Origin of the sequence: Pseudomonas sp. CH235 (assembly GCF_004368175.1) — a bacterium.
GTDB lineage: Bacteria > Pseudomonadota > Gammaproteobacteria > Pseudomonadales > Pseudomonadaceae > Aquipseudomonas > Aquipseudomonas paraglycinae.
Window position 1 is genome coordinate 172,228 of sequence record NZ_RRZJ01000007.1, and the last position, 57,671, is coordinate 229,898.

Annotated in this window: 43 protein-coding genes (2 of these 43 only partly in view); 6 read left to right on the forward strand and 37 right to left on the reverse strand. The window is 62.1% G+C overall.

What is annotated here, in order from left to right:
• Positions 1-6,327, forward strand: partial view of an NEL-type E3 ubiquitin ligase domain-containing protein gene (locus tag EIY71_RS10530; RefSeq protein WP_166673421.1) — the 3' portion only. The gene continues 726 nt to the left of window position 1, outside the view; only the last 6,327 of its 7,053 coding nucleotides appear in the window; its start codon lies off the left edge, out of view; it ends in the stop codon at positions 6,325-6,327.
• Positions 6,328-6,375: 48 nt separating this feature from the next.
• Here the strand turns inward: EIY71_RS10530 and ureC are convergent, their stop codons facing one another.
• From ureC to cbiE, 25 genes are all read right to left on the reverse strand, one after another.
• Positions 6,376-8,076, reverse strand: coding sequence for an urease subunit alpha (ureC, locus tag EIY71_RS10535; protein ID WP_085746539.1), 1,701 nt, complete (start codon positions 8,074-8,076; stop codon positions 6,376-6,378).
• A 176-nt stretch (positions 8,077-8,252) separates the two neighbouring features.
• Positions 8,253-8,558: an urease subunit beta gene (locus EIY71_RS10540; protein WP_007950605.1), complete on the reverse strand. Its 306-nt coding sequence runs from the start codon at positions 8,556-8,558 to the stop codon at positions 8,253-8,255.
• Entirely contained in the window at positions 8,558-9,091 is a 534-nt protein-coding gene (locus EIY71_RS10545; RefSeq protein ID WP_039766745.1) for a GNAT family N-acetyltransferase, read from the reverse strand. The genes EIY71_RS10540 and EIY71_RS10545 overlap by 1 nt, the downstream gene beginning before the upstream one ends.
• Before the next feature lie 5 nt (positions 9,092-9,096).
• Positions 9,097-9,630: a GNAT family N-acetyltransferase gene (locus tag EIY71_RS10550; RefSeq protein ID WP_007950603.1), complete on the reverse strand. Its 534-nt coding sequence runs from the start codon at positions 9,628-9,630 to the stop codon at positions 9,097-9,099.
• 9 nt (positions 9,631-9,639) lie between these two features.
• Positions 9,640-9,942 carry an urease subunit gamma gene (gene ureA, locus EIY71_RS10555; protein ID WP_039766748.1) on the reverse strand — a complete coding sequence of 101 codons (303 nt, stop codon included), beginning with the start codon at positions 9,940-9,942 and terminating at the stop codon, positions 9,640-9,642.
• A gap of 226 nt (positions 9,943-10,168) precedes the next feature.
• Positions 10,169-11,008, reverse strand: a complete 840-nt coding sequence (locus EIY71_RS10560) for an urease accessory protein UreD (protein WP_085746540.1) — start codon at positions 11,006-11,008, stop codon at positions 10,169-10,171.
• Between the two features lie 43 nt (positions 11,009-11,051).
• Positions 11,052-11,750 carry an urea ABC transporter ATP-binding subunit UrtE gene (urtE, locus tag EIY71_RS10565; RefSeq protein ID WP_007950600.1) on the reverse strand — a complete coding sequence of 233 codons (699 nt, stop codon included), beginning with the start codon at positions 11,748-11,750 and terminating at the stop codon, positions 11,052-11,054.
• A gap of 154 nt (positions 11,751-11,904) precedes the next feature.
• Entirely contained in the window at positions 11,905-12,774 is an 870-nt protein-coding gene (gene urtD / locus EIY71_RS10570) for an urea ABC transporter ATP-binding protein UrtD (protein WP_085746541.1), read from the reverse strand.
• Positions 12,771-13,850, reverse strand: a complete 1,080-nt coding sequence (urtC, locus tag EIY71_RS10575; RefSeq protein WP_134021653.1) for an urea ABC transporter permease subunit UrtC — start codon at positions 13,848-13,850, stop codon at positions 12,771-12,773. The genes urtD and urtC overlap by 4 nt, the downstream gene beginning before the upstream one ends.
• Positions 13,850-15,352, reverse strand: coding sequence for an urea ABC transporter permease subunit UrtB (gene urtB, locus EIY71_RS10580; protein ID WP_085746543.1), 1,503 nt, complete (start codon positions 15,350-15,352; stop codon positions 13,850-13,852). Before urtB ends, urtC begins: the two co-directional genes overlap by 1 nt.
• A gap of 142 nt (positions 15,353-15,494) precedes the next feature.
• Positions 15,495-16,760 (reverse strand): urea ABC transporter substrate-binding protein, encoded by a 1,266-nt coding sequence (gene urtA, locus EIY71_RS10585; RefSeq protein ID WP_085746544.1) that lies wholly within the window; start codon positions 16,758-16,760, stop codon positions 15,495-15,497.
• Between the two features lie 205 nt (positions 16,761-16,965).
• On the reverse strand, positions 16,966-17,976 hold the full coding sequence (locus EIY71_RS10590; protein ID WP_085746545.1) for an iron ABC transporter permease: 1,011 nt from the start codon (positions 17,974-17,976) through the stop codon (positions 16,966-16,968).
• Positions 17,973-18,920 (reverse strand): ABC transporter substrate-binding protein, encoded by a 948-nt coding sequence (locus EIY71_RS10595; RefSeq protein WP_085746546.1) that lies wholly within the window; start codon positions 18,918-18,920, stop codon positions 17,973-17,975. The genes EIY71_RS10590 and EIY71_RS10595 overlap by 4 nt, the downstream gene beginning before the upstream one ends.
• Positions 18,917-19,705: an ABC transporter ATP-binding protein gene (locus EIY71_RS10600; RefSeq protein WP_085746547.1), complete on the reverse strand. Its 789-nt coding sequence runs from the start codon at positions 19,703-19,705 to the stop codon at positions 18,917-18,919. The genes EIY71_RS10595 and EIY71_RS10600 overlap by 4 nt, the downstream gene beginning before the upstream one ends.
• 324 nt (positions 19,706-20,029) lie before the next feature.
• Positions 20,030-22,156 (reverse strand): TonB-dependent siderophore receptor, encoded by a 2,127-nt coding sequence (locus EIY71_RS10605; protein ID WP_085746548.1) that lies wholly within the window; start codon positions 22,154-22,156, stop codon positions 20,030-20,032.
• A gap of 162 nt (positions 22,157-22,318) precedes the next feature.
• On the reverse strand, positions 22,319-23,698 hold the full coding sequence (locus tag EIY71_RS10610; RefSeq protein ID WP_134021655.1) for a PepSY domain-containing protein: 1,380 nt from the start codon (positions 23,696-23,698) through the stop codon (positions 22,319-22,321).
• A 79-nt stretch (positions 23,699-23,777) separates the two neighbouring features.
• The gene (locus EIY71_RS10615; RefSeq protein WP_134021657.1) at positions 23,778-25,898 is read right to left on the reverse strand and encodes a TonB-dependent copper receptor; all 2,121 of its coding nucleotides are present in this window, start codon (positions 25,896-25,898) and stop codon (positions 23,778-23,780) included.
• A gap of 84 nt (positions 25,899-25,982) precedes the next feature.
• The gene (locus tag EIY71_RS10620; RefSeq protein WP_102688358.1) at positions 25,983-26,429 is read right to left on the reverse strand and encodes a DUF2946 domain-containing protein; all 447 of its coding nucleotides are present in this window, start codon (positions 26,427-26,429) and stop codon (positions 25,983-25,985) included.
• 21 nt (positions 26,430-26,450) lie between these two features.
• Positions 26,451-26,930 (reverse strand): copper chaperone PCu(A)C, encoded by a 480-nt coding sequence (locus tag EIY71_RS10625; protein WP_134021659.1) that lies wholly within the window; start codon positions 26,928-26,930, stop codon positions 26,451-26,453.
• A 48-nt stretch (positions 26,931-26,978) separates the two neighbouring features.
• On the reverse strand, positions 26,979-27,380 hold the full coding sequence (locus EIY71_RS10630) for a DUF2946 domain-containing protein (protein ID WP_134021661.1): 402 nt from the start codon (positions 27,378-27,380) through the stop codon (positions 26,979-26,981).
• Between the two features lie 97 nt (positions 27,381-27,477).
• Positions 27,478-27,768 (reverse strand): addiction module antidote protein, encoded by a 291-nt coding sequence (locus EIY71_RS10635; protein ID WP_085609233.1) that lies wholly within the window; start codon positions 27,766-27,768, stop codon positions 27,478-27,480.
• Between the two features lie 3 nt (positions 27,769-27,771).
• The gene (locus EIY71_RS10640; RefSeq protein ID WP_085611238.1) at positions 27,772-28,074 is read right to left on the reverse strand and encodes a type II toxin-antitoxin system RelE/ParE family toxin; all 303 of its coding nucleotides are present in this window, start codon (positions 28,072-28,074) and stop codon (positions 27,772-27,774) included.
• Positions 28,075-28,265: 191 nt separating this feature from the next.
• Complete coding sequence (locus EIY71_RS10645) at positions 28,266-28,994, reverse strand: cobalt-precorrin-6A reductase (RefSeq protein ID WP_134021663.1); 729 nt, start codon at positions 28,992-28,994, stop codon at positions 28,266-28,268.
• Positions 28,991-30,088 (reverse strand): cobalt-precorrin-5B (C(1))-methyltransferase, encoded by a 1,098-nt coding sequence (locus tag EIY71_RS10650; RefSeq protein ID WP_102688354.1) that lies wholly within the window; start codon positions 30,086-30,088, stop codon positions 28,991-28,993. The genes EIY71_RS10645 and EIY71_RS10650 overlap by 4 nt, the downstream gene beginning before the upstream one ends.
• The gene (gene cbiE / locus EIY71_RS10655) at positions 30,081-31,292 is read right to left on the reverse strand and encodes a precorrin-6y C5,15-methyltransferase (decarboxylating) subunit CbiE (protein ID WP_134021665.1); all 1,212 of its coding nucleotides are present in this window, start codon (positions 31,290-31,292) and stop codon (positions 30,081-30,083) included. The genes EIY71_RS10650 and cbiE overlap by 8 nt, the downstream gene beginning before the upstream one ends.
• A gap of 144 nt (positions 31,293-31,436) precedes the next feature.
• Between cbiE and cobG the strand changes: the two genes are divergently transcribed.
• The 5 genes from cobG to EIY71_RS10680 all read left to right on the forward strand — a co-directional run bounded on the left by cobG (position 31,437) and on the right by EIY71_RS10680 (position 43,252).
• A complete protein-coding gene (gene cobG / locus EIY71_RS10660) occupies positions 31,437-32,735 on the forward strand; it encodes a precorrin-3B synthase (RefSeq protein WP_134021667.1) in 1,299 nt (432 codons plus the stop codon).
• A complete protein-coding gene (locus EIY71_RS10665) occupies positions 32,728-33,354 on the forward strand; it encodes a precorrin-8X methylmutase (protein WP_085609238.1) in 627 nt (208 codons plus the stop codon). Before cobG ends, EIY71_RS10665 begins: the two co-directional genes overlap by 8 nt.
• Positions 33,351-34,085: a precorrin-2 C(20)-methyltransferase gene (locus EIY71_RS10670; RefSeq protein WP_007951035.1), complete on the forward strand. Its 735-nt coding sequence runs from the start codon at positions 33,351-33,353 to the stop codon at positions 34,083-34,085. Before EIY71_RS10665 ends, EIY71_RS10670 begins: the two co-directional genes overlap by 4 nt.
• Positions 34,085-35,788 carry a precorrin-3B C(17)-methyltransferase gene (cobJ, locus tag EIY71_RS10675; protein ID WP_134021669.1) on the forward strand — a complete coding sequence of 568 codons (1,704 nt, stop codon included), beginning with the start codon at positions 34,085-34,087 and terminating at the stop codon, positions 35,786-35,788. Before EIY71_RS10670 ends, cobJ begins: the two co-directional genes overlap by 1 nt.
• A 324-nt stretch (positions 35,789-36,112) precedes the next feature.
• Positions 36,113-43,252: a TcdA/TcdB pore-forming domain-containing protein gene (locus EIY71_RS10680; protein WP_134021671.1), complete on the forward strand. Its 7,140-nt coding sequence runs from the start codon at positions 36,113-36,115 to the stop codon at positions 43,250-43,252.
• A gap of 66 nt (positions 43,253-43,318) precedes the next feature.
• Here the strand turns inward: EIY71_RS10680 and EIY71_RS10685 are convergent, their stop codons facing one another.
• From EIY71_RS10685 to EIY71_RS10740, 12 genes are all read right to left on the reverse strand, one after another.
• The gene (locus EIY71_RS10685) at positions 43,319-43,915 is read right to left on the reverse strand and encodes a MarC family protein (RefSeq protein WP_134021673.1); all 597 of its coding nucleotides are present in this window, start codon (positions 43,913-43,915) and stop codon (positions 43,319-43,321) included.
• A 62-nt stretch (positions 43,916-43,977) separates the two neighbouring features.
• Entirely contained in the window at positions 43,978-46,755 is a 2,778-nt protein-coding gene (locus tag EIY71_RS10690; protein WP_134021675.1) for a hybrid sensor histidine kinase/response regulator, read from the reverse strand.
• Positions 46,756-46,857: 102 nt separating this feature from the next.
• Entirely contained in the window at positions 46,858-48,150 is a 1,293-nt protein-coding gene (gene purD / locus EIY71_RS10695; protein ID WP_134021677.1) for a phosphoribosylamine--glycine ligase, read from the reverse strand.
• A 172-nt stretch (positions 48,151-48,322) separates the two neighbouring features.
• Positions 48,323-49,930 (reverse strand): bifunctional phosphoribosylaminoimidazolecarboxamide formyltransferase/IMP cyclohydrolase, encoded by a 1,608-nt coding sequence (gene purH, locus EIY71_RS10700; protein ID WP_134021679.1) that lies wholly within the window; start codon positions 49,928-49,930, stop codon positions 48,323-48,325.
• 82 nt (positions 49,931-50,012) lie between these two features.
• Positions 50,013-50,333, reverse strand: a complete 321-nt coding sequence (gene fis, locus EIY71_RS10705; RefSeq protein WP_002555375.1) for a DNA-binding transcriptional regulator Fis — start codon at positions 50,331-50,333, stop codon at positions 50,013-50,015.
• Complete coding sequence (gene dusB, locus EIY71_RS10710; protein WP_011332261.1) at positions 50,330-51,340, reverse strand: tRNA dihydrouridine synthase DusB; 1,011 nt, start codon at positions 51,338-51,340, stop codon at positions 50,330-50,332. The genes fis and dusB overlap by 4 nt, the downstream gene beginning before the upstream one ends.
• 185 nt (positions 51,341-51,525) lie before the next feature.
• Positions 51,526-52,791 carry a DUF3426 domain-containing protein gene (locus EIY71_RS10715; protein WP_134021681.1) on the reverse strand — a complete coding sequence of 422 codons (1,266 nt, stop codon included), beginning with the start codon at positions 52,789-52,791 and terminating at the stop codon, positions 51,526-51,528.
• A gap of 30 nt (positions 52,792-52,821) precedes the next feature.
• Positions 52,822-53,700, reverse strand: a complete 879-nt coding sequence (gene prmA, locus EIY71_RS10720) for a 50S ribosomal protein L11 methyltransferase (protein ID WP_007951025.1) — start codon at positions 53,698-53,700, stop codon at positions 52,822-52,824.
• A 166-nt stretch (positions 53,701-53,866) separates the two neighbouring features.
• Positions 53,867-55,225, reverse strand: coding sequence for an acetyl-CoA carboxylase biotin carboxylase subunit (gene accC, locus EIY71_RS10725; RefSeq protein ID WP_064593229.1), 1,359 nt, complete (start codon positions 55,223-55,225; stop codon positions 53,867-53,869).
• Positions 55,226-55,242: 17 nt separating this feature from the next.
• On the reverse strand, positions 55,243-55,710 hold the full coding sequence (gene accB, locus EIY71_RS10730) for an acetyl-CoA carboxylase biotin carboxyl carrier protein (RefSeq protein WP_007951023.1): 468 nt from the start codon (positions 55,708-55,710) through the stop codon (positions 55,243-55,245).
• Between the two features lie 24 nt (positions 55,711-55,734).
• A complete protein-coding gene (gene aroQ / locus EIY71_RS10735; RefSeq protein WP_007951022.1) occupies positions 55,735-56,190 on the reverse strand; it encodes a type II 3-dehydroquinate dehydratase in 456 nt (151 codons plus the stop codon).
• A gap of 132 nt (positions 56,191-56,322) precedes the next feature.
• Positions 56,323-57,671, reverse strand: the 3' portion of a protein-coding gene (locus tag EIY71_RS10740) for a protein-disulfide reductase DsbD (protein ID WP_134021683.1). 409 nt of this gene lie beyond the right edge of the window; 1,349 of the gene's 1,758 nt are visible here — the last part of the coding sequence; its start codon lies beyond the right edge, outside the window — the gene reads right to left on this strand; it ends in the stop codon at positions 56,323-56,325.

The window sequence follows — 57,671 nt, forward strand, 5'->3', positions numbered from 1 at the left end:
GAACTGGCATTGGTCAAAGGTGATATCGGGCGTGAAGACTACGCCTCGATTCGTTCAATCCTCGACGGTGAGCTGGCACCGGTTCAGGGCGATCGGCAGATATGGTTTCGCGATCTGAGCCTGATGGGCCGGCGCATGACTGGCTGCGTCATGTTCACGATCTGTGAGAAGTACCGTTACAGCGACGATTCGATTCTGTATATCCCGGGCGATCCCTGTCACCCGCTCAAGCGCTACAGGGGCGGGGAGATGGCCGCGATGTTCAAGCGGCGGTTCACCGCACCCGATGCTACTCAGGCTCATCCAGCGGAACCCAACGGCTACCAACGGTTTTTCAGCCAGTTCGTCGCGTATGCCGACCGCTCGCGTTACTTCGGCCAGTTCACTGACGACCCGCCGAACCGTACGCTCGCCCAAAGGCTGGCGCCCTATGAAGCGCTGCTCAATGAGTTTTACAAAGCGGTCAATCCATTCAACGCCGCCCTGACCGGTATTCACGAACTGCCGCCTGCGCCGTCGATCGAGCAGGTGCCGAACACCGATCCCTATCTGAACCCGGTCGGCCTGCCGCGCAAAGGCCATGGCATCTGGGCGCAAAACGTTGACTTGTGGGATTACCTTTATCACCGGCATCGCGACCGGATGATGGACGATGCCCGCAGCCATGCAGTGCCGACGGCGGATGTCGATGCCAAAGTGCGTTCGGAAAAATTCGCCGGATTGTTGAACATCGGCATGCTGGTGCTGATGGGCGTCTCGATGTTCGTGCCGGTTTTGGGTGAAGTGATGATGGTGGTGATGGCCGGGCAACTGCTCGAAGAAACCCTTGAAGGCGCCATCGAGTGGAGCGAGGGTGATCGCAAGGCCGCCAAGGCGCATCTGATCGATGTCGCGCAGAACCTGGCGTTGATTGCCTTGATGGCGGGTGCCGGCAAAGGGCTCGCCCGGCTGACCGCCGCCCGATCGACACCGGTCATCGAGAACCTGCATCAGGTGGAAATGCCCGACGGCACGGCCCGCTTGTGGAAGCCTGATCTGAGTGGCTACGAGAGTCCGGTCACACTGGACTCGAACGTTGTACCGAATGCGCTGGGGCAGTACGAGTCGGGAGGAAAAACCTGCATCCGCCTCGACGGCAAGACTTACCAGCAGACTTACGACGAGTCGCTCAAAGCCTGGCGCATCCAGCATCCGAGCGATTCGCAGGCCTATCAGCCGCCCCTGACGCATAACGGCGCCGGTGCATGGCGGCATACCCTGGAACGCCCGCAGGACTGGGACCGGTTGATGTTGTTGCGGCGTATCGGCCACAGCACTGACCCGTTTGCTGACGAGCAATTATTGACGATGGCCGATGTGGCCGGTGTCAGCGACAACGCCTTGCGCAAGATGCACCTGGACAACGCCTTGCCGCCGCCGGAACTGGCCGATGCCATGCAACTGTTCAACGCCGAACGCGATGCTGGATCGATCGTCGAACAGGCAGCAGGAACACGGGTGGTCGACAGTCGCTTCATGCATCTGATGCCGCTGCTTCCCGACATGCCGCGCTGGCCGTTCGGGCGCAGGCTGCAGATCTTCGACAATCCTGACTTCTCGGGGCGGGCAATCGGTTACGGGACGAAGCGCGGCGGCAAGGCGCCGATCCGGATCAGCCGGGCCGAGGTGCTGAACGGTGAGCTACCGAGCCGGATACTCGCGGCACTGGATGAGGCGGAGACGGTGCGTCTGCTGGGTGGCGAGCCTGCACGGGTTCGCGCGTCGAGGGCCCAGGAGTTCTCCAGGCAGATTGCCGACTACGCCGGCGCGCACCAGCCTGCGTTGTTCGACAGTCTTCTCAAGGCAACCGAGCCAGTCGAGCCCCGGGCGGCAAAGCTGCAACGAGTCGTCCCCGGGCTGACCGGGCGGGCCGCAACAGCTGTGTTGGGCGAGGCCAACGCCGAGGAACTGGCCCGATTGGACGGCACTGCGAAGGTCCCTTCGCATTTGCAGGAGCTCGGTCGCTGGTATGGCCAGCAAGGACGCCTTACCCGGGCGCTGGCCGGGTTGCGCAGTGAGACCATGGCCTCGCCCGACAGCCGTCATCTCGCGTTGCAGACATTGGGTCGGCTGCCGGGCTGGTCGGATGACGTGCTTCTGGAACTCCGCGAAGGCAGTATCAGCGGCCCGCTGCTGGATGCCATCGGCAGCGAAACGGCCTCTGCGCACAAGTATCTGGTCAAGTACGCCGATGCCTTTCAAGCCGCCAACGAGCGTGGCGAGCCGCTCAATGGCATTCCCCACAGGGGGGATAACTTTTTCAGCTCGTTGATGCATGCCTTGCCCGATCCGGCACGGCAGGCGCTGGGGCTGCCGCATGTCGGACAGAGCGTCGAGCTGCAAGGTGCGATCGCTGAACGAGCGCTTGCCGAGCGCAGTCAGTCGGCCTGGCTTCTGCGTGCAGGCGCCGCAGAAAAACCATGGTTCAAGCCGCCGCAGCGTATTGCCTCCCGACTGCTTGGCTATCGCGCGAGTGGCGATGGGCCGGGGCCGGATCCGTCGTTGACCGGTCACGTCCAGAATGTCTACCCGGATCTTACCGATGTTCAGGCACGCGGTTTCATCCTTGAACAATGGCGTCTGGGCAAGAATGACCAGCAGATCTTTCATTTGCTCAATAATCGATTGAGCGAGTGGCGGAGTCTGGAAACAACGCTCGATCAATGGTTGATGTCGCAGAATTTGCGTTTGCGCGCTTCCCGGGACGAGTTCGTCAGTGTGGTGCAAAACATCAAGGACTGTTGGCGCAATGCACCGTTGGCCGGACACGATCCGCAAGCGGCCCGCCTGACGCTGATCAGTGACGCGTCGCTGCCTTCGTTGGCGGCGGACTTTTCCCATGTGCGCGAACTGATGTTGCGCGTTCCGGTCGTGGGCGACACGCTTGCGGCATTTCCCAATGTCGAGAAACTGACATTGACCGCCAGTGTTGCGGAGTTCGACAAAGTGCTCGCGACGTTGAGGACGCTGCGGCACATGACCCGCCTGAAACTCTCCACACCGATTACCGGGCAAGTGGCGACACGGCTTCGGGAACTGAACCGGCTTGAAGAGCTGGAGCTGCACTGTTCCTCTGGAGGCATGAACCCGGTGGTGCCCATGACGCTCGACGTCGGCGGCATGCGCCAATTGCGCAGGCTCGAAATCGGCAGCCCGCAAATGCACCAGTGGCCGCGCGGTGTTCTGGACTTGCCACGACTGGAACGCCTGAATTTGCGATCAACCGCGATCAATAGCCTGCCGATGGAAATCTATGAAGGCCATCAGCGGCTGTTGTCCGGCCTGTCGCTGGACTGGTCGAAATTCCCGCGTCGGGTGTTCAAGCCGATCTACGAATTTATCCGCAGCCAGCCCCGGCATTTGATCGATCTGGACGAAATGGTCGCGGATTACTGCCGCGGTGAGCTCAAGCGTTTTGTCGGCATGGAGCCGAGCCTTTTCGATGTCCTGAGTACGGGGTTCAAGGCGCAATGGCCAGACATCGGCAGCCGCTTCGCCGCGATCGAAACCCTGAGCGAGCAGTTCAGCGAACTCAACCGGCTTCAGGAGTGGGTCGGTTCCGAGCCGACGGTCCTCAACGGCGGTGCAGTACGTTCGGCAGTGGCCGAGGCGCTGAAGACCAGCTGGCGCAGCGGGTTGTTCCAGCGTTACGGCGCGCGCACCGAGAGCCTGTTTTACAACCTGTATGTCAGCCTGCCCAATGATGCCTCGGTGCTGGATATTCTCGGCTCGCCGGTGGACAGTCTGCCGGCCCTGTCGCCTGAGGGGTTCGCTCATGTCAGAAGTCTGAATCTGGCCGGGTTGCAGGCCCCGGTCGAACAGTTGCGCGGTTTTATCCGCACGTTTCGCGGGGTCGATAACCTCGACCTGAGCCATTGTGGCTTGACCGAACTGCCGCTGGACTCAAGCGATCTGCCGGCACTCGAAACCCTGAACCTGCATGACAACCCGCTGAACAGCATCGATGTGCGCGGGATGAATCGCCTGATAGCACTGGACCTTAGCGCGACGACCCTGCGCGAATGGCCGGTCGGTGCGGAGTCTCTGCCAGAGCTGACCTGGCTGGATCTCAGCGACAGTCAGTTGACCGCGCTGCCGGAGGCGTTGCTGGCGCGTGATGCGTTGTTGCTCGATACCAGCCTGGTTGGCACGCCGCTGACCGAACAGGCCAAAGTGTCGCTGGGCAGTGCGCGCCAGCGCATCGAAGAGGCCAGAGGTCTGATGCCTGGATCGCTTCAGCGCTTTGCCCTGGAAGAACCGCGCCATCGCACGCCGCCTGCGGAAAGCGGCTCGGTGATCGCCCGGCGGTTGCTGCCGCTGCCTCCGCTCACGGCAATGGGCGAGGGGGCGGCCGGGTGGGCTGCTCGCGTCCGGCGTTTGCGTCCGCAGTACGACAGCGCGCAGGCGCAGCAGGCGATAGTACGGATGCAGGGCGCCGGGTTGACCGAGGTGCAGATCGGTGCGCGAATCGACGCATGGGAGCAGACATTCGAGTCGCTGACCCGGCGTCTGAACGATTGGCTGTTCACCCATGAAACCCGCGGCATGGATTGGGTCGTGTCATCGCGCACCCGCCAACTTGCGGCGCAGCGGATCATCGAATGCTGGCGTGAAGGTACGATTGACTGGAATGGCGTGACTGATCGAGAGCTGAACCTCGACGGTCTGCAAGTCGGCAATCTGCCCGAACTGTCAGAGGCGTTTCCTGCGGTGAGCACCCTGAATCTCGCGGGGGTCAAGCTTTCCACCGATGGCTCCAGTGCTTTCCTCAGGGCATTCACGCAGGTGCGAAAGCTCAACCTCAGCGGCAACCACTTGCCGGCAATCCCTGAGCCTGTCGGGCAAATGCGTCAGCTGGAACGACTGGAACTGTCACTCACCGGCCTCGCGGATTCCGCAGCGCTGGATCAAGCGCTCGAGGGGCTGTCGCAGTTGCAGTGGCTGGACCTGAGCCATAACGGCCTGCGCACATTCAGCGTCACTCGTCTCGAGCGACTGGAGCGGCTGGACCTGCGTGACAACCTGCTCACGGCATGGCCGGAAGGCGTGCTGCAAGCGCCCCGTCTGCGAGTGATCGATCTGAGCAACAACGAGATCTCGTCGATTCCTGTCGAGTTGTACGACCGCGACCATGCCATGTTGCTCGCCGGCAGCAATCTGTCGGAGAACTACGAGATATCGCAGCAAAGCCTGATGCGCCTGCGTGAGTACGCCGATGCCCATGGGCGTCGCGATGTGTTGGGTATGACGTATGCCGATATCGACCGGATGATCGATGACATGGAAAGTACGACCGAAAGCGACGACGAAGGCGCGGGTACAGAGAGTGATGCAGAACCGGATGAAGTGGTCCCGACACTCGCTGAAAGCATCCTCGAACAACAAGCTGCGCCCTGGATTGAAAACATCCCGCAAGAGGACGCCGCACGATATCGGGCCATGTGGCAGCGGTTGGCTGCCGAGCCTGACAACGGGGCGTTCTTCCATCTGCTTTCACGGATGCCGGACACCGAAGAGTTCCGGGTGTTTCGCGCCGACCTGACCCGGCGCGTGTGGGAAGTTGTCGAGGCGGCGGATGGCAGTCAGGAGCTGCGCGACACGCTGTTTTCGATGGCGACCACCCACACGACCTGTGTTGATGGCCGCACCCTGGCGCTCAGTGAAATCGAGGTCAAGGTCTTCGAGTACAACGCCTTGCGACACTTGCAGCCCGGCCTCGCGGCGAAGGGGCGCGCCTTGCTCGACTTGTCGCGGCAGCTGTTCCGCCTGGGCGAGGTGGAAAAACTGGCCGCACGCAGCATGGGCCGTCACGCCGATCCGGCGGAAGTGCGACTGCAATACCGGATCGGTCTGACATCAGGCTGGGAGGACGGTCTGCAACTGCCGGGGCAACCCAGCCACATGCGATTTGCCCGGCCCATCAGGGGCGAGGAGCTGGCGACCGCGCGTGACGCCGTCGTGAAGGCGGAAAAAGGCGAGCGGTTCTATGAAGAACTGATCAGCCGCGATTACTGGGTGCAGTACCTGACCGAGAAGTACCCGGATGAACTCGGTGCGCTCAAGCGCAGCGCGGATGAAAAGCTGCAACGACTTGAGGACGAATATGAGGGCGTGACCAGCACGGCATACCAAGAGGCGGTACAGGCGCTCGAGATCGAGCGTGGTATCGAGCGCAATCAGCAACTGATTGCCCTGTCGCACCTCGAAACCGGCGAACCGGCGACGGTCGGGCTCGACGATGAGCAGCCTGGCACTTCAGGTTATCTGATGGACACCTCAACCCGCTGAGGCGCCGCCAGCCCCGATCGTCGAAAGCTCGACGACCGGGGCTTTGGCTCAGAACAGAAAGTAACGCTGGGCCATTGGCAGGGTTTCGGCCGGTTCACACCAGAGCAACACCCCGTCGGCCTTGACCTGATAGGTCTGCGGGTCGACGTCGATGTTGGGCAGGTAGTCGTTGTGGATCAGGTCGGTTTTCTGCACGTCGCGGCAACCTTTGACCACCGCGATTTTCTTCTTCAGGCCCAATGCTTCGGGCAATCCCGACGCCTGCGCCGCCTGACTGATGAAGGTCAGGCTGGTGGCGTGCAGCGAGCCGCCGTAACTGGCGAACATCGGGCGGTAGTGCACCGGTTGCGGGGTCGGGATCGACGCGTTGGCGTCGCCCATCAGGCTGGCGGCGATGGCGCCGCCCTTGAGGATCAGCGTCGGTTTCACGCCGAAGAATGCCGGGCGCCACAGCACCAGATCGGCCCATTTGCCGACTTCCACCGAACCCACTTCATGACTGATGCCATGGGTGATCGCCGGGTTGATCGTGTACTTGGCGATGTAGCGTTTGGCGCGGAAGTTATCGTTGCCTTCGCCGTCCTGCGCGAGCGGCCCGCGCTGTTTCTTCATCTTGTCGGCGGTCTGCCAGGTGCGCGTGATGACTTCGCCGACGCGGCCCATGGCCTGGCTGTCGGAGCTGATCATCGAGAACGCGCCGAGGTCGTGGAGGATGTCTTCGGCGGCAATCGTTTCGCGGCGGATGCGGCTTTCGGCGAACGCCACGTCTTCGGCAATGCTCGGGTCGAGGTGGTGGCAGACCATCAGCATGTCGAGGTGTTCGTCGATGGTGTTGCGGGTGAACGGCCGGGTCGGGTTGGTCGAACTCGGCAGTACGTTGGCGAAACCGCAGGCCTTGATGATGTCCGGCGCGTGGCCGCCACCGGCACCTTCGGTGTGATAGGTGTGGATGGTCCGGCCCTTGAACGCGCCGAGGGTGGTTTCGACGAAACCGGACTCGTTGAGGGTGTCGGTGTGGATCGCTACCTGCACGTCGTACTGGTCGGCGACGCTCAGGCAGTTGTCGATGCTCGCCGGGGTGGTGCCCCAGTCTTCGTGCAGCTTGAGGCCGATGGCGCCGGCCTTGACCTGTTCGATCAACGGCTCCGGCAGGCTGGCGTTGCCCTTGCCGGTGAGGCCGATGTTCATCGGGAATGCGTCCGCTGCCTGGAGCATCCGCGCCAGGTGCCACGGCCCTGAAGTGCAGGTGGTGGCGTTGGTGCCGGTGGCTGGTCCCGTGCCGCCGCCGATCATGGTGGTGACGCCGCTCATCAGCGCCTCTTCGATCTGCTGCGGGCAGATGAAGTGGATGTGGGTGTCGATGCCGCCGGCGGTGAGGATCATGCCCTCGCCGGCAATCACTTCGGTGCTGGCGCCGATGGCGATGGTCACGCCGGGCTGCACGTCGGGGTTGCCGGCCTTGCCGATGGCGGCGATGCGCCCGTCCTTGAGGCCCACGTCAGCCTTGACGATGCCCCAGTGGTCGATGATCAGGGCGTTGGTGATGACGGTGTCGACCACTTCGGCCGCCAGCAACTGGCTCTGACCCTGGCCGTCGCGGATCACTTTGCCGCCGCCGAACTTCACTTCTTCGCCGTAGGTGGTGAAGTCCTGTTCGACCTCGATCCACAGCTCGGTGTCGGCCAGGCGCACCTTGTCGCCGACGGTGGGGCCGAACATGTCGGCGTAGGCTTGTCTGGAAATCTTCATCTGGCGTCCTTCAGGAAAATAGCGGTGAGCCATCGACCCTCACCCTAACCCTAACCCTCTCCCAGAGGGAGAGGGGACTGATCGCGGTGAGGCGGCTATCGGTGATCGGCTCCCTCTCCCTCCGGGCGGTCCGACGTTTCGGGAGGGTTGGGGTGAGGGCTGCGGTACACGCGGACTCAGAGGTCACCCATGACCCGCCCGGCAAACCCGAACACCCGCCGGTGCCCGGCATAGTCCACCAGTTCCACCTCGCGGCTCTGCCCAGGCTCGAAGCGCACGGCGGTGCCCGCCGGAATGTTCAGGCGCATGCCACGGCTGGCCGCGCGGTCGAAGGTCAGGGCATCGTTGGTTTCGAAAAAGTGATAGTGCGAGCCGACCTGGATCGGCCGGTCGCCGCTGTTCGCCACTTTCAGGCTGACAGTGCGGCGACCGACGTTGAGTTCGATGTCGCCGGGCTGGATTTTGTATTCGCCGGGAATCATCAGTTCGCTCCTTGCAGGACTTTGTAATAGAGGGCCGTCGGGCGATAGGTGCCGTTCGGGTCGCAAGCGTAATCGGGGATTTCCCCGGCCCGGGTGTAACCCAGGGCCTTGTAGAAATCTTCGGCGGGGGAGCCGGCCTCGGTGTCGAGGTAAAGCATGCCGCGCTTGTACTGACGCGCGGTCTGTTCCAGTGCTTGCATCAACTGCTGGCCGAGGCCGCGTCGCCGGGCGTGTTCGCGCACCAGCAGTTTCTGCACCTCGGCGCGGTTCAGGCCGTTGGCCTTCTGGCACAGGCTCAACTGGACGCTGGCCTGCACCTGTTCGTCCTTGACCACCACCCACAGCAAGACGTTGCCCTTGTTCAGGTTGTCCTGCACGTCGTCGAAATAGGCGCGGGCCTGCGTGGCATCGAGGTCGGCCATGAAGCCGACGCTGGCGCCATAACCCACGGCGTCGAGCAACAGGTCAATCAGGCCCTGACGATAGTGCGCAAAACTTTCAGCATTGACGCGTCGCAGTTGGGCGGGGTTCATCGGTGTCACTCCTTGTGGGCGGGCGGCGGCTCCGCGCCAGGATTGAGGGTCAGTTGCATGAAGGTCAGGTCGAGCCAGCGGCCGAACTTGGTGCCGACTTGCGGCATCTGCCCGGTGGTGATGAAACCGGCGCGCTCGTGCAGGCGGATAGACGCAGCGTTGCCGCTCTCGATAGCGGCGACCATGACGTGCTTGTCGCAGGTTTTCGCGCGTTCGATCAGCGCGGTCATCAGTTGCGGGCCGAGGCCGTTGCCGCGCTGGTCGCTGCGCACGTAGACCGAGTGCTCGACGGTGTGGCGGAAACCGTCGAACGGCCGCCAGTCACCGAACGAAGCGTAGCCAAGGGTGGTGTTGTCGGCGTCGACGATCACCAGGATCGGATAACCCTGAGCCTGACGGGCGCTGAACCACGCCTGACGGTTGCCGAGGTCGACGGCGGATTCATTCCAGATCGCCGTGGTGTTGAGCACGGCGTCGTTGTAGATGTCACGGATCGCCGGCAGGTCGGCGTGCAGTGCATCGCGGATGGTGTAAGTCATGGCGCGGCCTCAGACGATCGGTTGGTGGACGGTGACCAGTTTGGTGCCGTCGGGAAACGTCGCTTCGACCTGGATCTCCGGGATCATTTCCGGGATGCCTTCCATCACCTGATCGCGGGTCAGCAGGGTGGTGCCGTAGTGCATCAGTTCGGCCACGGTCTGGCCGTCACGAGCGCCTTCGAGCAGCGCCGCCGAGATGTAGGCCATGGCTTCCGGGTAGTTGAGCTTCACGCCACGGGCCAGTCGCCGCTCGGCAACGAGGCCGGCGGTGAAGATCAGCAGCTTGTCTTTTTCGCGTGGGGTCAGGTCCATCGTTTTAAATCCATTTGGGCAGATTTGTGTGGTTCTTGTGGTGAGTGGGGTGCCAGTCAGACCCAGCCCTCACCCTAACCCTCTCCCGGAGGGAGAGGGGACTGATCTCGGTCGTTTTCAGTGGCCAGTTCAGTCAGTTGAATTCTCGTGCCTGAAACATTTCCAGCGGTCACCTCGGTCAGGCCCCCTCTCCCTCCGGGAGAGGGCGGGGGGTGAGGGCTGGTTTTCAGGTGTTCCATATTCTTGGCGGTACAGCCTCGCGTCCCATCAATTTCGGCCGCAACAAGCGCCACAATTCAATAAGCCACGCCCGCGCCAGCAACGCTTCACCGGCCAGACAACGGGCGACCAAAAGTCCGGGAAGTTGCGTCAGATCCCCGCGCACGTCGTGGTTTAGCGAGCGGCAGCGCTCCAGCAATTCAGCATCAATCTCACCGGTGACCAGCAACGTCGCAAACACCGGATGGCCATCCAGCCCGATCGGCGAATCGAGCAAGCCGTCATCGCCGACGATGCGCTGGCGCTCATGCCACAACAACCGCCCATCACGGCGAATATCCAGATGCGCCTGGAAATGCCCGAGGTCGAAACGCTCGCCACTGGCCGGACGCCCGAGGGCCACCACGTCCCAGTAAAACAGTCGCGCATCGCCTTCAAGCTCGATCGAGGTCGTGAGTTCAGCCTGGGCGGCGCTGTAGACGATGGTCTCCTGGGGCAGCCATTCCAGTGTCGCGCCATCGGCGACATGCAGGTTCAGCGACTGATAAGCGGGCCCCGCCGCGCGATACCACTTGGCCGCGCCGGGGCTGGTGATCTGCGCCCAGGCGCCTTGTTCGACGCGGGCGCTGATGTCCAGCCGGTCACCCCCGGCAATCCCGCCCGGCGGGTGGACGATGATGTGCTGACAGACCTCGGGCCCTTCGGCGTACAGATGCTTTTGCACCCGCAACGGGCCGAGGTGCCGGCGTCGGGTCGGCCGCGTGCAATCGCCGAAGCGGGCGTAGGCCAGCTCCAGCTCGGCATGCCAGCTCGGGGTAAACAGGGCAGTCGCAACAGGTAAGTTCATGTTTTCTGATTATCGTTAGGACGCTACAGATTAGACCGTAACCTCAAATAGTCACCAGCCCGCGTACACCTTCGGCTTCCATATTTTCGCCACGGCCCTGCTGCACGATCTCGCCCCGGGACATCACCAGGTACTGATCGGCCAGTTCGGCGGCGAAATCGTAGAACTGCTCCACCAGCAGAATCGCCATGTCGCCCCGGGCCGCGAGCTTCTTGATCACCGCGCCGATTTCCTTGATCACCGACGGCTGGATGCCTTCGGTGGGTTCGTCGAGAATCAGCAAACGCGGACGGCTGGCCAGTGCGCGGCCGATGGCGAGCTGCTGTTGCTGACCACCGGACAAGTCGCCGCCGCGCCGCTGTTTCATTTGCAACAGCACCGGGAACAGCTCGTAGATGAACGCCGGAACCTCTTTGGCTTCGCTGCCGGGGAAACGCGACAGACCCATCAGCAGGTTTTCTTCCACGGTCAGCCGGCCGAAAATCTCCCGTCCCTGCGGGACGTAGGCGATCCCGGCGTGCACCCGCTGATGCGGCTTGAACGTGGTGATCGGTTTGCCTTCCCAGTTCACCGCGCCTTCCTTGGCCGGCAACAGGCCCATCAGGCATTTGAGCAGCGTGGTCTTGCCCACACCGTTACGCCCGAGCAGGCAGGTCACTTCGCCGACCTTCACGTCAAAGCTCAGGCCGCGCAGGATGTGGCTTCCGCCGTAGTACTGATGCAGCTTGTCGACTTGCAGCATGTTCAAACTCTCCCCGGTGATCGTTCCCACGCTCTGCGTGGGAATGAATCCCGTGACGCTCCGCGTCACATAACGGCGGACGCGGAGCGTCCATGGCGGCATTCCCACGCGGACGGTTCGACGCCTCGACGTGGGAACGATCTGAATCGCAGGGCTAACGACCGAGGTAAACCTCGATCACGCGCTCGTTGTCCTGCACCTGTTCCAGTGATCCTTCGGCCAGCACGCTGCCCTGATGCAACACGGTGACGTGGTCGGCAATCGAACCGACGAAGCCCATGTCGTGTTCCACCACCATCAGCGAGTGCTTGCCCGCGAGCGACTTGAACAGCTCGGCGGTGAATTCGGTTTCGGCGTCGGTCATGCCCGCCACCGGTTCATCGAGCAGCAGCAATTGCGGGTCCTGCATCAGCAACATGCCGATTTCCAGAAACTGCTTCTGCCCATGAGACAGCAGCCCGGCGGGGCGATTGACCGAAGTGGTCAGGCGAATCGTGTCGAGCACTTCGCTGATCCGGTCTTTCTGCTCGCCGCTCAACCTCGCCCGCAGGCTGGCCCACACCGACTTGTCGGTTTTCTGCGCCAGCTCCAGGTTCTCGAACACGCTCAATGCTTCGAACACCGTCGGTTTCTGGAACTTGCGACCGATGCCGGCCTGGGCGATCTGCACTTCGCTCATCTGCGTCAGGTCGAGGGTTTCACCGAACCACGCTTTGCCGTGGCTTGGTCGGGTCTTGCCGGTGATCACGTCCATCAGCGTGGTCTTGCCCGCGCCGTTGGGGCCGATGATGCAGCGCAGTTCGCCGACGCCGATGTACAGGTTCAGATTGTTCAGCGCCCGGAAACCGTCGAAGCTGACGCTGATGTCTTCCAGGGTCAGGATCGTGCCGTGGCGGGTGTCGAGGCCCGGACCGACGCGTTGCCCGAGGCCGATCGAGTCGCGGCTGGTGCCTTCGTCCTTGTTCGGTTCCACCGGGAAAAAGGCCGGTTCCAGCATGAATTCAGCGCTCGCCGTGACTCTCATGATTCACCTCGTTTCTTCAGCAGACCGATCACACCCTTGGGCAGGTACAACGTCACGACGATGAACAGCGCGCCGAGGAAGAACAGCCAGTATTCGGGGAAGGCCACGGTGAACCAGCTCTTCATGCCGTTGACCACACCGGCGCCGAGCAGCGGGCCGATCAGGGTGCCGCGCCCGCCAAGGGCCACCCACACGGCGGCTTCGATCGAGTTGGTTGGCGACATTTCGCTCGGGTTGATGATCCCAACCTGTGGCACGTACAACGCACCGGCCAGGCCGCACAACACTGCGCTCAAGACCCAGACGAACAGCTTGAAGCCGCGCGGGTCGTAGCCGCAGAACATCAGGCGATTTTCCGCGTCACGCAACGCGGTCAGCACCCGGCCTAACTTGCTGCGCGCCAGCCGCCAGCCGATGAACAGACTCGCCACCAGCAGCAACACCGTCGCCAGAAACAGCACCGCGCGCGTGCCGGGTTCGGTGATGCCGAAACCGAGGATCGTGCGGAAATTGGTGAAACCGTTGTTGCCGCCGAACCCGGTCTCGTTGCGGAAAAACAGCAGCATCCCGGCGAAGGTCAGGGCCTGGGTCATGATCGAGAAATACACGCCCTTGATCCTTGAGCGGAAGGCGAAAAAACCGAACACCAGCGCCAGCAACCCCGGCGCCAACACCACCAGGCACATCGCCCAGAGGAAGTTACCGGTGCCGCTCCAGTACCACGGCAATTCCGTCCAAGACAGAAAGGTCATGAACGCCGGCAAGCCATCACCGGCAGCCTGGCGCATCAGGTACATGCCCATCGCATAACCGCCGAGGGCGAAGAACAGACCGTGGCCCAGCGACAAGAGACCGGCGTAACCCCAGACCAGATCCAGTGCCAGGGCGACGATGGCGTAGCAGAGAATCTTGCCGACCAGCGTCAGGGTGTAAGCAGAAACGTGCAGTGCACTGTCCGCCGGCAACAGCGACAGCAGCGGCAGAGCGATCAGCAAGGCGAGCACCACCGCGCCGATGGCGAGGGTGACTTTCGGGCCGGCCTTTTGTGTGGCCGTGACTACTAGAGGCTGGTTCATCAGTCGATCACCCGTCCTTTCAGTGCGAAGAGGCCTTGCGGACGTTTCTGGATGAACAGAATGATCAGCGCGAGGATCAGGATCTTGCCGAGCACCGCACCGATCTGCGGTTCGAGAATCTTGTTGGCGATGCCCAGGCCAAATGCGGCGAACACGCTGCCGGCCAGTTGCCCGACGCCGCCGAGCACCACCACCAGGAACGAGTCGATGATGTAGCTCTGGCCGAGGTCCGGGCCGACATTGCCGATCTGGCTCAGGGCCACGCCACCGAGCCCGGCGATGCCCGAGCCGAGGCCGAAGGCGAACATGTCGACGCGCCCGGTGGGCACGCCGCAGCAGGCGGCCATGTTGCGGTTCTGGGTGACGGCGCGCACGTTCAGGCCGAGGCGGGTCTTGTTCAGCAGCAGCCAGGTCAGCACCACCACGAACAACGCAAAGGCGATGATCACGATGCGGTTGTACGGCAGCACCAGATTCGGCAGCACCTGAATCCCGCCGGACAGCCACGCCGGGTTCGCCACTTCAACGTTCTGCGCACCGAACACCAGTCGCACCAGCTGAATCAGCATCAGGCTGATGCCCCAGGTGGCGAGCAGGGTTTCCAGTGGGCGGCCGTAGAGGTGACGGATCACCGTGCGCTCCAGGGCCATGCCGATGGCGGCCGTGACGAAGAACGCCACCGGCAGCGCGATCAGCGGATAGAACTCGATGGCATTCGGCGCGTAGCGCTGGAACATCAGCTGCACGACGTAGGTCGAGTAGGCGCCGAGCATCAGCATTTCGCCGTGGGCCATGTTGATCACGCCGAGCAGGCCGAAGGTGATCGCCAGGCCAAGTGCCGCGAGCAACAGAATCGAACCGAGGGACATGCCGCTGAAGGCCTGGCCGAGCAGTTCGCCGACCAGCAGTTTGCGCTTGACCTGGGCGAGGCTGGTTTCGGCGGCGGTGCGCACGTTGGCATCGGTTTCGACGCCGAGTTCGAGCAGGCCTTCGAGGCGGGTGCGGGCCAGTGGATCGCCGGTTTCACCGAGCAGACGCACGGCTGCGAGGCGTACCGCCGGGTCAGTGTCGACCAGTTGCAGGTTGGCCAGCGCCAGGCTCAGGGCGGCGTGGACGCTTTCATCGGTTTCGCCAGCCAGTTGCTGGTCGAGAAATTTCAGCTGCGCCGGTTTGGCGCTTTTCTGCAATTGCTGCGCGGCAGTCAGACGGGTTTTGGCGTCGGCGGCGAGCAATTGGTGGCTGGCCAGCGCGGTGTCGATCAGACCCCGCAGGCGGTTGTTCAGGCGCAGGGTTTTGGGTTGGCCGTCGACGGTCAGTTCGCCTTGTTGCAGGGCATTGATCAGTTCGACACGCGCCGGATCGGGCTGCGCGGCCCAGGCTTCCAGCAGTTTGGCCTGTTGCGTCGGGTTGGCGGCGACGAAGTCTTCCGCATCTCCGGCATGGACGGCCATCGGCAGCAAAAGTGCGACGGCCAGGATCAAGCGGTAAAGGGCAGTGGGCATAACGGGCATTCCTGTATTGATCGTTCCCACGCTCTGCGTGGGAATGCCTCAACGGACGCTCCGCGTCCGCTCTTGGGACGCAGAGCGTCCCCGGCTGCATTCCCACGCAGAGCGTGGGAACGATCAGGTTGAGCGGGTTAACTCAGTTGCTCTTCACCGCATACTCCGGCTTCTTGTCATTACCCGGAATGAACGGGCTCCACGGCTGCGCCCGAATCGGCCCCTCGGTCTGCCACACCACGTTGAACTGACCGTCGCTCTGGATCTCGCCGATCATCACCGGTTTGTGCAGGTGGTGATTGGTCTTGTCCATGGTCAGGGTGTAGCCGGACGGCGCGGCAAAGGTCTGGCCGCCGAGGGCTTCGCGGACCTTGTCGACGTCGGTCGATTTGGCTTTCTCCGCCGCCTGCGCCCACATGTGGATGCCGACGTAAGTGGCTTCCATCGGGTCGTTGGTCACCGCTTTGTCGGCGCCCGGCAGGTTGTGTTTCTTCGCGTAGGCTTTCCAGTCGGCGACGAACTTCTTGTTCACCGGGTTATCCACCGACTCGAAGTAGTTCCACGCCGCGAGGTTGCCCACCAGCGGCTTGGTGTCGATGCCGCGCAGTTCTTCTTCGCCCACCGAGAATGCCACCACCGGTACGTCGGTGGCCTTCAGGCCCTGGTTGGCCAGCTCTTTGTAGAACGGCACGTTGGAGTCGCCATTCACGGTCGAGATCACAGCGGTCTTGCCGCCGGCCGAGAATTTTTTGATGTTGGCGACGATGGTTTGATAGTCGCTGTGGCCGAACGGGGTGTAGACCTCTTCGATGTCCTTGTCGGCCACGCCTTTGGAGTGCAGGAACGAGCGCAGGATCTTGTTGGTGGTGCGCGGGTAGACGTAGTCGGTGCCGAGCAGGAAGTAGCGCTTGGCACTGCCACCTTCTTCACTCATCAGGTATTCAACCGCCGGGATCGCTTGCTGGTTCGGCGCGGCGCCGGTGTAGAACACGTTCGGCGACATCTCTTCACCTTCGTACTGCACCGGGTAGAACAGCAGGCCGTTGAGTTCTTCGAACACCGGCAGCACCGATTTGCGCGACACCGAGGTCCAGCAACCGAACACCACCGCGACCTTGTCCTGGGTCAGCAACTGCCGGCCCTTTTCCGCGAACAGCGGCCAGTTCGACGCCGGGTCGACCACCACCGGTTCGAGCATCTTGCCGTTCACCCCGCCCTTGGCGTTGATCTCGTCGATGGTCATCAACGCCATGTCCTTGAGCGACGTTTCGGAGATCGCCATGGTGCCGGACAACGAATGCAGAATCCCGACCTTGATGGTCTCGGCGGCCTGTACGGTCCAGGTCATGCCCATCGCGGCAATGGATGCCGTGAGTGTGAAAGCCTTGATCAAACTGCGACGCTTCATTGTGCGATCTCCATGAACGTTAAAGTTTTTTATGGTTGGCAGATGCGAACGACTGAAGGCTGTTTTGCAAGGGCTGTGCCCGGTCGGGTTTGGGCAGGGAAATGTCGGTTTAGAGCGGTTGCGCACGAAGTCGGCGCACCATGAGGGGACGTGTTGCATGCAAAGGTGCAACGGGGTGCGCCAGATTGGGGCGCACCCGGAGGATTCAGCGGCGGCGCATCAGGCCGATGAAGAACAGCCCGCCGAGGGCAGCGGTGGCAACACCGATGGGCAGGTCTTCGGGGGCGATCAGCGTCCGCGCCGCGACGTCGACCCAGACGAGGAAAACGCTGCCGAGCAACACGCACACCGGCAGCAGACGCCGATGCTCGGCACCGATCAGGCGCCGGGCAATGTGCGGCACCATCAGCCCGACAAAACCGATGGAGCCGCTGATCGACACCAGCACCCCGGTCATCAATGAAGCAATCACGAACACCCGCAGACGCACCGCCCGCGCATTCAGGCCGAGGGTGACGGCGGTCTGTTCGCCGGCCATCAAGGCGTTCAGCGGACGGGCCATGCCGATCAGCAGAATCAAGCCAAGCAACACGCTCAGCGCCGGCACCGCCAACAACTCCCAGCGCGCCAGACCAAGGCCACCGAGCATCCAGAACATCACCGCCGAACTGGCGCGGTGATCGCCCATGAACAACAGCAGGTTGGCGATCGCCATCATCACGAACGAAACGGCCACGCCACACAGCAGCAGACGATCACTGTCCAGCCGACCCTGCCGATTGGCGATGCCCAGCACCAGAAACATGCTCAACAACGCGCCGATGAACGCGGCGATCGGCAAGGTCAGCAGGCCGACGATTTCGCCGATGTGCAGTACCACGATCACTGCGCCGAGGGTGGCACCGGAGGTGACGCCAAGCAGGTGCGGATCGGCCAGCGGATTTCGCGTGACCGCTTGCAGCACCGCGCCGATCAACGCCAGCCCGGCGCCCACCAATGCACCGAGCAGCATGCGCGGCACGCGGATCAGCCAGACGATGTGTTCCTGGCCGGCGCTCCAGTCCGGCACACCGAGGCCGAACAGTTTGTGCAGCAGAATCCGCCACACCACGTCCACCGGCACCCGCGCCGGGCCGAAACCCAGCGATACCACGCAGGACACCAGCAATACGGCACCGAGGGCGATCAGCAGCAGCGCATAGCGACGGTCGATCATTCGCCGTGGAAACCTTTGGCCAGGGTTTCCACCGCCAGCACGTTGTCGATCCCCGGCGTGGCCTGCACGTAAGGGATGACGATGAAGCGCTGGTTCTTGATCGCGTCCACCGATTGCAGCGCCTTGTTCTTCAGCAGGAATTCAATCTTTTGCTCGGCGGTGATTTCGCTGTAGTCGACGATCACGATCACCTGCGGATTGCGCTCGACCACGGTCTCCCAGTTGACCCGGGTCCAGCTCGCTTCGACGTCATCGAGAACGTTGCGCCCACCGGCCGCGTCGATCAGCGCTTGCGGCATGCCGAGGCGGCCGGAGGTCATGGCGCGGTCTTCGCCGCTGTCGTACAGGAACACCCGTGGTTTTTCAGCGGGCAGGTCTTTGCGGATTTCGGCGACCTGACTTTGCATGTCAGCGATCAGCGCGTTGGCGCGATCCTGCACGTCGAAAATCTTTCCGAGGTTGCGCAGGTCGTTGTAGGTGTCGTCCAGCGTCGCGGCCGGGCGCTTCATCACGAAGGCGCAGGACTCGGTCAGTTCATACACATTGATGCCCAGCGGTTGCAGGGTCTGCGGCGTGAGATCGCCGCCGACGCGCATGCCGTAATCCCAGCCGGCGAAGAAGAAATCGACGTTGGCGTTGAGTAACGTTTCCACCGACGGGTACTTGGCTGCCAGCTCCGGCAGACCGTCGAGAAGACTCTGCATTTCAGGCGTCACCGACTTCCAGCCACTGACGCCGCTGTAGCCGGCCATTTTCGGCTTGAGGCCGAGGGCGAGCATCATCTGGGTCATGTTGATGTCGTGACTGACCGCGTGTTTCGGTGCTTGCTTGAAGGTCACTTCGCGGTTGCAGCTCTGGATCGTCAGCGGGTACTTCGTGGCCTCGGCAAAGGCTTGGGTGGTGCCCAGCAGCAGAGCGAGGCAAAGCAGGGAGCGCACAGTCATGGTCGGGTTATCCAGGTGATTCGCGGGTAGCCGTGAAGGGGGTGAGGATCGATCAATGCTTCGACGCCGAACACGTCGCGCAGCAATTCAACAGTGAGGACTTCTTGCGGGGTGCCGCTGGCGACGATGCGACCGTGGTTGATCACGTACAAGCGGTCGCAGAACGCGGCAGCCAGGTTCAGGTCGTGGATGCTCGCCAGCGTGCCGATCTGCAAACGCTTGACCAGTTGCAGCAGTTCCAGCTGATAGCGCGGATCGAGGTGGTTGGTCGGCTCGTCGAGGATCAGCAGTTGCGGTTGCTGGGTCAGGGCCCGGGCGAGGATCACGCGTTGTTTTTCACCGCCGGACAGCGTGGCGAATGCGTGGTCTTCGAAGCCGTCGAGGCCCACGGATTTGAGGGCCTGGGTGGCGAGGTGGCGGTCTTCCAGCGTGTCGCCGTCGAACAGGCCTTTGTGCGGCGTGCGGCCCATGGCGACCACTTCTTCGACGGTCAGGCCGAAGGCGTCGGGGAATTCCTGCAGCACCACGGCGATGCGTTGCGCGCACCAGCGCGAGGATTGCTTCCACACGTTGTGGTGATCGAGTCTGACCTCACCGGTTTCCGGCTGACTGAAGCGGTAGGCGCAACGCAACAGGCTGGTCTTGCCGCTGCCATTGGGCCCGATCAGCCCGACGAACTCACCGGCGGCCACTTGCAGCGAGGCGTCACGCAGCTGGAACTGGTGATGACAGTGGCCGTGGCCCAAGGGGGACCAAGCGAGATTAGTGAGGGACAGTGAGGTCATGTGAGGTTCAGTGTGATTTCCAAGGTTATGTCTGTCTGGTAGATCCATCCCCCTCACCCCAGCCCTCTCCCCCAAGGGGGCGAGGGGGAAAGGGAGCCGATCTTCGTGCTCTTCAAATCCTGAGTTCGACTCGGTATTTCAGGTCGGTGTAACTTGCCCAAACACCTCGGTCAGCCCCGTCCATAGGGGAAATGGGAGCCGATCTTCGTGCTCTTCAAATCCTGAGTTCGACCCGGTATTTCAGGTCGGTGTAACTTGCCCAAACACCTCGGTCAGTCCCCTCTCCCTCCGGGAGAGGGCTAGGGTGAGGGCGGGGCCAGTGAGTCAAAAGGTGTAGTCAGCCGTGACAAAGAACGAACGAGGTTCACCCAGAATCCACTGCTGGCCCTCATTGTATTGGCTTTGCGCATATGTCCGGTCAAACAGATTGTTCACCTGCAACCCCAGCGTGGTGTTGCGCAGGGCTTTCCACGACAGCGTCGCATCGATCACGGTGTAGCTCGGCAGCTCGTTATGGTTGGCCATGTCGGCGTAGCGCGCATCGACATAACGCACGCCGGCGCCGGCTTTCAGGTCATCGGTCAGCGCCTTGCTCAGCCACAGATTGGCGGTGCGCCGTGGTACGTCCACCGGACGATTGCCATTGCGCGACACCGGCACGCCGCCGACCACTTCTTCAAAATCGTCGTACTTGGCCTTGACGATCGCCGCGTTGGCTTGCAGTTGCCAGGCGTGTGGCAATTGCAGATCGAGGCTGGCTTCCAGGCCGTTCGACGATTGCTGGCCGACCTGCTGCTTGAGCGTCGGGTTACCGGGATCGTCGGTCAGCAGCTTCTTCTTCACGATGCGATACGCCGCCAGCGTGAATTCGCCACGCTGATCCCAGAACAGCTGCTTCAGGCCGATCTCGGTTTGCCGCGCGGTGGACAGGTCATATTGCTGCTGGCTCGGGCTCAGGGAAATCAGACCGCCGATGCCATCGGTGCTGGTGGCGACCTGGCCATAGAACGAAGTGTCCTGCGTCAGCGCGAACACCAGGCCGGCCTTCCAGTTGTTGCCGGTCAGGGTCTTGTCACTCTGGCTGCCGTCGACCAGGTTGTTGCGATCCACATGCACGTAGTCGCGGCGCACACCGGTTACCAACGACCAGCGTTCGCTCAGTTGCGTGCGGTTTTCGGCGAACACCGACATCTGTTTGGTGGTGCTGTCGAATTGATCGCGATACGGGTCGGCGCTCTCGAAATAACCGGTTTGCGGGTGATAGCGATCCAGCGGCTGACCGTTCGGCAATACGTCATTGAATGGCGAGTTGCTGTCGAGCTGGAAGCGTATGCGGTTGTAGTCGACGCCGGTCACGGTCTGGCTGTCGAGGCCGAACAGCGAATGCTTGAAGGTGAAGGTCTGGCGGTCGCCGACCTGTTCCTGTTTGTGGCCGATGCCGAAGTAACCGCTGCGGCTGAGTTGTTGGCTGCCAGCGTCGAAGTTGTAGTTCTCGGCGTTCTGCCAGCGGCGTTGGGCCTTCAGGTAGTACAGCTCGTTGCTGGCGCTGACCGTATCGTTGATCTGCCAGTCGGTGGTCAGGCGCGTCCATTGATCGTTGTAGTGCTGCTTGTCGTCGCGCACGTTGTAGTTTTTGTTGCGCAGGCCGTCTTTCAACTGGCCGTTGATCAGCGGCGTGCCGAAGTAGTTCTGCGGGCGCTGGTCGCCGTAATCGTGAGCGAGGGTGAAGGTCAGGTCGTCATTGGCCTGCCAGCGCAGGGCGGCGCAGATGAAGTCGCTGAATGAATCACCGCGATCGACCCAGCCATTGCTGCGCAGGCGGTTGAGGTTGAGGCGATAGCTCAGGGTGTCGGTCAGCGAACCGCCGCTGTCGAACGCCTGTTGCTGGCGGTCGAACGAGCCGTAGCCGACGCGCACGTGGTTTTCGATTTCGCCTTCGAACGGTTTCTTCGGGATCACGTTGACCACCGCACCGGTCGCGCCTTCGCCGTACAGCACCGAGGCCGGGCCGCGCAGGACATCGACGCGCTCCACCGACCAAGTGTCGACCGGGAACGTCACGGTGCCCATGCCGGTGTACATGCGGTTACCGTCATACAACTGCATCACCGAACTCTGCCCAGTAAAACCCCGAGCCTGCAACGAGGTGCCGCCATCGCCCGGCGTGCCGGTGCGGCTGATGCCGGTGCTGCGCGACACCGCGTCCTGCACGCTGCGATCGCCACGGGCGCGGACTTGCTCGCCGCTGAGGCTTTCGACGCTGGCCGGGGTTTCCATCGCGCTGAGGTTCAGACGCGAGCCGGCACTGGTCGGCGTGGTCAGGCTGACGGTCTGGTCGTCATTGGCCGGGGCGGTGATGGTGCCGGTGGGCAGCGTCAGCGGGGCATTGTCGGCGTGGGCGCTGTTGTTCAAGGCGAACAGACAGAGGCTGGACAAGAGGTACTTGTTCATCGGGGCGGTGAATCACTTCTTCAAAAGAAAAGCCCGCAGGCTCATGACAGTGCATGGCTGCGGGCAGAGCAGCAAATTTGCGTTATACAGTAACACTAAAAATTGCCGGAGTTTAAGCCCCGGCAGTTTAAAGATCTGTCTAAATCGCGCATCTCGCCTGTTTCATGATGAAGTTGAGGCAGATTCAGCTTGTCGGCCCAGACGCGACACCAGCAGCCGATCCAGCAACCACACCACCACCAGCGAAGCCCCCACCAGCGGAAACACCACCGCCAGAACCAGCATGATCGCCACCCCGGTTTTCCACTTCGGCAGATCGTGGCGCAGCGGCGGCACGCCGAACTTGCCCTGTGGCCGACGCTTCCACCAGATCACCACGCCGCTGACGGCGCTGAGCAGGATCATCAGGCAGATCAGCAGCACAATGATCTGGTTGAAGGTGCCGAACATCTTGCCTTCGTGGAGCATCACGCCGATCTCGGTAGCGCGGGCAACAGCGCCGTACTGCTCGAAGCGCACGTCGGCCAACACCTTGCCGGTGTACTGATCGATGTGCAGGGTCGCGTCGTTACGCGGGTCGTCGGCGAATACCGCGATGGTGAACACACCGGTGGCAGTGGTCGGCATTGTGATGCTGTAGCCCGGCTCGACCTTGCGCTCGATGGCGATGTTTTGCACATCCTGCAGGCGGATGGTCGGTGCAGCGGGGCCGTGTTGCATGCCGCCGTGGGCCATGTGTTCGGCGTGGTCGCCGGACATCGGCATCGGGGTGTTTTCCATCGCCCACGGTACGGTCTGGCGGGCGGCGTTGTTGAGGCTGCCAGCCTCGACGTCGGAGGTCGGCACGTTGTTCCACATCGCCGCCGGGAACACGTTCCACACCTGCGCGTATTGCTTGCCCCAGAAGCCGGTCCAGGTCATGCCGCTGAGCAGCATCACCAGCAGCAATGCGGCGCCCCAGAATCCGGTAACGGCATGCAAATCACGCCACAGCACGCGGCCGCGACTGCTCAGGCGTGGCCACAGAATCCCCGCGGCCTGACCTCGCGGCCACCACAGGAAAACCCCGGACACCACCAGCACCACGCCCCAGCCTGCGGCCATTTCGATCAGTCGGTCACCGACGGTGCCGATCATCAGTTCGCCGTGAATCGCCCGGGCGATGGCTTGCAGGTTCTGCCTGGCATCCTGCTCGCCAAGGATGTCGCCGTGGTACGGATCGACGAACACGTTCAGCTCATGGCCGGCATTGGCCACGACAAACTGCGCGCTGCGCTCGGCATTCACCGGCGGCAGGTACTGAGTGACCTGGCCCTGTGGATAAGCGCTTTTGACCTTTTGCAGCAAGTCGTCGGCCGGCACCGTGTGATGCCCGGCGGGGACGTTCAGCAGGCTGCTGTACATCAGCGAATCGAGCTGCGGTTTGAACAGGTAAATGATGCCGGTCAGGGCCAGCATCACCATGAATGGCGCGACGAACAATCCGGCATAGAAATGCCAACGCCAGGCCAGGTTGTAGAAATTCGGTTTGGGCTGTTTCATCACGTGTGCTCCGCTTGGCTTGGATCTTCTAGTTGTCTGTTGCCGCCCGCTCCCTCAAGGGAGCGAGCGCCCTTGAGGGTTAGAAACTCATGTCCACCTTGGTCCAGAGCGTGCGCCCCGGTTCATTGATCGCTTGCGGGTCGTTGGCCGGGTAGCCGAACCCGGCGTTGCCCGCCAGGTTCAGGTGTTCGGCGTAAGCCTTGCCGAACAGGTTGTCGACGCCGGTACTGACCTTCCAGTGTTTGTTGATCCGGTAGGCGCCGTTGAGCGAGAACACGCCGAAGCCCGAACTCTTGTCGTAATCCTTGCCGACCACGTTGCCCTTGTTCTGGTCGATACGGTTTTGCGCGGCAACCACCCTCCACAGTGCGCCGGCGCTCCAGTTGTCTTCGGTATAAGTCAGGCCGAAACGCGCATCCAGCGGCGGCATCTGCGGCAGGGCCTTGCCGTCGCTGCTGTTCTTTCCCCAGGCGTAGGCCAGGGTCGCATCGGCTTTCCAGTTGTCGGTGAGTTTGTAAGCGGCACCGAGTTCGCCGCCCATGATCCGCGCGTCGATGTTCTCGGCGCGGGAAGTGCTCATGCCCATCATCCCCGGGGTGTAGTCGAACAGGATGTAATCGCGCACCTGGCCGATGTAGCCCGAGGCCCAGGCTTCGAGCTCGGCGCTCTTGTAGTTCACGCCGAAGTCGAGCTGAGTGGTCTTTTCCGGCTTGATCGAATCGAACGCATTGACCGAGCCGGCCGGGCCGGACTTGGGCGAAAACAGCTCCCAGTAATCCGGGAAACGCTGGGCGTGACCGAGGCCGGCGTAGAGCGTGGTGGGGCTGTCGGCCAGGTCATGCTCGTAACGGATGAAGCCACTCGGCAGGGTGTCGGCGCGGGTATCGCCGGCAGTCGGGTTCGGGCGCGACATCATTCCCGAACCGGTGGTCTGCCGGAAATCCCTGGCCGAGGCACGGTCGACCCGGGCGCCGGTGATCAGCCGGTCGCGGTCGGCGGCGTACCAGGTCATTTCGCTGAACACCCCGTAGTTATGGAAGTCGGCGTCCTTGGTGTACGGCTGATCCTTGTAGGTATCGATGCCCATGCCGCTGCGCTGCCGGTGTTCGTTGGTCTGCGCGTCGAGGCCGGTGATCAGCTGGATATCGGCCCAGCGCCAGGTGGCCTTGATCCGTGCGCCGAGGGTGCGGCGGTCGACGTTGGACGCCATGGGACCGGCCATCATCCCCGTGCCGGACGGCGTGCGCAGGGTGTAGTTGTCCATCACGTGGTCGGCGTAGTTGTAGTAGACCTGGGCTTCGAGCTTCTCCAGCACATCGGTGATGTTGGATTTCTCGAAGCGCAGACCGAGGCTTTCGCGCAGGAATTGCGAGCCGTCCATGCCGCGTCCGGCGTAGCGTGCTTCGCCGTCGCCCTTGCCGGCGGTGAGTTCGATCAGGGTGTCGGCATCCGGGGTCCAGCCCAGCGCCACATCGCCGTTCCATTTGTCATAACGCGAGGCAACGATGTCGTTGTTGCCGTCGCGGTAGTCGTCGGAATGCGCGGTGTTGCCGATCACCCGCACGTAACCCAGCGAGCCGCCGGCCGCTGCATCGACGACTTTGTCGAAGCGTCCGTGGGAGCCTGCCAGCACGCTGGCATTCACGCGGGTGCCGAGCTCGCCGAAGCTTTCCGGCTCGCGGTCGAACAGGATCGTGCCGGCCGACGCGCCCGGTCCGTAGAGCACGGTTTGCGGGCCTTTGATCACGGTGAGTTTGTCGTAGGTCTCGGGTGAGATGTACGAGGTCGGCGCGTCCATCCGGCCGGGGCAGGCGCCGAGCATCATGCTGCCGTTGGTGAGGATGTTCAGGCGCGAACCGAACATCCCGCGCAGCACCGGATCACCGTTGGTGCCGCCGTTGCGCACCAGGGCGAAGCCTGGAATGGTCTTCAGGTAGTCGCCGCCGTCGCTGGCCGGCACCGGTTGGCGCGGGTCTTTCGGGTTGGTGACGATGGTCAGCGGCGAGCTCGGGGCGATGGCGGTGATCACCGTCGGGCTCAGCTCATCAGTGTGGCCGGCGTGTTCGTCGGCGTGGACCAGCGGGGACAGCAGGACGCCGCAAAGGACGGCGGTAGCGTGCCTGAAACGAACGCGGGATTCGTTCAGGGCAAAGGACGCCGGGGCAGAACCCGGGCGTGGGACAGCAGAAAACCTGGACATGACAATTTCCATCAAACAGTCGTAAACGACACGGCCGGCAGCCTGAAGCTGTCTTCTCAACCGTGTGCAATCAGAGGTGGGTGTTTACGCTGCGACGGGCGGGGCGCGGGTGCGGGCGCCGGGGAAGAAGGTCTGCCGGGCATGGCCCAGACGCGGGGAGGGCGGGGTGAAGGTGTTGACGAGTGGAATGCTGAAAGTGGCGAAGCTGCCGCCACCGGTCAGCGCTGGGCAATTGAACAGCAGGCTGCAATAGCCGCACTTTTCCCACAGCACATGGTGCGAGGATTGCGGTGGGCAGTGTTCGGTGGAGGGCTGTGCACTGTGCCCGGAATGATCCATGCCCGGCATGTCCATCGACATGTCCATGCTCATCGGCATGGAGGTCGAGGCGTGCTGATCCATCGGCATCGACTGGGAAATCAGCGGGCCGATGAAGATCATCAACATGGCGAACAGGGCGATCCAGCTGCCGCGGGTCAGGTGTTCAGTCTGACGGCGTTGCAGGGAGGGCCTGGCGCTCAGGGGGCGCATGGGCGGAGTCTGCCGGAACGGTTACTGGGCGTGCGCGTGGGCTTGCGTGGCTTCCGGCGACTTCTTCTGCACCGCGACCTCGACGGTCACGTCACCGGCCTTTTCGAAGTGCATCGTCAGGGGAAAGCGCTTGCCGTCGGTCAGCAGACTGCGGTCGGTCGGATTCATCAGCATCACGTGATAGGCCATCGGCGCGAAGGTCACGTTTCCACCGGCCGGGATGGCCACGTTCGGCACCTGTTGCATCTTCATCAGATCGCCCTGCATCACGTGCTCGTGCAGTTCCGCTGTCGGGGCGATCGGCGAGTCGACGCTGAGCAGGCGGTCAGCCGTCTTGCCGGCGTTGTGAATGATGAAATACGCGGCAACCGTCGGCGCGTTCGGCGGCAGTTCCTGTGACCACGGGTGGGCGATTTCCAGCTCGCCGGCCTTGTATTCGTGGGCATGGGCGAAGCACGCAGGCAGCAACAGCGCAGCGATGACGATGAATTTGTTCAACATGGCAGTTCTCCAGAACGATTTGAAACGCAGGTCAAATGCGGGAACAAATCAAACCAGAGGGGAAGCGCGGGGATTGAGGCTCGGCCATTGCTGACGCGGTGTCGGAGTTTGCAGCACGGCGGGCGCCACGCTGCGATTGCTTTCGTATCGGGCGAAATACAGCTGCGGCGAATGCCCCGGCAACGCCACCACCGGCGCCGATCCGGAACAGCACCAGCAATGCTGCATGGTCGAATGACTGTCACCACTCTGCGGCGCTTTCTGATCGAGGCTGCCGATGTCGATCGCCACCATCTTCGTCCCGCTGCCGGTGCAGAAACTGCTCCACAGCAACTGCTCGGCCGGCGTCTGCGCCGCCTGCGCCATCGCTCCCGTCAACGGCATGGCGAGCATGTTGAACAGCACTGCAAAGCAGGCGATCCAGGCAAATGCGAGCCGGTGTCGGTTCATGGGACAGATCCGTAGGGTGGGCGATCAGGCGCGGCTATTTAGCCTGATCAGGGCCGATAAGTAAAAAAGCGTCGTGCGGTTTGGTGTCGCAGAGGATTCAGCCTGCTACGGCATGCAGCCGCAAACCCAGCGCCTTCATGACTTTCATGATAGTCGCGAATTCCGGATTTCCAGTGCTGCTCAGCGCTTTATAAAGGCTTTCACGACCCAGACCTGCATCCCGCGCAACCTGAGTCATGCCTTGGGCGCGGGCAATGTCATTAAGCGCTGCACGGATGAGAACGCCATCGCCAGCATCTTCGTCAAAACAGGCGTCCAGGTAAGCCGCCATTTCCTCCGGCGTTTTAAGAAACTCTGCAGCGTCGAAGCGGGTGAATTTTTCGGTCATGACTTACTCCTCATTACCGATGCTTTGCGCCATCCGGATGGCGCGTTTGATATCTCGTTTTTGTGTCGACTTGTCGCCCCCCAGCAGTAGCAGATAAATCACGTTACCTTTACGTGTGAAGTACATCCTGTAACCGGGACCGTAATGAACGCGCATTTCATAAACGGCACTGCCAACGAACTCGCAATCACCCATATTTCCATGCTCTGCACCTCGAATTCTGGCGATGATGCGAGCTTTGCCGTTGGTGTCTTTCATCGAGTCGAGCCAATCGGCAAATGCAGGGGATCGTTCAAATTCGATCATGTCGAAATCGTATTCCTTGGGATACAGACTGACAAGCCGCATTTTTCTTGAAGGCAGCAGTGCGCTTCAAGAATTTGCTCGCTGCAAATCTGTGTGGATTAAAGGAATCGAAATCTTGGCGTGAGGTGGCAGGGGCGAACAGTCGGCTGGTTCCTGAAATTTTGCCGGTCAAATCAAGGATTAGCTCGAAATCAGGAATTATCTGACGTAGAGAGGGCTTCCAGGACTTCAGACGTACTCTTGAACTCCCGATCAACCCTCGCCAACACCGGCCGCTTCAACACCATCACCGGCACCCCAAGCTCCCGCGCCACGTCCAGTTTCGGCTCGGTTGCGGTGCTGCCGCTGTTCTTGCTGATCAGCACGTCGATCTGCCGGCGTTCGAACAGTGCCCGCTCATCCTCCAGCAGAAACGGTCCACGGGCGCCGATGACTTCGCAGCGTTCGTTGCCGGGGTAGACGTCGAGGGCGCGCAGGGTCCAGAACTGGTGCGCGGGGATTTCGTCGAGGTGTTGCAGCGGTTCGCGGCCAAGGGTGAACAGTGGGCGGCGGAAGGGTTCGAGGGCGGTGATCAGTTCGGCCCAGTCGGCGACTTCGCGCCAGTCATCGCCGGGTTGCGGTTGCCACGCGGGGCGGCGCAGGGCCCAGCAGGGGATGCCGGTGAGTTGCGCAGCGGTGGCGGCGTTCTGGCTGATCTGTGCGGCGTAGGGGTGGGTCGCGTCGAGCAAAAGTGTGATGCCTTCGTCGCGAATGAACTGCGCCAGACCTTCGGCGCCACCGTAGCCGCCGACGCGCACCTGACACGTCAGATCGGTCGGCACCCGGCCGACCCCGGCCAGGCTGTAAATGTGTTCCGGCCCCAACGTGCGCGCGATGGCCAGCGCTTCAGTCACGCCGCCGAGCAACAAGATTCGCTTCATACAAAGGCTCCCGCATGGCCAACGATGCCGCCCTGACGATCAATCGCAAACACCTCGACCTGAACCTGCGCCGGCACCACGCTACGGGCGAACTCCAAAGCATGGCGGCAGACTTCATCGCCCAGCGCAACGCCCGCCGCACTGGCCATCGCCAATGCCTGCTGACTGGTGTTCGCCCCGCGAATGGCTTGCTGCAAATCGTCGTCGGCACCAATCGCCGCCGCCCATTCGGCCAGTTGCGGCAAGTCGATGCTCGAATGGCGCGAGTGCAGATCCATGTGCCCGGCCGCCAGTTTGCTGATCTTGCCGAAGCCGCCGCACAGGCTGAGTTTATCCACAGGCACTTTGCGCAGGTGCTTGAGCACGGCGCCGACGAAGTCGCCCATTTCGATCAGGGCGATTTCCGGCAGGTTGTAGACCCGGCGCATGGTGTCCTCGCTGGCGTTGCCGGTACAGGCGGCGATGTGCAGGTAGCCGTTGGTTTTCGCGACGTCGATGCCTTGATGGATCGAGGCAATGTATGCCGCGCAGGAAAACGGCCTGACGATGCCGCTGGTGCCGAGGATCGACAGGCCGCCGAGAATGCCCAGACGCGGGTTCATGGTTTTCAGCGCCAGGGCTTCGCCACCCTCGACATTGACCGTCACCTCGAAGCCGCCGCGATAGCCGGTTTCTTCGGCGAGCAGCGTCAGGTGATCGCTGATCATCTTGCGCGGCACTGGATTGATCGCCGGCTCGCCGACGCCCAGCACCAGCCCCGGCCGAGTGACGGTGCCGACGCCTTTGCCGGCAATGAAGCGGATTCCCGGCTCGGCCATCAGCCGCACTCGCGAATAAAGCAGGGCACCGTGAGTCACGTCCGGGTCGTCGCCCGCATCTTTGATCGTCCCGGCTTCAGCGCCGTCTTCGGTCAGCCGGCAGAACTCCAGACGCATCTGCACCTGCTTGCCCTTGGGCAACACGATCTGCACGGCGTCCGCCACCGCTCCGCCGAGCAGCAGGCGCGCCGCGGCGAGGCTGGTGGCCGTGGCGCAGCTGCCGGTGGTCAGGCCGCTGCGCAAGGGCGCGGGTTGTTCGGCGGTTTCGTCACGCATCGAGGGGTTTGACCAGATCGAGCAGGGTGATCGGCAGGGCCTGGCGCCAGGTGTCGAACTCGCCCAGCGGCTGCGCCTGGGCAATGTGGATGCGGGTCAGCTCGCCGCCGTGGCGTTCGCGCCAGCTCATCAAGGTCATTTCGCTTTGCAGGGTCACGGCGTTGGCGACCAGTCGGCCGCCGGGTTTGAGTTGTTCCCAGCAGGTGTCGAGCACGCCTTCGCGGGTCACGCCGCCGCCGATGAAAATCGCGTCCGGTCGCTCAAGACCGGCGAGGGCCTGAGGAGCACTGCCGCGAATCAGTTGCAGACCGGGAACGCCCAAGGCGTCACGGTTGTGTTCGATCAACTGTTGTCGGCCGTCATCGGCTTCGATAGCCAGAGCGCGGCAGCTCGGGTGAGCGCGCATCCACTCGATGCCGATCGAGCCGCTGCCGGCACCGACGTCCCAGAGCAACTCGCCCGGTGTCGGGGCGAGGCGGGCGAGGGTGATGGCGCGCACGTCGCGTTTGGTCAGTTGGCCGTCATGCTGAAAGGCCGAGTCTGGCAGGCCGGCGAGGCGCGATAGGCGCGGTGTATACGGATCGGCCAGGCACTCGAGGACGATCACGTTGAGGTCGGCAATGAGTGGATCGTTCCAGTCGTTGGCGGTGCCGTCGATGCGGCGCTCGGCGTCGCCGCCCAGATGTTCCAGAACACTCAGGCGACTGGCGCCAAATCCGCGCTCACGCAGCAACGCGGCAACAGCCGCCGGACTTTGACCGTCATTGCTCAGCAGTAACAGGCGCACGCCACTGGACAAATGACCATTGAGGGCCGCAAGCGGGCGAGCCACCAGCGACAGCACGCTGACATCCTGCAACGGCCAGCCCAGTCGGGCCGCCGCCAGCGAGCACGAAGACGGCGCTGGCAGAACCAGCATCTCGGCCCCCATCACCTGCCGCGCCAGACTCGCGCCAACGCCGTAGAACATCGGATCTCCGCTGGCCAGCACGCACACCGCTTCACCGCGATGCTCGAGCACCGGGGCCAGGGAAAACGGGCTCGGCCACAACTGGCGCTCGCCACGGATGCACACCGGCAACAGATCCAGCTGACGCTGACCGCCGATGATCCGCGAAGCGCCCATCAAGGCGCGCCGGGCATTCTTGCCCAGGCCCTTGAAGCCGTCTTCACCGATTCCTACTACTGTCAGCCAGGGTGACATCTGTAGCCCCTCAAAAAAGTGTCCGCAAACGCGCCGTTCCGACGGGCAGACTTTTCATGCCGTCGGACAAAGCAGGCATAATACCGCGCCTTCGCCCGCGAAGCGCCTTTCCCACAGAGCTGCCAGCCCTTGAACGAACGTCCGATGTCCAACGCCATACGCCCCTCGGCCTGTCCGGGGTTGCTGCGTATCGTCCAGGCGCTGGACGGCGGGATCTGCCGGATCAAGCTCGATGGCGGGTCGATCACGGCCGATCAGGCCGATGCGGTGGCCAATGCCGCCGAGCGGTTTGCCGGCGGGGCGATCGAGGCGACCAATCGCGGCAATCTGCAGATTCGCGGGATCGGCGAGCAGTCTGCCACGCTGATCGAGAGCCTGTTGGCCGCCGGTCTCGGGCCGCGAACCGCAGCGGGCGACGATGTGCGCAACCTGATGCTCAGCCCCGCCGCCGGCATCGACCCGCAGATGCGCTTCGATACTCGTCCACTGGCCGGGCAGATCCTCGAAACCCTGCAAAGTCATCCGCGCTTCCACGAGCTGAGCGCCAAGTTCGCCGTGCAACTGGACGGCGGTGAAGCGCTGGCGATGCTCGAACATCCCCATGACCTGTGGTTGTCGGCATTCGAAGATCGCGGCGACACGCTGCTGGCGTTCGGCCTGGCGGGTTGTCCGACGGATCGACCGCTGGCCGCTGTGGCGCTTGCGCACGGACATGCGCTGGTGGTCGCGGTGCTGGAACTGTTCCTCGATCTGGCCCGACCGGAGCAGACGCGAATGCGCCATCTGCTGGATGAATGCCCGGCGCCGGTGTTCCTGGAAAAAATCGCTCAGCGGATCAGCCTGAAAGCCGCTGCTGATTGGCAGCGCGAAGCCGGACCGGAGGGTTTGCACCTCGGCATCCACCCTCAGCAATCGGCCGGTCAGGTCTATGTCGGTGCCGCACCGACGCTCGGTCGCCTCGATCCGGACATGCTGCGTGGCGCCGCACACCTGGCCAGAACCTTTGGTGACGGCAGCCTGCGTTTCACCCCTTGGCAGAGTCTGTTGCTGCCCAATGTGCAGGAAACCGATGCGGTTCAAGTGCTCGACAAATTGAGCAAGCTGAACCTGCTGACCCGCATCGAAGACCCCCTGTCACACCTGATCGCCTGCACCGGCGCCAACGGCTGCGGCAAAGGCCTGGCCGACACCAAACACGATGCCCGCCTGCTGGCTACGCTGTTGCCACACGCCGTTGATGTGCACCTGTCCGGTTGCCCGCGTTCCTGCGCCGCCGCACATCGGGCAGCGGTGACTCTGCTGGCGGTCGGCCCCGGCCACTACGATCTCTATTTTCGCGATGCAGCCCTGCCGGGTTTCGGCGCGCTGCACGCTCACAACCTTACTATCGAAGCGGCCGCGACCCTGCTCGCCGCCCGCTCACGGAGCCCCCTTGATGCTTGATTACATCCGCGACGGTCAGGAGATCTATCGCAACTCCTTCGCGATCATTCGCAGCGAGGCCAACCTGGCTCGCATCCCGGCCGACCTGGAAAAACTCGCGGTGCGGGTGATCCACGCCTGCGGCATGGTCGAGGCCATCGACGGGTTGCAATTCTCCGAAGGCGCCGGCAAGGCCGGGCGCGATGCGCTGGCCGCTGGCGCGCCGATCCTGTGCGATGCGCGGATGGTTTCCGAGGGCGTGACCCGTGCGCGCCTGCCGGCCAACAACGAGGTGATTTGCACCTTGCGCGATGACAGCGTGCCGGAGCTGGCGCGCGAGCTGGGCAACACCCGCTCCGCTGCCGCGCTGGAACTGTGGCGTCCGCATCTGGAAGGCAGCGTGGTGGTGATCGGCAACGCGCCGACCGCGCTGTTCTATCTGCTGGAAATGCTCGACGCCGGCGCCCCGAAACCGGCGTTGATCCTCGGCTTCCCGGTGGGCTTCGTCGGCGCCGCCGAATCCAAGGCCGAACTGGCCGCCAACAGCCGTGGCGTGCCGTTCGTGATCATGCAGGGCCGCCTCGGCGGCAGCGCCATGGCCGCCGCTGCGGTCAATGCTCTCGCCACGGAGATCGAATGATGCAGGCTCAAGGACGTTTGATTGGCCTGGGCGTCGGCCCCGGTGATCCGGAACTGATTACCGTCAAGGCCTTGCGCCTGCTGCGCGAATCGCCGGTGGTGGCGTACTTCGTGGCCAAGGGCAAGAAGGGCAACGCGTTCGGCATCATCGAAGCGCACCTGCAGGACGCCCAGAATCTACTGCCGCTGGTGTACCCGGTGACCACCGAAGTGCTGCCGGCGCCGCTGTCCTACGAACAGGTGATCAGCGATTTCTACGATGACGCGGCAGAAGAAGTGGCCGCGCATCTGGACGCCGGTCGCGACGTGGCGGTGATCTGCGAAGGTGACCCGTTCTTCTACGGCTCCTACATGTACCTGCACGATCGCCTCGCCAGCCGTTACGAAGCCGAAGTGGTGCCGGGCGTCTGCTCGATGCTCGGCGGCGCTTCGGTACTGGGCGCGCCGCTGGTGTATCGCAATCAGAGCCTGTCGGTGCTGTCCGGCGTGCTGCCTCACGATGAACTCAAGCGTCGCCTGGCGGATGCCGATGCGGCGGTGATCATGAAACTGGGGCGCAACTTCCCGAAGGTGCGCGACGTGTTGGCAGAGCTGGGTCTGGCCGAGCGTGCGCTGTACGTCGAGCGCGCGACCATGGCCAACCAGAAGATCGTACCGCTGGATGAGGTCGAGCCGATGTCGTCGCCGTACTTCTCGCTGATCATTGTGCCCGGCGAACGGTGGCAAGGCTGATGACCCATTCCACACCGGCCATCGTCATTCTCGGTCAGGGCGCACTGGGCACGGCCCGTCGCCTGCAGCAGGTCTATCCGGCTGCAAAGATTCACGGGCTCAATGGACGCGTCGAAGGCGCGGACCTGACTTACAGCGACTTCGGCGCGACCCTGCGCGAGCTGTATCAACAGGACACGCCGATCATTGCCCTGTGCGCGGCGGGCATTGTCATTCGCACCCTGGCGCCGCTGTTGCTGGAAAAAGGCGTCGAGCCAGCGGTGCTCGCCGTGGCTGAAGACGGCAGCGCCGTGGTGCCGCTGCTCGGTGGCCTCGGCGGGGTGAACGTCATGGCCCGCGAGATTGCGTCTGCGCTTGAAGTGGCAGCGGCGATTACCACCAGCGGCGAGTTGCGTTTCGGCACCTGCCTGCTCAACCCGCCCGGCGGTTATGCCCTCGGCGATCTGGAGCAGGGCAAGCGTTTTGTCTCCGACTTGCTCGCCGGCCACAGCGTACGCATCGACGGTGCTGCGCCGTGGCTTGAGCAGGCGCAACTGCCGGAAGATCCACAGGCGCAGCGCTCGATTCATGTGGGCAGCGATGCCCGCGCGGCGAACGCCAGTGAGTTGCTGATTTATCCGCGTAGCGTGGCGGTGGCGGTCGATACAGATGTGGCCGATCTACCGGATGTAATTCGCGATGCGTTACTTCAGGCCGGTGTGGCAATTCAATCGCTGGCCTGTCTGGTGGCGGCTGATACTCAGATGGCCAGTCCGGCGTTGCGTGACGCCGCGCTTGAACTGGCTGTGCCGTTGCGCTTTGTCGCGCCGGCGAGTGACATCGTTGAGCTGGTTCGCGATGCAGTCCCCGACGCTCGAATCATCACAACATCCCGCGACCTTGCCATCGCCGTGGCCGAACAGCCGCTGGATGTTTCGCAGATCGGTCGTCCGCGTGGTCGCCTTGCTGTCATTGGCCTTGGCCCGGGTGCGGCAGAGTTGATGGTGCCGGCGGTGAAAGCCGAACTGGCCCGCGCCACTGACGTGCTGGGTTACGAAACCTATGTGCGCATGGCCGGCCCGTTCCGCGACGATCAGGTGCAGCATTGCACCGACAACCGCGAAGAAATGCAGCGTGCCCGTCACGCCTTCCGGTTGGCCGCTGAGGGTCGTTCGGTGATCGTGGTTTCGTCCGGCGATCCGGGCGTGTTCGCCATGGCGGCGGCGGTGCTTGAAGCATTGCACGAGTCGACGGATCCGGCGTGGCACAGCGTCGATCTGGAAATCCTGCCGGGTGTTTCGGCGTCGCTCGCCACCGCCGCTCAGGCCGGTGCGCCGCTGGGCCATGACTTCTGCGTGATGTCGCTGTCGGACAACCTCAAACCGTGGTCGATCATCGAGAAGCGTCTGGATCTGGCCGCCGAGGCGGATCTGGCATTGGCCTTCTATAACCCGATCTCCCGTGCCCGTCCGTGGCAACTGGGGCGAGCGCTGGAAATCGTCGCGCAACACCGCACGCCGCAAACACCGGTGGTGCTGGGCCGCGATATCGGTCGGCCGGGGCAGACGCTGCGCGTCACGACACTGGGCGCGCTGACTCCGGAGCAAGTGGACATGCGCACCATGGTGCTGATCGGTTCTTCCACTACCTGCACTTTCCCTCGAGCCGAGGGCGGGGAGTGGGTTTATACGCCGCGCTGGTACGGGGAAAAACCGGCCGGCTGATATCCCCGCACTGTCGAGTGGCAATGATCGATAAAACAAACAAGGCCGCGAATTCGCCATTCGCGGCCTTGTTTTTTTATGTGCTTTTTAATGGCTTGTTTATTTCGATAGTTGGCTCGATGTTATTGAATATTTCCCTGGACATTGTTTGAAGTGTTTTGTGTGTGTTTTTGGTTTTTGTTTTGTACTAGTTTCAATTTTGTGAAGCTTGCTCAAGTTTTTATATTGATGATTTTTAAGTGTTGCAAGTCTTGTTACTTGCAGTGCAGACGTGTGCCAGCCGATTGGCAGTGCACATGATTCACCACTCAGGGAAGTATTAAAATGCAGGATGCTAATGTTGATGTTGTCGATGGCGGCTATGTGAAGTTCGTCAATCTGTTCAAGTTATCTGATCTTGAACAGGCGCTGTTGCCCTACAAGAATACTGTTCGTCATGACGAAGTGATCCGTTACTACTTTGCTTGTGTCGGTTTGCTTGATTCGCCAAGGCTTCTGCAACCGCTCGCGCTATTCAAGCGGGCGCTTGCAGAGTTCGATGGCCTGCGGGTACGACGTGAAGTGGAACAGGCGCCTGCTCCGGGCCTGGACAGCAAGAAGACACCTGATCTTTCAGAAATCGGCGCCAGGGTCGCCGATTTTGAGTCGCGTCTGAGTTACAGCGTCGAACTGATGAAAACGCCCGCTACGCAAGTGCCGAAGATCCTGCACTTCATCTGGCTGGGTGGCGGAATCGGCGAGATTCAGCGCGACTACATCAATGTCTGGAAGCAGGTATTGGCTGGTCAGGGTTATCAGATCAACGTCTGGTATGACAGTGATGCGCTGCTGGCCTGGCAGGCCAATCGCTTGATGGTCGAGGCGGCGAAGGCGGACGCCATGGAGCACGGGGGCGTCGATAGCACTTCCGATAAGGTATTGGGCGAAATGTATGTGGCCCGCGCTATTGCGTTGAAGCAACAAATGAGCGAACACATTGATGCGGCAGTTGCGAAGGGCGAATCAGCCGATGAAGCAAGGGTGCAGTTGTTGAGCCGTGCTTATGGTCAGAGTTCTCAGGACTTACGGGTGTTGAAGGCAAAGAACCGTGAAAGTATTGATGCGCTGGTCGGAGGTGACGTTCGCGTGCGCGATCTGGCGGGTTCGGAAATACCTTTGAAGTTGCGGGATATTTACCAGCGGGAAATGCGCATGCGGGGCAACTTGGCGGCGGCATCGGATATCGTAAGAGCAGAGGTCTTGTACTTTGAGGGCGGCAGTTACACCGATGTCGATAACTTGCCGCCGTTGCTGAAGGAAATTGCAGGTGTCGATATAAGCGACTTTGGTGAGGATGCTCGACTCGGTGTTTTGCAGTTGATGCTGGATCAGAATCCTGACTGGATGCCAGGTCGACAAGCGTTGCGGGGGCAATACAGAGACAAGCTGTTGCAAATACCCGAAGAGCATCGCACGGTACTGCAAGCGTTTGCCAAAAGCCGGCCGATTTTGACCCAGGTGTTTCAGCCTCCACAGGATCTGCTTGTCCGTCCCTACGCATTGCGCGCGGTGGCAAAGGGAAACACGATCAGCAATGCCTACATGATGGCGCATGCCGGCTCGGCGGTACTTGAGTCCGTGCTCCAGCGCTTCAGGTTCAACTATGAATTGATCGATGACACCGCACGGTTGGCCACTGACAAAGGTATCAGTCTTCAAGAGCATGAAGCCATGGATACACTGGCTGGTGAAGTGCTGGAAAAGTCTTACGGGCCTTTGTTTGATTTGCCCGGAATGGAAGCCATCTTTGCGTCTTATCTGGCAAATGCCGCAGCCGGATACCACAACGAAGGTATCCGACCAAAAAATGAGGGGACCATTTATTTGACCGGACCGGTCGCGATCAAGGATGGCACCGGCGATTTCGAAAAGGCATTTTTAACGCCCGAGGGCGCGCAGGCGTCACGGCGGGAAATGGCCATCGCACCTCTGCAGACGGTCAATCAACTCACTGAAGAGGAACTGGATCACTCCTGGAAGGAAAACGAAACCGATACTCAGAAGTGGCTCGAGACTGAGCAGCAACGCTGGCGCGATGGCCAATTCAAGACTCGCTACGCCGGGAACATCGCTGAGTTGTTGAAACAGACGACCGTCGAATTCGAACTCGGCTGGCCGCTCATCGAAGGACGTCATGTCCTGAATACCGAGCTGTTGCAGCGGATGGCTGATCACCTCGGCGAGCCGTTCACCAAGGCGATGACGAACGGTCACGACGGCACCCTTGTGTTCGCTGAAAGGTTGCCGCTGAGCTTCGATGATCGTCAGGCCATCCGCAATCAGGACACTCGCCTGCGGCCACCGGCATTCCCGAAAAATCCGGTTGCCCAGAGCCTCGCACTGGATGAGCTGTTGATCGGGTTGGGCGCCGGTTCCTGGCAACTCGAACAGCTCACCCCGTTGCAGCGTTTGACCATCGGAGCATTGCTGGGCGCTGATTCACTGGACGCTCAAAGCTTTTCCGCCTTGCGCAGTACGCTGGACAATCTGATCAACAGCCTCAGTGAGCGCGGTACGGCAGGGCGCTATGCGGCGATTGAACAGCATCTCTATCAGCACCGCGCACCTGCGTTCATGGCAGGCATGTCCAGTGTGGGTGATGAATTGCCCGCGCATCCGGTCACCGCACTTGGCCTGAAAAAGAATGCCTTGGCCAACACTGCGACACTGTTTGACTGGGGGCGTCAGGTGGCGCAGATCCAGCGGCTCGCTACTCAGGAACACCGCGAACAGGTTCTGGAGCGGCTGGAACAGGTGCTCAGTCAGTTCGAGGCCGGCACTGTCAAAATGGTGCCTCAGGATTTGTTGATGCACGGGCCGGGTGACACTGCGGCCGGCCGCTGTTTTCCGCTGGCGCTGGCGATGGGGGCCGCCCTCACACAGGGTGAGGGAGCGACCCGGCAATTGCGCGAGCGATTCTTTCTGGCGGTGCTTGAGCCGGAGCACCCGGACTCGAAGGCGTTTCTGGCCGCGCTGGAGGAAATGCGTGGCGTGAACGCAGCCGATGTGGGCACGGCGCTGGGGCGGGGCGATCTGGACAAGATGGTCGCGACACTCGAGGCGTCCGTGGGGCCGCGAACCCTGATGCTCAACTCGGATAACCACTCGATGCTGGTGGCTCGGACTGTACACGGGAGTACGGTCATTTATCACTTCTACGATCCGAACTTCGGCCTGTTCCAGTTCGACAGCTCCGTAACCTTCAGAATGGCCCTTGGGCAATTTTTCAAGCAGGCACAGATCGCCCGTCATTACGCCGTGTACGGCAAACCTGGCCGGCCACAGTTCGATCTCATCGATGTGCATGGGGAAAAAGTCGCCGATCTGAACCTGTCGAACGGCAGCAAGGTAAGTCAATTGCTCAGGGACGAGCCGCTGCCGGACAAACCGTTCAGGTCGGTTCGCCAGAGGATGAACAGTGCTCACGGACGAACGCTGATGGAGAACTCGCGGCTGGGCAAGGCACTGTTGTCTTCAGACAATGACTGGTGGGGCGGGGAGATTGCCGACATGACGGCGCGGTTGCAGGAGGGCCATGACTCGGTGACGCCTCTTGTGCCGTTGTTCGACTCGCTGGAAGTGACGCCCGAGGGCAGTTATCGGGTGGGCATGATCGATCCACAGACCGGCGAGTTGGTCGCCACGGTCGTCAGCCGGGATGATCGCCTGCTGCGAATCAAAAATTACCTGACTGACCTGTTTTCGAGCCTCGGGCGCAAGCGTCCGGTCGGTGATGCTGTGGATCCGACCGAGGCAGCGGCAGTGCATACGCTCAATGCCGGTTTCGCGGTGCAGGCCTTGATGAATGCTTTGCGTGGTCGCGAAGGCGAAGACCGCACACTGACAACGGCGGTGCAGTGGCATGCCTACGTCAATTACGCACAACTGGTGCATGGCAATGTGGTCGATGTGGCGGGACTGATCGGTCTGGTGCAGGCCGCGCTGCGCGATGAAAAACTGATCGCCCGCACCACTGCGAAGGTGGTCGGCGAAGCGCTCGAGCCGTTGACCGGCAGATCCCTCGGCGCAGTGGCCGGGCATTTGGGCAACGAAGGCGTCGGCGCGGTGTTGGGTCTGGCCAATGTCGGTTTCGATATCTATCAGTTGGCGACGGCACGTAATGATGTGGAGACAGCCACCTACGCCACCCAGCTGACCTTCGATGCCAGCAGTCTGGCCCTCACCGGCGCGGGGCTTGGCGCAGCGTTTGCCGGTGCGGGTACGGCAGCAGCGGTGCTGGGAGGCGCCGGGGTGATTCTGGGTGGCCTTGCGGTTGGCGTGACTGCGCTGGCGCAGAGCTTTGCCACCATCGCTGAAGAAGCGAAGGCGGTCGGGCTGTTTTTTGCGGAACTGGAGCAGGCGCATCACGGGGACGGATTTCACTACAGCGGCGAGCAAGGTGCCTGGTTGCCACGACCGTCGCTGATCATCAATGGTCTGGACCTGAGCACCGGCAAACTGCTGCTCGACAGCACCCGTCTTTACCCGCTGCGCGATCATTTCGGCGTGCCGGAGTTCGAGGTCGATTACCCGCGAGCGATCCACCTCAGCAAAGAACTGGGCTATCCAGCCGAGATGAAGTTCTCACCGTCCGCCGAGCAGGCCATTGTCTTGCCGTGCACGCCGCTTACCTGCTATCGCTACGAGTACCAGATCCTGCCGTTCGCATCACAGCGCCACGACAAGGGTTTCGACATCGCCCGGCGTCTGGAGAAGAAAAAAGCGGACGGTCAGTGGCTGTTCCTGTTTTCGTTCTACTCGTTCCCCAGCCATTACATTGTCCATCGGATGTACCCCGATTATCGCCCGACCGAGATCCGGGTCACGCTGGATGCGCAGGCGCGCAAACTGGTTGTGCCGGTGATCCCCGAGCCTTGGCGCGAGCAGGTCAGCTATCGGATTCAGGGTGGTGGAGGCACATGCACACTCGTGCTCAACCCCGGCGTCAATGTCGGACTGACGTCAGTGGGCAAACAAAAGGACCGCTGGATCATTGTCGCGCCGTGGGCCGTCGAGAAGGACATCGTGCTGGGCAACAACGGGCAGTTCGGTATCAAAGGTTGCGAGTTCAAGGTGACGGCGGACATTGCCCCGGAGATTTCCCTGCTGATCGAAAATGGCCGGCTCTTCCGGATTGCCGGCAATAAACGGACTGAACTGGATCTTCTGGAAGAACAGGCGCCCAGAGGCCTGGACGGCCAGGTCCTGCAGGATCATCTGCAAGACCTGGCGCGAGCCCATCGATTGGCGCTGCGCTATACGCCGATCCACGACTATCTGATTCCGTTCGAGAACATCAAGGCGCCGCGTTACACCAATGGCTGGTATGACGCTGTGCAGGACCGGATCCTCTATATCCGCAACGACGAGGTGTTCGACGATGAAGGGCTGTTGTCGGTGGTGGCCGGCGATTCGGCATTTTTCCATGATCCGATTGGCTACGATATCTGTCAGGTCGATGCCGGCACCGGCCTGCTCAGTCATCGCTTTCGTTTGATGTTTCGACGCACCGGCGTCAGCACGATTCGTAGCGTCGAAGCCGATGGGCAGGGTGTCGTCCATGTGGTGCAGGAATACGCGTATGAGGACGGTACGCGTGAGCGCCTCAACTACCTGATTCATGAAGGTGAACTGTGGCTGAGCTCGGTTACCCGTGGACTTGAGCCGGGTTTCCAGACGTTGCTCGATGACGGCACGCCGTTGCCTGCCTGGACATCGGTACTGGGTGATTGGGTATCGCTCAAACCGGTCGATGCAGACAAAGGCTACGCCACGGTCGACTGGCAGTTCGCTGCTTACGTTTCGGTCTGCTGGAAGATCGAAGACAACGCTCGGGACATGGCCTGGGTCCGTACTCGTGACAACCTGATCGTGCGCCCGGTACCGCGCCGCCACCATGCCCGCGCCTGGCCCGACTCGATCCAGAACCTGAACGAGCTGATGCTGCTGACGCCCAGTGATGACGGCGACGTGTTTGTCATCTACGACCGGCAGTTCCAGAGCCTGTGCCGGGTGCAGCGCACCGTGACGCTGGAACAGATTCAGTGGTCGCACCGCTGGGTTCAGCCCGAGCGCCTGAAGCAGGTGACGGCTGAACACAATGGCTATCAGGCCCGCACCGAGGACGGATTGTCATTCGAAATCGGCGCTGACGGTGAAGTGCGTTTTGCGGGCCTGACCGAGTCCTGGCTCAAGGGGCGCAAACAATGGTGGCTGGCGCTCGACGCCATCGCCCGACAATACGCAGTGGAGCAGTTCCCGATTGTCGGCATTGCCAATACTGCCGGGGATGCGCGCTTGCACGCCTGGTACGTGGACAACCGCTTGTTGTTGTGTGACGCGCAACCAACACAGCTCCGGTTGCTGGGCATGACACCGGACAATCAATCGGCGTGGCTGTTCGAGCCCGAAAGTGGCGAGGTCTGGCGCCAGACGTTTATCGATCCGCATCAACTGCAGGCGGCATTCGGAGACGGCTCGCAGTTGTTGCAAAGCCGGATGCTGCCAAAACCAGAGCGGCAGTGGACGGCGTGGCGCTTTGCCGATGTACGGGTCGACGGTGCCGGTCTCTTGGGCACGACGCGCGAAGGCGTGGTGCTGCAACTGGAGCATCAGGAACCACCGCAGATCATTGGCGTGCAACACGATTGGCTGGCGGCCCATGGCGAGCATCTGATCAGAGACTTGCAAGCCTTGCTGGCGAACGCAGCGCATCGTCCATTCATCTCTATCGCTTCTCAGGAGGCCAGTGTGCAGTGGTATATCGCTGACAGTGCACGGCTGATCCAGATTCCCGCTGTCGACCTGCCGGAGGATTACGAGCTGCTTGGAACCCGAAAGTACGCTGAAGTCTTGTTGCATGAATCGCGCGAGCGGGTCGTTCAGGGTTATCCGAGCATGCGCCAGATCAAGCCGCTGGATTACGTCCAGCGCACGGGTGACGTGCTGGTGCTCGAGGGACGGGTGGATGCCTACGATCTTCTGCCGGTGATCCCGGACGATGTGCGCACGCTGGTTCTGCGGGTAGGGCGCGGTTGGATGAAGTGGCATCTGTCCGAGGCGCTGATGCGCAAGCTCGATTCGTTGGTGGTTGATTGCCGTTATCCGCTTGTGGGTTTTCCCGCGGTCATGAGTCGCTTGATCCTGACCATGGCCGATCCATACAAGCTCGAAGTGGGGATGGTCGACGATCACCTGGTGGTGATCGATCCCGACAGTGAGCACTGTGTACTGGTACGCAATGCGGATGCATCAGATCCCTCGCTGCGGGGCGATGCCATGCTTGAGGTCAAGGGCCTGCGTCCGTGCCAGGTGTCGACGCTGGTGCGCTGGCTGAAGGCGCGCAAGGAGTGCGCCGAGGGCGTGACGCTGAAAGCGTTGATCGATCAGGCGGATGCGAAGAAAACCGTCGAGTCTGCGGGTTGACGGTGCGCGGGCGCTGACGAAAAAAGACCGCCAACGTTGCCGTCGGCGGTCTTTTCGTTTCAGGGTTCAAGGCACCAGATAGCCTTTGACCCCGGTGAAGATGATCTGCGCCGCCAGTGCGCACACGAACAGCCCCATCAGGCGGCTGACGATCTGCAAACCCTGATCGCCGAGAATGCGTTCGATGCGGTTCGACAGGTACAGCACCACGCCAACCGTGAAACTGGCGAGGGCGATGCTCATGATCGCGAACAGCTTGTCGTCCCAGTGCGGCTGGCTGACGCCCATCACCAGCAAAGCACCGATGGTGCCGGGGCCGACGGTCAGTGGAATGGTCAGCGGAACGATCGTCACGTCCTGCTGCACGTTGTCGGTCTGCATGGCCGACTTGCCCTGCGCCATGCCCAGAGCGGAAATGAACAGCACGCTGCCGGCGCCGATGCGGAAGGCGTCCACCGTGATGCCGAACACATCGAAAATCACCCGCCCGAACAGGTAGAGCAACACGCTCGAAACCAGGGTGGCGACCGCCACTTTCCAGGCCAGGCGGCGTTGTTCCTTGCGCGAGTAACCGCGGGTCAGGCTGATGAAGCAGGACAACACGAAGAACGGGCTGTAGAGCACCAGCATCTTCAGGTAAACACTGAATAACACGTGGAGCATGGCGCGGGCTCGCTGGCGGGGAAGTCGGGGGGAGTCTAACAGGCGCTATCGTGTCTGTCGGCTCACGACGGTTGTGTCGTCGCACGGTTCTGCTGATCACGCTGGGCCACCCAGTGCTCGATCAGCTCACGCAGTTGCGACAGCTCCACCGGTTTGGCCATGTGCCCGTCCATCCCGGCCTGACGCGCGCGTTCCTTGTGCTCGGCGAGGATGTGTGCGGTCAGCGCCACGATCGGCGTGCGGATGCGCTGATTGCCTACTTCCCACGCCCGCAGTTGCTGGGTGGCGGAGAAGCCGTCGAGGATCGGCATTTCGCAGTCCATCAGCACCAGGTCGTAGCGCTGGGCTTTCATCGCCTGCAAGGCTTCTTCGCCATTGCTGGCGGTGTCCGGTTGCAGGTTGAGTTTGCCGAGCATGCCCCGGATTACCTTGGTCGAAATGGTGTTGTCTTCGGCCACCAGAATGCGGAAATCGCTCGGCACCTTGACCGGCGCCGCAGTGCTCGCAACCTGTGGCTGGAACACCACCTGGCCACGATTGCGCTGGTTCAGTTCGTCAGCCAGCGTGGTCTTGAGGGTGTAGCCGGCCACCGGTTTGGCCAGGATGCGCTTGATCCCCGAGTTGCGCGCGATGATCTTGCTCGGCGCATTGCTGATGCCGGTGAGCATGATCAGCAGGATGTCGTGGTTCAGGCTCGGGTCTTCCTTGATCTTGGCGGCCAGTTGCATGCCGGTCATGCCGGGCATGTTCTGGTCGAGCAGGACCACGTCGAAGTAATCACGCAAATGCGCCTTGGTGCGCAGCAGGGCCAGGGCTTCCTTGCCCGACGGCACGGCGCTGACGTTCAGGCCCCAGGCGCTGCATTGCTGCACCAGCACTTTGCGGCAGGTGTCGTTGTCGTCGACCACCAGCACGCGTGCGCCTTGCAGCGGGCTGTCGAGGTCCGAGGTCGGATGCTCCAGGCGATCAGGGTCCAGCGGCAGGGTCAGCCACAGCGTGCTGCCCTGGCTGGCGCCGCTCTTGATGCCGAACTCGCCCTGCATCAGACGGATCAATTGGCGGGCGATCACCAGACCGAGGTTGCCGCCCAGGCGGTTGGCCGACAGGAAGTGCTTGCTGTGCAACTCGGCGTGCATCAGCGCGTCGCGTTCTTCCTGATCCATCGGCTGGCCGCTGTCCTGCACGGCAATGCGCAGGCGGGGGCCGGCGCTACGCTCGTCGAGGGCGACGACCACCAGCACTTCGCCTTCTTCGGTTTTCTTCAGCGCGTTTTCCAGCAGGCTCAGCAACGTCTGGCGCAGGCGCGTCGGATCACCACTGATGACCCGTGGCACTTGCGGCTGGATAAAGCTGATCAGCTCGACGTTCTGTTGTTCGGCCTTGGCGCGGTAGATGCTCAGGCAATCGTCGATCAGCGCGTTGAGGTCGAACTGCACGTCGTCGAGTTCGATCTGCCCGGACTCGAGCCGCGAGATGTCGAGGATCTCGTTGATCAGCGTCAGCAGTTCGTTACCGGCGCTGTGGATGGTTTGCACGTAATCGCGCTGTTTCACCGACAGCGGCGTGCCAAGCAGCAGTTCGGTCATGCCCAGTACGCCGTTCATCGGCGTGCGGATCTCGTGGCTGATCTTGGCCAGGAACTCGGCCTTGGCGTTGATCTCGGCGTTGCTCGCGGCCAGGTCGCGGCTGATGCTGAAACGGCTTTCGGTGATGCTGCGCTGACGCTCGCCGAGGGCGATGCTCATCAGCAGGCCACTGATGCAGATGAAACCCATCAGGGTCATGATCAGGCCTTGCGGCGCGACCAGGGTCAGCCCCAGCAAGGCCGGGAGGATGATCAGCGTGCCGATGTTGAACACCACCATCGCGGCGACGAACAAGCGGGCAGGGCGGTAGCCTTTCTGCCAGTGATAGAACGCCACCAGCAACATGCTCAGCCCGGCCAGGGCCACCAGCGCATAGGTGATGATGTTCAGCGGCAGGGTGTTGACGAACAACAGCAACAGGCTGCAGATCACGATGAACAGGATGTCGCCGATCAGCAGCTTGTTCAGCGGATGCGGGCCGAGCGGGGCGAAGAAACGGTAGGCGAACATCAGGCCCGCCGGAGCGGTCAGCAGCAGGGCCAGATAGGCGCCGGGGGTCTGGATCGCATGCCAGTTCGGCAGCCACGGACCGGCGAGGTTGAGCAACAGCAACAGGCTCAGGCTCAACAGGCCTTCACACACTGCGAGCCACAGGCTGCTGCGCGAGCGGGTGTAGGCGTAGCGGATCAGGTTATGCAGGATCAGCATCGCCAGACAGCCGAACAGCAGGCCGTAGATCAGCGTCTGGTTGTGATTGGCCGCGGCCATCACCGCCGATTGCAAGGTGATGTAAGGGCGCAACTGGTGATCGGAAACCAGTCGCAGGTAGACGTCGAGGGGTTTGTCGCTCTGCGGCAACGGCAGCATGAAGTCGCTGCTGGGCAGCGGCCGCTCCACCTGGGGCTGGGTGGTGCCGGTGTCGCGTTGCTCGATCAGGCGATCGCCGTCGAGGACATACAGATTGAGGTGCGACAGGTCGGGGGCGAAGATCCGCAGCACTTGTTCGTGCTTGCCGGGCGCCAGCCTGAAGCGCAGCCACAGGGCGCCATCGGGTTCGGCCGCGGTCAGGCGGTCAAGTTCGATAGGGCTGAATTGATTGGTGTAGCGGGCGGAGCGGATGTCGCTCAGCTGGAGGTTGCCCTGATCGTCAAGCAATACCGACCAGCCACTGCCTTGCGCGGCCTGGGCCGGGAGCATGCAGAGCAAGGTCAACAGCGTGACGGTGAAGCCTATGGCAATCCTGAGCCAGCGCACGGCGAAATCCCTTCGTAGGTTGATGCCAGAATATAACGATGCGCAGCGTCGGAACAGTCCGGCAAGGGCGATGAGCCCCTGCCGGAAACACAGCGTAGCTTATTACTGAGACTCACCGCGTTCACGGGCAATGGCGCGGTAGCCAATGTCGGTGCGGTAGAAGCAGCCTTCCCAGTCGATGACCTTGGCCAGTTTGTAGGCCTGCTCCTGGGCGGCGCCGACGCTGGCGCCCATGGCGGTGGCGCACAGCACCCGACCACCGGCCGTCACGACGTTGCCGTCCTTGAGCGCAGTACCGGCGTGGAAGACCTTGCCTTCCAGTGCGGCGGCTGAGTCCAGACCGTTGATCGGCGCGCCCTTGGCGTAGTCGCCCGGGTAGCCGCCAGCGGCCAGCACGATGCCGACGCTCGGACGTGGATCCCACTGTGCTTCAACCTTGTCCAGCGCTTGAGCCAGAGCAGCTTCGACCAGCAGCACCAGGCTCGATTGCAGACGCAGCATCACCGGTTGGGTTTCCGGGTCGCCGAAACGGCAGTTGAACTCGATGACCTTCGGATTGCCGGCCTTGTCGATCATCAGACCGGCGTACAGGAAACCGGTGTAGACGTTGCCTTCGTCGGCCATGCCGCGCACGGTCGGCCAGATCACCTGGTCCATCACGCGCTGGTGCACGTCGGCGGTGACCACCGGAGCAGGGGAGTAAGCACCCATGCCGCCGGTGTTCGGGCCGCTGTCGCCGTCGCCGACGCGTTTGTGGTCCTGGCTGGTGGCCATCGGCAGAACGTTCTTGCCGTCGACCATGACGATGAAGCTGGCTTCTTCGCCGTCGAGGAATTCTTCGATGACAACGCGCGAACCGGCGTCGCCAAAGGAATTGCCGGCGAGCATGTCGCGCACGGCGTCTTCGGCTTCGGCCAGGGTCATGGCAACGATCACGCCTTTACCGGCGGCCAGGCCGTCGGCCTTGATCACGATCGGTGCGCCTTTTTCACGCAGATAAGCCAGGGCCGGCTCGATCTCGGTGAAGTTCTGGTAGTCGGCAGTCGGGATCTTGTGACGTGCCAGGAAATCCTTGGTGAAGGCTTTCGAGCCTTCCAGCTGCGCGGCGCCGGCGGTCGGACCGAAGCAGTCCAGGCCACGGGAGCGGAACAGGTCGACGACGCCGGCCACCAATGGCACTTCCGGACCGACGATGGTCAGGGAAACGTTTTTCTCGGCGAAGTCAGCGAGCTGCTCGAGGGCCAGCACGTCGATGGCGACGTTTTCGCACTTGGCCTCAATCGCGGTGCCGGCGTTGCCCGGTGCCACGAAAACTTTCTGCACACGCGGATCCTGAGCCACTTTCCAGGCCAGGGCGTGTTCGCGGCCACCGCTGCCAATGATCAAAACGTTCAAAGAGAGACTCCTTCGGAGAAAGCTGCAAGCTACAAGCTGCAAGCAAGAGCGAGTGTGTGACTCTCGATTACAGCTTATGGCTCTGAATTAATGAGGCTGCAACTGCAAGAAGGAGCGATACCTGACTGCTCTTTCTTGCAGCTTGCAGCTTGAGGCTTGTAGCTGCCGTGTATCAGTGACGGAAATGACGCATTCCCGTGAACACCATCGCGATGCCGGCTTCATCAGCAGCAGCAATCACTTCAGCATCACGCATCGAGCCACCTGGCTGGATCACCGCCGTGATACCGACCTTGGCCGCATTGTCCAGACCGTCGCGGAACGGGAAGAACGCGTCCGATGCCATTACCGAACCCGCCACTTGCAGACCGGCGTGCTCAGCCTTGATCGCGGCGATACGCGCCGAGTTCACGCGGCTCATCTGGCCGGCGCCGACACCGATGGTCTGACGGTTCTTGGCGTAGACGATGGCGTTGGATTTGACGAACTTGGCCACTTTCCAGGCGAAGATCAGGTCGTGGACTTCCTGTTCGGTCGGGGCGCGCTTGGTCACCACTTTCAGGTCGTCGGCGCCGATCATGCCGATGTCGCGGCTCTGTACCAGCAGCCCGCCGTTGACGCGCTTGTAGTCCCAGGCCGGAACGCGATCGGCCGACCACTCGCCGCAGGCCAGCAGGCGTACGTTGGCCTTGGCTGCAACAATGGCGCGGGCTTCTTCGCTGACGCTTGGGGCGATGATCACTTCAACGAACTGACGCTCGACGATCGCCTTGGCGGTCTCGGCATCCAGTTCACGGTTGAAGGCGATGATGCCGCCGAACGCCGATTCGGTGTCAGTGGCGTAGGCCAGTTCGTAGGCCTGACGGATGCCGCCTTCGGCGTCCGGGCTCACTGCCACGCCGCACGGGTTGGCGTGCTTGACGATTACGCAGGCCGGTTTGACGAAGCTCTTCACGCATTCCAGCGCGGCGTCGGTGTCGGCCACGTTGTTGTACGACAGTTCCTTGCCTTGCAACTGGGTGGCGGTGGCGATGCCGACTTCTGCAGGCTTGGCCTCAACGTAGAACGCCGCGCTCTGGTGCGGGTTCTCGCCGTAGCGCATTTCCTGAGCCTTGATGAACTGGCTGTTGAAGGTGCGCGGGAATTCGCTGCGACCTTCAGTGCTGAGGGTGTCAGCAGCCTGATTCACGGTGCCCATGTAGTTGGCGATCATGCCGTCGTAGGCGGCGGTGTGTTCGAACGCCTTGAGCATCAGGTCGAAACGCTGAGCGTAGGTCAGGCCGCCGGCCTTGAGGTTTTCCAGGATGTTGGCGTAATCGCTGGCATTCACCACGATGGCCACGTCTTTGTGGTTTTTCGCCGCCGAACGGACCATGGTCGGGCCGCCGATGTCGATGTTCTCGATGGCGGTCGGCAGGTCGCAGCCTGGCTTGCTGATGGTGGCTTCGAACGGGTACAGGTTGACGGCTACCAGATCGATCGGCTTGATGCCGTGCTCGTTCATGATCGCGTCGTCGATACCGCGACGACCGAGGATCCCGCCGTGGATTTTCGGGTGCAGGGTTTTCACCCGACCGTCCATCATCTCTGCGAAACCGGTGTAATCCGCGACTTCCACTGCGGCCACGCCGTTGTCCTGCAGCAGTTTGAAGGTCCCGCCGGTGGAAAGGATTTCCACGCCCAGGGCTTCCAGCTCCCTGGCGAATTCGAGGATCCCGGTCTTGTCGGAAACACTGATCAAGGCGCGGCGGATCGGCAGGCGGGTAGTCTGGTCGGTCATCTCAATTTCCATCAAAAGCAAGGGAAGTCAGCAAAAAAGGCGACCGGTTTTACGCGGGCGCCTTTCTGGTTTGATTGAATGCTTACAGCAGATCGTACTGCTTGAGTTTCTTGCGCAGCGTGCCGCGGTTCAGTCCGAGCAGCTCGCTGGCCTTGGTCTGGTTGCCCTTGACGTAGTTCATCACGCTTTCGAGCAGGGGAGCCTCGACTTCGGAGAGCACCAGGTTGTACACGTCCGTGACGGACGCGCCCTCAAGGTGGGCGAAATAATTGTGCAGCGCCTTCTCGACACTCCCGCGAAGGGTCTGGCCTTCTTCGCTCGGGGTATTGAGGTGCTGTTTCAAATTCACGTTGTCGCTCACGGGTGTTGTTCCACTCACTAAAGTCTCGGTCATCATCGTCATGCGGCCACCCCTTCTCCGTCCCCTGTCAGGCTCTTGTAACGTTCGGCGAAGAACTCCCGAACGTTGGCGCATTGTGTTTCCGTACCATCCAAACGATTGAAGTGGGCGCGAAATTCCCTGGCGCCCGGCAAGGTTGCGAGATACCAGCCCACATGCTTGCGGGCAATTCGCACGCCCATCACGTCCCCATAGAAGGCGTGGAGGGCGGCCAGATGCTCAAGCAGAATGCGTTCCACCTCGATCAGCTCCGGCGCCGGCAGTTTTTCGCCGGTACGCAGGAAGTGTTCGATCTCGCGAAAAATCCATGGCCGCCCCTGGGCAGCCCGGCCGATCAACAGGCCATCGGCACCGGTCGCGTCGAGCACGTAGCGGGCCTTTTCCGGCGATACGATGTCGCCGTTGGCAAAGACCGGAATCGACACTGCCTGCTTGATCGCGGCAATGGTGTCGTACTCGGCTTCGCCGGTGTACAGGTCGGCGCGGGTGCGGCCATGCACCGCCAGCGCCGTGATCCCGGCCTGCTCGGCGATCTTCGCCACGGTCAGGCCGTTCTTGTTGTCGCGATCCCATCCGGTGCGGATCTTCAGGGTCACCGGCACATCAACTGCCGCCACGACGGCGTTCAGGATCTCGGTAACCAGTGCCTCATCCTTCAACAACGCGGAGCCGGCGGCCTTGTTGCAGACCTTCTTCGCCGGGCAACCCATGTTGATATCAATAATCTGTGCGCCCAGTTCGACGTTGGCCCGGGCCGCATCCGCCAGCATCTGCGCATCGCCACCGGCGATCTGCACCGAGCGTGGCTCGGGATCGCCTTCGTGGATCATGCGCATGCGCGACTTGCGGGTGTTCCACAGGCTCATGTCGCTGGTGACCATTTCCGAGACTACAAGCCCTGCGCCCAAACGCTTGCACAGCTGACGAAAGGGCTGGTCGGTGACACCCGCCATCGGGGCGAGGATCAAGCCGTTCTGCAATGTATATGGGCCGATGCGTACCGCCGACATAGGACTTCCCTGAAGTGGGGCCGGATCATGAGAGTTCGAAAAAGGGTTGGCATGATACCCGCTCTCGATGACTGGATAAAGGCTGAATTGAACAAAATCTGAACAGTTATTCTGTTATTACCGGCGGTTTGGTCGCGCGCTGCGCAGTCAGAAAACTGCCGTCAATCCGGGAGCGGTGAAGCGTTTCACTCGGGCGAGTGGAAACTCAGGCTGTAGTTCACGGCTTTCGGGCCTGGATCGAGGATGTCCAGGGCGATGTGGATCGGCGTCTGCGGCGGCATTTCCGCCATGCCTTCGAGGTCGCCGTTGAGGTATTCGCCGGGCTTGAAGCGACGACTGGCGATCAGGTGACCGTTAAGGTCGGCGAAGCGCAGCTCCAGCAGCGGAAACGGCTGCGAGAACGGCGCGCGGTTGTAAATGATCGCGTCCACCACCAGCGCACCGCTGAATTCCGGGTGGCTGCGCACTACCAGGTTGCTGCTCTTGATCTTGGCGATATCCACCTTGGACGGCACCGTGCAGCCGACTTGCGGGCAGAGTTGCTGGAACCACGGCCGGTATTGATCCTGGCGCGCCAGTTCGTCGAAGTGATAGGCGATGTATTGTCCGCCCAGACCGGCGGCGGCCAGCACGATGAGCAACAGCCAGAGCAGGCGACGGCCCCAGGGCGAGCGGCGTTTCTGCCAGTCCAGTTGCAGCGGGTCGTCGGTCAGGTCCTGCAAGGCTTCGGCGCGAACACTGGATTCGACGCGTTCGCGCTTTTTGCGCGGGGCTTCGATCAGTGGCAGTTCGTCATCGACGTCGTCGCTGGCCGACAGGCGTTCGCGGCGGGCATTCGGGTCGATCGGATCGTGCAGGCGCAGTTGCGGAATCGGCGGTTCGTCGTCGAGATCCGCCGGCTCCAGCGACAGCGAAGGTTCGGTGCGCTCCGGTCGGACCGGTTCGGGCTCGATGGCTTCGGGTTCATCTTCGACTTCGGGGGCGCGCTCATCTGCCGGTTCGCTGAACAGGCTGTCCGGCCACGTCGTGTCTTCCGGTTCGTGGCTATCGCGGCGAGCGCTCAGGGCGTCTTCGCGCGGGCGACCGAACTCGGTGGTCGGCTGGATTTCCCGTTGTTCGAGGCGGGCCAGTTCTTCGTCCAGATCCAGGCTGTCCAGATCCAGCTCGGCGGCGCTCCATTGCTTCTGGCTGATGGCGCGCGGCTCGGGCGCTTCGACGATGGCCGGTGGCTCGACGGGCTCAGGCTCGCTGATCGGCGGCTCGCTGATTAGCGGCGCCACCGGTGTGACCGCTTCCTTGCTTGCGTGTTGCTCCAGCAATTGCTTGGCGGCATTGAACACTTGCAGGCAGGAGCCGCAACGAACCACCCCGCGGGCCACGCTCAACTGAGCGTGGCTGACACGGAAACTGGTTTGGCAATGCGGGCACTGGGTGACGAAGCTGTCGGTCATGCGGCGATCCGGATTGAGCAGGCGGTCATTCTAGCGCCGACGGCCGGTGATGCGCACCCAGCCATCACGATTGGCGATCGGGTCGAGATCGAAGTCCTGCGCGTAGGCGGCAGCGACTTCGTCACCTTGTTCGGCAAGAATCCCTGACAGCGCCAGACGCCCGCCGGACTTGACCAGGCCGGACAGTTGCGGCGCCAGGGAAACCAGCGGGCCGGCCAGAATGTTGGCCACCAGCACGTCGGCTTTGACCTGCGGCAGGTCTTCCGGCAGGTACAGCGGGAACAATTCGTCAGCGATGTTGTTGCGCCCGGCGTTGTCGCGGGAGGCTTCAAGTGCCTGCACGTCGATGTCGGTGCCCACGGCTTCTTTCGCGCCGAGCAGCAGGGCGGCAATCGCCAGAATCCCCGAGCCGCAGCCGAAGTCCAGCACGTTGCAGTCTTTCAGATCCTGGCCGTCCAGCCATTCCAGGCACAGGGCGGTGGTCGGGTGAGTGCCGGTGCCGAACGCCAGGCCCGGATCCAGCAGCAGGTTGACCGCGTCCGGCTCCGGTGCGGCGTGCCAGCTCGGCACGATCCACAGGCGCTGACCGAAACGCATTGGCTGGAAACCGTCCATCCAGCTGCGTTCCCAGTCCTGGTCTTCGATCACTTCGCTGTGGTGCTCGGGCAGCGGGCTGCCAGTCAGCAGTTCCAGATGGGCCAGTACCGGTGCGGCTTCGGTGCCGCCCTCGAACAGGGCCAGCAGGTGGGTGTGCGCCCACAGCGGGGTGGTATTGAGTTCCGGTTCGAAGATCGGCTGATCTTCGGCGTCCATGAAGGTCACCGAAACGGCGCCCACTTCAAGGAAAGCGTCTTCGTAGGTTTCGGCTTGTTCTGGGCTGATGGCGAGTCTTACTTGCAGCCAAGGCATGGCGGGCACCTGTGAAAAAGATTGATTGCAGCCTAGCGGCCTGCGAGAAGCGCGCAAGTTTACGCGAGCGCGACGGTTTTGTGGGAGCGGGGAATGTGTGAGCAGATGAAACCTTCGGAAACAACAAAGCCGCCCGAAGGCGGCCTTGTCTGGTGCGGGCTGAAGCTTAGTGCTTCTCGCCAGCCAGCTTGTGCTCGAGGTAGTGAATGTTCACGCCCCCTTTGCAGAAGCCTTCGTCACGGGTCAGATCACGGTGCAGCGGGATGTTGGTCTTGATCCCGTCAACCACGATTTCGTCCAAGGCATTGCGCATGCGGGCCATGGCTTCGTCGCGGGTCGCGCCGTAAGTGATCAGCTTGCCGATCAGCGAGTCGTAGTTCGGCGGAACGGCATAACCGCTGTACAGGTGCGAATCGACGCGAACGCCGTTGCCGCCTGGAGCGTGGAAATGCTTGACCGTACCCGGGCTCGGCATGAAGGTTTTCGGGTCTTCGGCGTTGATCCGGCATTCCAGCGAGTGACCGCGGATGACCACATCATCCTGGGTATACGACAGCTTGTTGCCAGCGGCGATGCTGAGCATCTCCTTGACGATGTCGATACCGGTGACCATCTCCGAAACCGGGTGCTCCACCTGAACACGGGTGTTCATTTCGATGAAGTAGAAACGACCGTTCTCGTACAGGAACTCGAAGGTGCCGGCGCCACGGTAGCCGATGTCGATGCACGCCTTGACGCAGCGGGCCAGGACTTCCTTGCGCGCGTTCTCGTCGATGCCCGGTGCCGGCGCTTCTTCGAGAACCTTCTGGTGACGGCGTTGCAGCGAGCAATCGCGGTCGCCCAGATGGATGGCGTTGCCCTGGCCGTCGGACAGAACCTGCACTTCGACGTGACGCGGGTTGGTCAGGAATTTTTCCAGATAGACCATCGGGTTGCCGAACGCCGCGCCTGCTTCGGAGCGGGTCAGTTTCGCCGAGGCGATCAGGTCTTCTTCCTTGTGCACCACGCGCATGCCGCGACCACCACCGCCGCCGGCGGCCTTGATGATCACCGGGTAGCCGACTTCACGACCGATGCGCAGTGCCGTTTCCTCGTCTTCCGGCAGCGGGCCGTCGGAACCTGGAACGGTTGGCACGCCCGCTTCGATCATCGCGTGCTTGGCCGATACCTTGTCGCCCATCAGGCGAATGGTTTCGGCTTTCGGGCCGATGAAGGCGAAGCCGGAGTTCTCGACCTGCTCGGCGAAATCAGCGTTTTCCGCGAGGAAACCGTAGCCTGGGTGAATGGCGGTAGCGCCAGTCACTTCAGCGGCCGCAATGATTGCCGGGATGTGCAGGTAGGACTGAGCGGCAGAAGCCGGGCCGATGCAGACGGATTCGTCTGCCAGACCCAGGTGCATCAGCTCTTTGTCGGCCTTGGAGTAAACGGCGACGGTCTTGATGCCCATCTCTTTGCAGGCACGCAGAATCCGCAGGGCGATCTCACCGCGGTTAGCGATCAGAACTTTTTCCAACTTCGCAGTCATCAAAGGCTCTCCGCAGTTCAAACGATGGTGAACAGCGGTTGGTCGTACTCAACCGGCTGGCCGTCTTCGACGAGGATGGACTCGATCACACCGCTGGTTTCAGCTTCGATGTGGTTCATCATCTTCATGGCTTCGACGATGCACAGGGTGTCGCCTTTCTTCACGGTCTGGCCGACTTCAACGAAGGACGGCGAGGTTGGCGAAGATTTGCGATAGAAGGTGCCGACCATCGGCGAACGGGCAACGGTGCCGTTCAGCGCTGGAGCAGCAGCGGCAGCTGGAGCTGCGGCAGCAGCAACCGGAGCGGCAGCGGCGGCAGGTGCAGCGGCCGGAGCCTGCATCGGAGCCGGAGCGTAGTACTGCTGCGCCGGGGTCTTGCTGTGACGGCTGATGCGTACGGACTCTTCGCCTTCCTTGATCTCGAGCTCGTCGATGCCGGACTCTTCCAGCAATTCGATCAGTTTCTTAACTTTACGGATATCCATGAATCATCAACTCCCAAGGGTCGGTCAGGGGCGTATAGCTTGTTGTTCAAGCTGCTCTAGTGCAGCCTCCAGGGCCAGTCGATAACCGCTGGCGCCAAGGCCGCAGATCACTCCTACCGCTACATCGGAGAAGTAAGAGTGATGGCGGAAAGGTTCGCGTTTGTGCACGTTGGACAAATGCACTTCGATGAATGGGATGCTCACTCCCAGCAGCGCGTCACGTAATGCGACACTTGTGTGTGTAAATGCTGCCGGGTTGATCAGAATGAAGTCCACGCCCTCGCCGCGTGCGGCGTGGATGCGGTCGATCAATTCGTACTCGGCGTTGCTTTGCAGATACAGCAGATGATGGCCGGCTTCACGGGCGCGGCGTTCCAGATCCTGATTGATCTGCGCCAGGGTGGTCGACCCGTAGGTCCCGGGTTCCCGGGTGCCGAGCAGGTTCAGGTTGGGGCCGTGCAGCACCAGTAGCGTTGCCATCTGCGTGTTCCTTGTTATGGGTGAGCCTTCGTCAGAACCCGGCGACTATGCCGCAAAGACTTTGTGACTGTCCAGTTCTCTGCAATAGCCAGCACGATGACCGATGTTTGCGCAAAATATGTGACTGACTGATTAAATCCGGTCATTCGCTTTGGCAACACGTTCGGCGAAGTCGCTGGCGTTGATCTCGCCGATCACCCGCACATCGCGACGTTCCGCCCCGTCCTTGCCGAAGAACATCAGCGCCGGTGGGCCAAACAGGCTGTAGCGGTCGAGCAGGGTGCGCTGTTCGGCATTGCTTGCGGTGATATCGAAGCGTATCAGCCGATAGCCCTTGAGCCGATCGACGACCGTGGCGTCATTGAGTACTTCGTGTTCGATGACTTTGCAGCTGATGCACCAGTCGGCGTACCAGTCGAGCAGCATCGGGGTGCCGGCGGTTTTCGCTTCGAGGAGCACTCGATCCAGTTCCGCCGGGGTGCTGACGGTCTGCCACGAACCACTGTTTTGCGCAGTCGAGCCGCTGTCGGCAAGGCGTGCCGGGGCTATCGGATTCAAAGGATCGGTCTGCCCGCTGAACGCGCCGTACCAGCAGGCCAGCGCATAAAACAGCAGGAACAGGCCCAGCAGTTGGCCGAGGCGTTTGCGCGGCGGTTTGTAGACGAATTCCAGAGCGCCGAGGAACAGGCCGACGCCACCGGCCAGCAGGCCGATCAGCAGCAACGTGATCTGCCCCGGCAACACCCGGCTGAGCAAACCGATCGCCAGCCCGAGCAGCAACACGCCGATGCCGTTCTTCACGTACATCATCCACGGCCCGCTTTTCGGCAGCCACGCTGCGCCGCCGGTGGCCACCAACAGCAGCGGCGCGCCCATGCCGAGGCCGAGCATGAACAGCTTCAGGCCGCCGCCCAGCGCATCGCCGCTGGCGCTTATATAAAGCAGCGCGCCGGCCAGCGGGGCGGAAACGCATGGCGATACCAGCAGACTCGACACCACACCCAATACCGCGGCACCCCACAGCGAGCCGCCTTCAGTGCGGCCGGCGATCCGGTCGAGACGGCTGCTGATGAAGTGCGGCAGTTTCAGCTCGAATACGCCGAACATCGCCAGCGCGAACACCGCAAAGAACATCGCGAACGGCACAAGCACCCACGCTGATTGCAGCCGCGCCTGCAAATTCAGTTGCGCGCCGAACAGCCCCATCAGCGCCCCAAGCAGCGCGAAGCACGCAGCCATCGGCAGCACATAAGCGAGGGACAGATTGAAGCCACGCAAACCACCGACCTGACCGCGTAACACCACGCCGGACAGGATCGGCAGCATCGGCAATACACAAGGCGTGAAGGTCAGGCCCAGGCCTGCCAGGAAAAACAGCGCCAGATCACGCCAGTCCCAACCCGTCACCGGAGCGGGCGCGTCATTCGCCGCTGCGTTGCCCTCGATGCTCAGGCGTTCGGTTTCCGGTGGGTAGCACAAAC

What these genes read in the sequence shown, in the direction of transcription:
- ureC (WP_085746539.1), bottom strand. Translation starts at nt 8,076, where the DNA reads ATGAAGATTTCCAGACAAGCCTACGCCGACATGTTCGGCCCCACCGTC.
- EIY71_RS10540 (WP_007950605.1), bottom strand. Translation starts at nt 8,558, where the DNA reads ATGATTCCCGGCGAATACAAAATCCAGCCCGGCGACATCGAACTCAAC.
- EIY71_RS10545 (WP_039766745.1), bottom strand. Translation starts at nt 9,091, where the DNA reads ATGAACCCCGCCCAACTGCGACGCGTCAATGCTGAAAGTTTTGCGCAC.
- EIY71_RS10550 (WP_007950603.1), bottom strand. Translation starts at nt 9,630, where the DNA reads ATGACTTACACCATCCGCGATGCACTGCACGCCGACCTGCCGGCGATC.
- ureA (WP_039766748.1), bottom strand. Translation starts at nt 9,942, where the DNA reads ATGGACCTGACCCCACGCGAAAAAGACAAGCTGCTGATCTTCACCGCC.
- EIY71_RS10560 (WP_085746540.1), bottom strand. Translation starts at nt 11,008, where the DNA reads ATGAACTTACCTGTTGCGACTGCCCTGTTTACCCCGAGCTGGCATGCC.
- urtE (WP_007950600.1), bottom strand. Translation starts at nt 11,750, where the DNA reads ATGCTGCAAGTCGACAAGCTGCATCAGTACTACGGCGGAAGCCACATC.
- urtD (WP_085746541.1), bottom strand. Translation starts at nt 12,774, where the DNA reads ATGAGAGTCACGGCGAGCGCTGAATTCATGCTGGAACCGGCCTTTTTC.
- urtC (WP_134021653.1), bottom strand. Translation starts at nt 13,850, where the DNA reads ATGAACCAGCCTCTAGTAGTCACGGCCACACAAAAGGCCGGCCCGAAA.
- urtB (WP_085746543.1), bottom strand. Translation starts at nt 15,352, where the DNA reads ATGCCCACTGCCCTTTACCGCTTGATCCTGGCCGTCGCACTTTTGCTG.
- urtA (WP_085746544.1), bottom strand. Translation starts at nt 16,760, where the DNA reads ATGAAGCGTCGCAGTTTGATCAAGGCTTTCACACTCACGGCATCCATT.
- EIY71_RS10590 (WP_085746545.1), bottom strand. Translation starts at nt 17,976, where the DNA reads ATGATCGACCGTCGCTATGCGCTGCTGCTGATCGCCCTCGGTGCCGTA.
- EIY71_RS10595 (WP_085746546.1), bottom strand. Translation starts at nt 18,920, where the DNA reads ATGACTGTGCGCTCCCTGCTTTGCCTCGCTCTGCTGCTGGGCACCACC.
- EIY71_RS10600 (WP_085746547.1), bottom strand. Translation starts at nt 19,705, where the DNA reads ATGACCTCACTGTCCCTCACTAATCTCGCTTGGTCCCCCTTGGGCCAC.
- EIY71_RS10605 (WP_085746548.1), bottom strand. Translation starts at nt 22,156, where the DNA reads ATGAACAAGTACCTCTTGTCCAGCCTCTGTCTGTTCGCCTTGAACAAC.
- EIY71_RS10610 (WP_134021655.1), bottom strand. Translation starts at nt 23,698, where the DNA reads ATGAAACAGCCCAAACCGAATTTCTACAACCTGGCCTGGCGTTGGCAT.
- EIY71_RS10615 (WP_134021657.1), bottom strand. Translation starts at nt 25,898, where the DNA reads ATGTCCAGGTTTTCTGCTGTCCCACGCCCGGGTTCTGCCCCGGCGTCC.
- EIY71_RS10620 (WP_102688358.1), bottom strand. Translation starts at nt 26,429, where the DNA reads ATGCGCCCCCTGAGCGCCAGGCCCTCCCTGCAACGCCGTCAGACTGAA.
- EIY71_RS10625 (WP_134021659.1), bottom strand. Translation starts at nt 26,930, where the DNA reads ATGTTGAACAAATTCATCGTCATCGCTGCGCTGTTGCTGCCTGCGTGC.
- EIY71_RS10630 (WP_134021661.1), bottom strand. Translation starts at nt 27,380, where the DNA reads ATGAACCGACACCGGCTCGCATTTGCCTGGATCGCCTGCTTTGCAGTG.
- EIY71_RS10635 (WP_085609233.1), bottom strand. Translation starts at nt 27,768, where the DNA reads ATGACCGAAAAATTCACCCGCTTCGACGCTGCAGAGTTTCTTAAAACG.
- EIY71_RS10640 (WP_085611238.1), bottom strand. Translation starts at nt 28,074, where the DNA reads ATGATCGAATTTGAACGATCCCCTGCATTTGCCGATTGGCTCGACTCG.
- EIY71_RS10645 (WP_134021663.1), bottom strand. Translation starts at nt 28,994, where the DNA reads ATGAAGCGAATCTTGTTGCTCGGCGGCGTGACTGAAGCGCTGGCCATC.
- EIY71_RS10650 (WP_102688354.1), bottom strand. Translation starts at nt 30,088, where the DNA reads ATGCGTGACGAAACCGCCGAACAACCCGCGCCCTTGCGCAGCGGCCTG.
- cbiE (WP_134021665.1), bottom strand. Translation starts at nt 31,292, where the DNA reads ATGTCACCCTGGCTGACAGTAGTAGGAATCGGTGAAGACGGCTTCAAG.
- cobG (WP_134021667.1), top strand. Translation starts at nt 31,437, where the DNA reads ATGTCCAACGCCATACGCCCCTCGGCCTGTCCGGGGTTGCTGCGTATC.
- EIY71_RS10665 (WP_085609238.1), top strand. Translation starts at nt 32,728, where the DNA reads ATGCTTGATTACATCCGCGACGGTCAGGAGATCTATCGCAACTCCTTC.
- EIY71_RS10670 (WP_007951035.1), top strand. Translation starts at nt 33,351, where the DNA reads ATGATGCAGGCTCAAGGACGTTTGATTGGCCTGGGCGTCGGCCCCGGT.
- cobJ (WP_134021669.1), top strand. Translation starts at nt 34,085, where the DNA reads ATGACCCATTCCACACCGGCCATCGTCATTCTCGGTCAGGGCGCACTG.
- EIY71_RS10680 (WP_134021671.1), top strand. Translation starts at nt 36,113, where the DNA reads ATGCAGGATGCTAATGTTGATGTTGTCGATGGCGGCTATGTGAAGTTC.
- EIY71_RS10685 (WP_134021673.1), bottom strand. Translation starts at nt 43,915, where the DNA reads ATGCTCCACGTGTTATTCAGTGTTTACCTGAAGATGCTGGTGCTCTAC.
- purH (WP_134021679.1), bottom strand. Translation starts at nt 49,930, where the DNA reads ATGACCGACCAGACTACCCGCCTGCCGATCCGCCGCGCCTTGATCAGT.
- fis (WP_002555375.1), bottom strand. Translation starts at nt 50,333, where the DNA reads ATGACGATGATGACCGAGACTTTAGTGAGTGGAACAACACCCGTGAGC.
- dusB (WP_011332261.1), bottom strand. Translation starts at nt 51,340, where the DNA reads ATGTCGGCGGTACGCATCGGCCCATATACATTGCAGAACGGCTTGATC.
- EIY71_RS10715 (WP_134021681.1), bottom strand. Translation starts at nt 52,791, where the DNA reads ATGACCGACAGCTTCGTCACCCAGTGCCCGCATTGCCAAACCAGTTTC.
- prmA (WP_007951025.1), bottom strand. Translation starts at nt 53,700, where the DNA reads ATGCCTTGGCTGCAAGTAAGACTCGCCATCAGCCCAGAACAAGCCGAA.
- accC (WP_064593229.1), bottom strand. Translation starts at nt 55,225, where the DNA reads ATGACTGCGAAGTTGGAAAAAGTTCTGATCGCTAACCGCGGTGAGATC.
- accB (WP_007951023.1), bottom strand. Translation starts at nt 55,710, where the DNA reads ATGGATATCCGTAAAGTTAAGAAACTGATCGAATTGCTGGAAGAGTCC.
- aroQ (WP_007951022.1), bottom strand. Translation starts at nt 56,190, where the DNA reads ATGGCAACGCTACTGGTGCTGCACGGCCCCAACCTGAACCTGCTCGGC.